The 57671-nt window shown below is 60.6% G+C and carries 45 protein-coding genes (2 of these 45 cut by a window edge); 9 read left to right on the top strand and 36 right to left on the bottom strand.

Annotated features, from left to right (window positions below; all coding sequences use genetic code 11):
- From K0H48_RS00590 to K0H48_RS00550, 9 genes are all read right to left on the bottom strand, one after another.
- Nucleotides 1-2490: the 5' portion of an autotransporter serine protease gene (locus tag K0H48_RS00590; RefSeq protein ID WP_219265742.1), read on the bottom strand. The gene continues 618 nt to the left of window position 1, outside the view; only the first 2490 of its 3108 coding nucleotides appear in the window; it begins with the start codon at nt 2488-2490; the stop codon falls past the left edge of the window.
- A gap of 167 nt (nt 2491-2657) precedes the next feature.
- Nucleotides 2658-5615 carry an autotransporter serine protease gene (locus K0H48_RS00585; RefSeq protein ID WP_219265740.1) on the bottom strand — a complete coding sequence of 986 codons (2958 nt, stop codon included), beginning with the start codon at nt 5613-5615 and terminating at the stop codon, nt 2658-2660.
- A 30-nt stretch (nt 5616-5645) separates the two neighbouring features.
- Complete coding sequence (locus K0H48_RS00580) at nt 5646-6980, bottom strand: TolC family outer membrane protein (RefSeq protein WP_219265738.1); 1335 nt, start codon at nt 6978-6980, stop codon at nt 5646-5648.
- Between the two features lie 2 nt (nt 6981-6982).
- A complete protein-coding gene (locus K0H48_RS00575) occupies nt 6983-8296 on the bottom strand; it encodes an HlyD family type I secretion periplasmic adaptor subunit (protein ID WP_219265736.1) in 1314 nt (437 codons plus the stop codon).
- Nucleotides 8293-10050, bottom strand: coding sequence for a type I secretion system permease/ATPase (locus K0H48_RS00570; protein WP_219265735.1), 1758 nt, complete (start codon nt 10048-10050; stop codon nt 8293-8295). The genes K0H48_RS00575 and K0H48_RS00570 overlap by 4 nt, the downstream gene beginning before the upstream one ends.
- Nucleotides 10051-10152: 102 nt before the next feature.
- Entirely contained in the window at nt 10153-10521 is a 369-nt protein-coding gene (locus tag K0H48_RS00565) for a protease inhibitor Inh/omp19 family protein (protein WP_219265733.1), read from the bottom strand.
- A 49-nt stretch (nt 10522-10570) separates the two neighbouring features.
- Nucleotides 10571-12004, bottom strand: coding sequence for a serralysin family metalloprotease (locus tag K0H48_RS00560; RefSeq protein ID WP_219265731.1), 1434 nt, complete (start codon nt 12002-12004; stop codon nt 10571-10573).
- 368 nt (nt 12005-12372) lie between these two features.
- Nucleotides 12373-13476 carry a P1 family peptidase gene (locus K0H48_RS00555; protein ID WP_219265730.1) on the bottom strand — a complete coding sequence of 368 codons (1104 nt, stop codon included), beginning with the start codon at nt 13474-13476 and terminating at the stop codon, nt 12373-12375.
- 9 nt (nt 13477-13485) lie between these two features.
- Nucleotides 13486-14850, bottom strand: a complete 1365-nt coding sequence (locus K0H48_RS00550) for an APC family permease (RefSeq protein WP_138817615.1) — start codon at nt 14848-14850, stop codon at nt 13486-13488.
- Nucleotides 14851-15050: 200 nt separating this feature from the next.
- Here K0H48_RS00550 and K0H48_RS00545 point away from each other — a divergent pair, with 200 nt between their 5' ends.
- Nucleotides 15051-15836, top strand: a complete 786-nt coding sequence (locus K0H48_RS00545) for a helix-turn-helix transcriptional regulator (protein WP_219265728.1) — start codon at nt 15051-15053, stop codon at nt 15834-15836.
- 76 nt (nt 15837-15912) lie between these two features.
- On the opposite strand, the gene K0H48_RS00540 is transcribed toward K0H48_RS00545, so the two are convergent.
- From K0H48_RS00540 to K0H48_RS00525, 4 genes are read right to left on the bottom strand one after another with little or no spacing between them, the layout of a single operon-like run.
- Nucleotides 15913-16992, bottom strand: a complete 1080-nt coding sequence (locus K0H48_RS00540; protein WP_219265726.1) for a polyamine ABC transporter substrate-binding protein — start codon at nt 16990-16992, stop codon at nt 15913-15915.
- Between the two features lie 60 nt (nt 16993-17052).
- Nucleotides 17053-17394, bottom strand: a complete 342-nt coding sequence (locus K0H48_RS00535) for a cupin domain-containing protein (RefSeq protein ID WP_219265717.1) — start codon at nt 17392-17394, stop codon at nt 17053-17055.
- Between the two features lie 26 nt (nt 17395-17420).
- The gene (locus tag K0H48_RS00530; RefSeq protein ID WP_219265715.1) at nt 17421-18827 is read right to left on the bottom strand and encodes an FAD-binding oxidoreductase; all 1407 of its coding nucleotides are present in this window, start codon (nt 18825-18827) and stop codon (nt 17421-17423) included.
- A gap of 49 nt (nt 18828-18876) precedes the next feature.
- Complete coding sequence (locus K0H48_RS00525) at nt 18877-19683, bottom strand: AraC family transcriptional regulator (RefSeq protein WP_219265714.1); 807 nt, start codon at nt 19681-19683, stop codon at nt 18877-18879.
- Nucleotides 19684-19938: 255 nt separating this feature from the next.
- Here K0H48_RS00525 and K0H48_RS00520 point away from each other — a divergent pair, with 255 nt between their 5' ends.
- Nucleotides 19939-20211, top strand: a complete 273-nt coding sequence (locus tag K0H48_RS00520; RefSeq protein WP_219265708.1) for a DUF1652 domain-containing protein — start codon at nt 19939-19941, stop codon at nt 20209-20211.
- 139 nt (nt 20212-20350) lie between these two features.
- Here the strand turns inward: K0H48_RS00520 and K0H48_RS00515 are convergent, their stop codons facing one another.
- Nucleotides 20351-22798: a UvrD-helicase domain-containing protein gene (locus K0H48_RS00515; RefSeq protein WP_219265705.1), complete on the bottom strand. Its 2448-nt coding sequence runs from the start codon at nt 22796-22798 to the stop codon at nt 20351-20353.
- Between the two features lie 220 nt (nt 22799-23018).
- Here K0H48_RS00515 and K0H48_RS00510 point away from each other — a divergent pair, with 220 nt between their 5' ends.
- Nucleotides 23019-23714, top strand: a complete 696-nt coding sequence (locus K0H48_RS00510) for a pirin family protein (protein WP_219265703.1) — start codon at nt 23019-23021, stop codon at nt 23712-23714.
- A gap of 130 nt (nt 23715-23844) precedes the next feature.
- Here K0H48_RS00510 and pgm read toward each other — a convergent pair whose 3' ends face one another.
- The 4 genes from pgm to K0H48_RS00490 form a co-directional block, all read right to left on the bottom strand.
- On the bottom strand, nt 23845-25488 hold the full coding sequence (gene pgm / locus K0H48_RS00505; RefSeq protein WP_219265701.1) for a phosphoglucomutase (alpha-D-glucose-1,6-bisphosphate-dependent): 1644 nt from the start codon (nt 25486-25488) through the stop codon (nt 23845-23847).
- A 105-nt stretch (nt 25489-25593) separates the two neighbouring features.
- Nucleotides 25594-27000: a PLP-dependent aminotransferase family protein gene (locus K0H48_RS00500; RefSeq protein ID WP_219265699.1), complete on the bottom strand. Its 1407-nt coding sequence runs from the start codon at nt 26998-27000 to the stop codon at nt 25594-25596.
- Complete coding sequence (locus K0H48_RS00495; protein WP_219265697.1) at nt 26997-28427, bottom strand: hypothetical protein; 1431 nt, start codon at nt 28425-28427, stop codon at nt 26997-26999. The genes K0H48_RS00500 and K0H48_RS00495 overlap by 4 nt, the downstream gene beginning before the upstream one ends.
- A gap of 720 nt (nt 28428-29147) precedes the next feature.
- Entirely contained in the window at nt 29148-30170 is a 1023-nt protein-coding gene (locus K0H48_RS00490) for a zinc-dependent alcohol dehydrogenase family protein (protein WP_017135574.1), read from the bottom strand.
- Nucleotides 30171-30417: 247 nt separating this feature from the next.
- Between K0H48_RS00490 and K0H48_RS00485 the strand changes: the two genes are divergently transcribed.
- Nucleotides 30418-31332, top strand: a complete 915-nt coding sequence (locus K0H48_RS00485; RefSeq protein WP_257626794.1) for a LysR family transcriptional regulator — start codon at nt 30418-30420, stop codon at nt 31330-31332.
- Here K0H48_RS00485 and K0H48_RS00480 read toward each other — a convergent pair.
- From K0H48_RS00480 to K0H48_RS00445, 8 genes are all read right to left on the bottom strand, one after another.
- Complete coding sequence (locus K0H48_RS00480; protein WP_219265695.1) at nt 31329-32699, bottom strand: aromatic acid/H+ symport family MFS transporter; 1371 nt, start codon at nt 32697-32699, stop codon at nt 31329-31331. The two genes, K0H48_RS00485 and K0H48_RS00480, sit on opposite strands and share 4 nt — an antisense overlap.
- A 54-nt stretch (nt 32700-32753) precedes the next feature.
- A complete protein-coding gene (locus tag K0H48_RS00475; RefSeq protein WP_219265693.1) occupies nt 32754-33515 on the bottom strand; it encodes a 1,6-dihydroxycyclohexa-2,4-diene-1-carboxylate dehydrogenase in 762 nt (253 codons plus the stop codon).
- A 10-nt stretch (nt 33516-33525) separates the two neighbouring features.
- Nucleotides 33526-34548, bottom strand: a complete 1023-nt coding sequence (benC, locus tag K0H48_RS00470; RefSeq protein WP_219265684.1) for a benzoate 1,2-dioxygenase electron transfer component BenC — start codon at nt 34546-34548, stop codon at nt 33526-33528.
- A 10-nt stretch (nt 34549-34558) separates the two neighbouring features.
- On the bottom strand, nt 34559-35047 hold the full coding sequence (benB, locus tag K0H48_RS00465) for a benzoate 1,2-dioxygenase small subunit (RefSeq protein ID WP_219265677.1): 489 nt from the start codon (nt 35045-35047) through the stop codon (nt 34559-34561).
- Complete coding sequence (locus tag K0H48_RS00460) at nt 35044-36420, bottom strand: Rieske 2Fe-2S domain-containing protein (protein WP_219265675.1); 1377 nt, start codon at nt 36418-36420, stop codon at nt 35044-35046. The genes benB and K0H48_RS00460 overlap by 4 nt, the downstream gene beginning before the upstream one ends.
- A gap of 107 nt (nt 36421-36527) precedes the next feature.
- Nucleotides 36528-37475, bottom strand: coding sequence for an AraC family transcriptional regulator (locus K0H48_RS00455; RefSeq protein ID WP_219265673.1), 948 nt, complete (start codon nt 37473-37475; stop codon nt 36528-36530).
- A gap of 216 nt (nt 37476-37691) precedes the next feature.
- Entirely contained in the window at nt 37692-39500 is a 1809-nt protein-coding gene (locus K0H48_RS00450; RefSeq protein ID WP_219265765.1) for an ABC transporter ATP-binding protein, read from the bottom strand.
- A 115-nt stretch (nt 39501-39615) separates the two neighbouring features.
- Nucleotides 39616-40116, bottom strand: a complete 501-nt coding sequence (locus tag K0H48_RS00445; RefSeq protein ID WP_056859928.1) for an Lrp/AsnC family transcriptional regulator — start codon at nt 40114-40116, stop codon at nt 39616-39618.
- A 119-nt stretch (nt 40117-40235) separates the two neighbouring features.
- Here K0H48_RS00445 and K0H48_RS00440 point away from each other — a divergent pair, with 119 nt between their 5' ends.
- The 3 genes from K0H48_RS00440 to K0H48_RS00430 all read left to right on the top strand — a co-directional run bounded on the left by K0H48_RS00440 (nt 40236) and on the right by K0H48_RS00430 (nt 43931).
- On the top strand, nt 40236-41270 hold the full coding sequence (locus K0H48_RS00440) for a histone deacetylase family protein (RefSeq protein ID WP_219265671.1): 1035 nt from the start codon (nt 40236-40238) through the stop codon (nt 41268-41270).
- Between the two features lie 46 nt (nt 41271-41316).
- A complete protein-coding gene (locus K0H48_RS00435; RefSeq protein ID WP_219265669.1) occupies nt 41317-42369 on the top strand; it encodes an ornithine cyclodeaminase in 1053 nt (350 codons plus the stop codon).
- A 146-nt stretch (nt 42370-42515) separates the two neighbouring features.
- A complete protein-coding gene (locus tag K0H48_RS00430) occupies nt 42516-43931 on the top strand; it encodes an amino acid permease (RefSeq protein WP_219265664.1) in 1416 nt (471 codons plus the stop codon).
- A gap of 221 nt (nt 43932-44152) precedes the next feature.
- Here the strand turns inward: K0H48_RS00430 and K0H48_RS00425 are convergent, their stop codons facing one another.
- The 3 genes from K0H48_RS00425 to K0H48_RS00415 all read right to left on the bottom strand — a co-directional run bounded on the left by K0H48_RS00425 (nt 44153) and on the right by K0H48_RS00415 (nt 47353).
- Nucleotides 44153-44512, bottom strand: a complete 360-nt coding sequence (locus tag K0H48_RS00425; RefSeq protein ID WP_219265657.1) for a response regulator transcription factor — start codon at nt 44510-44512, stop codon at nt 44153-44155.
- A gap of 23 nt (nt 44513-44535) precedes the next feature.
- Nucleotides 44536-45975, bottom strand: coding sequence for an ATPase domain-containing protein (locus K0H48_RS00420; RefSeq protein WP_219265649.1), 1440 nt, complete (start codon nt 45973-45975; stop codon nt 44536-44538).
- A gap of 127 nt (nt 45976-46102) precedes the next feature.
- Entirely contained in the window at nt 46103-47353 is a 1251-nt protein-coding gene (locus K0H48_RS00415; protein ID WP_219265647.1) for an MFS transporter, read from the bottom strand.
- 102 nt (nt 47354-47455) lie between these two features.
- On the opposite strand from K0H48_RS00415, the gene K0H48_RS00410 reads away from it, so the two are divergent.
- A complete protein-coding gene (locus K0H48_RS00410; RefSeq protein ID WP_219265645.1) occupies nt 47456-48424 on the top strand; it encodes an AraC family transcriptional regulator in 969 nt (322 codons plus the stop codon).
- Nucleotides 48425-48460: 36 nt separating this feature from the next.
- Here the strand turns inward: K0H48_RS00410 and K0H48_RS00405 are convergent, their stop codons facing one another.
- The 5 genes from K0H48_RS00405 to K0H48_RS00385 form a co-directional block, all read right to left on the bottom strand.
- Nucleotides 48461-49222 carry an SDR family oxidoreductase gene (locus K0H48_RS00405; protein WP_219265643.1) on the bottom strand — a complete coding sequence of 254 codons (762 nt, stop codon included), beginning with the start codon at nt 49220-49222 and terminating at the stop codon, nt 48461-48463.
- 29 nt (nt 49223-49251) lie between these two features.
- Nucleotides 49252-50079, bottom strand: coding sequence for a DMT family transporter (locus K0H48_RS00400; protein ID WP_219265641.1), 828 nt, complete (start codon nt 50077-50079; stop codon nt 49252-49254).
- Nucleotides 50080-50161: 82 nt separating this feature from the next.
- Complete coding sequence (gcvA, locus tag K0H48_RS00395) at nt 50162-51058, bottom strand: transcriptional regulator GcvA (RefSeq protein ID WP_219265639.1); 897 nt, start codon at nt 51056-51058, stop codon at nt 50162-50164.
- Nucleotides 51059-51126: 68 nt separating this feature from the next.
- Nucleotides 51127-51972 (bottom strand): DUF1460 domain-containing protein, encoded by an 846-nt coding sequence (locus K0H48_RS00390; RefSeq protein ID WP_219265638.1) that lies wholly within the window; start codon nt 51970-51972, stop codon nt 51127-51129.
- A 31-nt stretch (nt 51973-52003) separates the two neighbouring features.
- Nucleotides 52004-52987, bottom strand: a complete 984-nt coding sequence (locus K0H48_RS00385; protein WP_257626793.1) for an AraC family transcriptional regulator — start codon at nt 52985-52987, stop codon at nt 52004-52006.
- 232 nt (nt 52988-53219) lie between these two features.
- Between K0H48_RS00385 and K0H48_RS00380 the strand changes: the two genes are divergently transcribed.
- Complete coding sequence (locus tag K0H48_RS00380; protein WP_219265636.1) at nt 53220-55274, top strand: TonB-dependent receptor; 2055 nt, start codon at nt 53220-53222, stop codon at nt 55272-55274.
- Nucleotides 55275-55453: 179 nt separating this feature from the next.
- On the opposite strand, the gene K0H48_RS00375 is transcribed toward K0H48_RS00380, so the two are convergent.
- Nucleotides 55454-57601: a TonB-dependent receptor gene (locus K0H48_RS00375; protein WP_219265634.1), complete on the bottom strand. Its 2148-nt coding sequence runs from the start codon at nt 57599-57601 to the stop codon at nt 55454-55456.
- A gap of 33 nt (nt 57602-57634) precedes the next feature.
- On the bottom strand, nt 57635-57671 hold the end of the coding sequence (locus K0H48_RS00370) for an ABC transporter permease (RefSeq protein WP_219265632.1). 3026 nt of this gene lie beyond the right edge of the window; only the last 37 of its 3063 coding nucleotides appear in the window; its start codon lies beyond the right edge, outside the window; its stop codon occupies nt 57635-57637.

Here is a 57671-nt window from a genome sequence, read left to right as displayed (position 1 = left end):
GTAGCTGTCGACCGAGGCACGGGAATGGGTGTCGTTGCCCATGTTCAACGAGGTGTCGCTGTAGCCGGCGACCAGACCAATACGCGTCGACTCATCCAGCGCGCCATCCACACCGGCGAGCATGCCGCCCAGCGAGGTGGTGTAGCCCGCAGTGTCGCTGCGGCTGTCGGTCTTGCCCCACGCGCCCAAAGCCTTGACCCAGACGTTGCCACGGCTGTCGATGGTGTCGCTGCTGGCGCCCATCTCGCCATTGCGCAGGCGTTCGCCGACGGCTTCGCGCACGTAACGGCTGTCGTTGATCAACGCACTTTGCAGCGCCGGGTAGATTTCGCCGGAGAGCTGCTGGAACGCACCTTGGGCCGAGGCCGCATTCGGCGCCAGCAACAGGCTTTCATACACCGCATTGCCGGCGCCCAACTGGTCCGCCGCCGCCGCGACCGCACGCTGGTTCGGCGTGACCGCCACACTGGCGAAGCTGTTGGTGCGTGCCACGTCCAGCTGCACGCCGTTGGCGGCATAGTTGAGGGTGCCGCCGATAAACAGGTAGTTCGGCAATACCGCGCCGAAGGTTCCGGTCACGCCGCCTGCGGCTTGCAGGATGTTGTACTGGCGGCCGATCAGGCTTTGCGCCTGGGCGTTAGTGAGCAACGTCGGGCTGTTTTCCAGGGCCAGGGTCACGGTGCCGCCATTGAGCGTGGCGGTGCCGCCGGCCACAATGCGGTCGCTGCTGGTGGGCGACAGCTCCACCGCGTAGGTCGAACCCGCATCAAAGGTGACATTACCTGCCACATTCAAGGTGCCGATGGAGTTACCCGGCGCCACGGTGCCGCCGCTTTTGGCGGTCAACGAGCCGATACGGCCCGAGCCTCCGACCACACCAGCCTGGCTGACGGTGACGTCGGACGTGACCGAACCATTAATCGCCAGCAAGCCCTGGTTGACCAAAGTCGGCCCGCTGTAGGTGTTAGCGCCGCTCAGCACCAGCGTGCCGATACCCTGCTTGGTCAGGCCGCCATGGCCGGAGATGTCATTGCTCCACACATCCAGGCCGCAATGCACATCGGTGCACAGGCGCTGGGTCGGTTTACCGGCATCCACCACCGCACCAATGCCTGGCAGGTCGGCGACAAACTGGCTGCTGCCATAGGCGCCGTCGATACGGAACTCAGCGGGAATATCTTCGGCAGTGACGAACATCCCTGGCCCGTTGACGGCTTTGCCCAGGTTGATCATGCCCCAGCCATACAAGGAGTCGATGCCCGGCGCGCCAAGGTCGGTGGCGGTGGTTTTAAGCACGGTGGCGACCTGCTCGCCGCTCATGTAGGGGAAGCGCTCCATCAGCACTGCCGCTGCGCCGGCCACATGGGGTGCTGCCATGGAGGTGCCGTTTTTGTTGGCCCAGTCGCTGGTCAGGTTGCTCAGGTCGGTGCCGTTGATGATCGAACTGAAGATCTTGGTACCGGGTGCCGACACACAGAAGCTCGCCGCATAACCGCAGCGCGACGAGAAGGTGCTGATCACATATGGGTTGGCACTCGCGGTGTCCGGGTTTTGCTGCAAGGCGGCTACCGACAGCCAGTTCGGCGCGATCTCCGGCACAAAGTACGCCAGGCCCGACATCGCGTCCGGGTTGTTGCGGTTGTAGTCGTTACCGGCGGCAAAGATGGTCAGCACGCCGCTGCGGGCGGCATCGATTGCGCCTTGGTAGGCGCCACCGGCAATCGTGCCGAGAATCGGCCGGATGTTGTTGAACTGCGCCTGGGCTTCATTGACCGTGAAGTTGGGGAACGCCGGATCGCGGCCGCCCTTGGCGTATTGATCGCCAATGCCGATACCCCAGCTGTTGTTGATGATGCGTGCGCCGCTGGCCACCAATCCATCCCAACCGGCCTTGTACACAGCACCGTCGTTGCCGAGGATGATCCCGTCTTCCGGGCCTGGGTCGCCGTTTTCGGCGCTGAGGATTTGCGCATTGAAGGCCACGCCGTGCATCGGCCCGCCGTCACGGTTACCGGCGGCAATCCCGCCGACGTGGGTGCCGTGGTTACCCAGCTTGCCGTTGGAGTCCTTGGACGGCGTACCGTCATAACGGAACGCATCGCCGGCCTTCACCGGAATATACGGGTCGGTGTATTGGCGGATGCCTTCGGTGACTATTGTCACCACCTTGTTGGGGCTGGCGAATTCCGGGTGTTGCGCATACACCGGCTGGTCAAAGATGCCCAGCTTGACGCCTTTGCCGGTGTAGCCGGCGGCATACGCGGTGTCTGAATGGATGGCGCCCAGCCCCCAATCGGCCTTGAACTCGTTGCTGCGCCAACTGGCGGCATCGCCCAGTTTGCCGGTTTCTACATAGGGTGCGGCCTGGGCGGTCCCCAGACTTGCCAGGCAGCACAGCAACGCGCCGTATGGCACGCAGCTCAAAGCCTTGAGCGGGTAGCCCGGGCCTGTGTGAGTGGCGGTATTTAACCCTGGTTTGCGTTTGTTCACGGTGACCTTCCTTAGTTTTCTTATTGCACTTTTTTGGAAATCCAACCTGATCGTTCCCACGCTCTGCGTGGGAATGCAGCCCCGGACGCTCTGCGTCCAAAGCGTGACGCAGAGCGTCACAAGAGGCATTCCCACGCGGAGCGTGGGAACGATCGACTGCGGTGTGTTTAGAACTGCCAGTTAAGGCTCAGCCCCACGCCTTGGGTTTTCTCACGCCCACCCAACTGGCCGTTGTAATCCAGGTTGACCCGCGTGGCCTTGCTCAGCGCCAGGCTGGCCTGCACACCGACCAGCGCGGCATCACGTAACAACGGCGAACTGCGCACGGCAAACGACGGCCCGCCGGCGACAAACGCCAAGTGTTCTTCGGATTCCACCGCCGTCAGGCTGTGCTGCCAGCCCAACGAGCCGGACAGTTCCAGCTGCTGATGGTCATTGAGCGCCAGGGTTTTCAAGGCACGCAGCCCGAGGGTGCTGAGCACCGCATCGCGCCGATCGCTGCCACGCTCAAGCGCAGCCGCAGCGCCTTTTTCATGGAACGAATCACTGTCCAGGTGCACATAAGCCAGGTTGGCGAACGGCTCCAGCGCCAGCGGTTGCAGGTGAATGCGGTACGCCGCTTCAGTGAACAACTGCGCCGTGCGTGCATCCAGCTTGGTCTTTTGCTTGCCGCTGACTTCGCCGTATTGCAGGTCACGCTTTACGTCGCCGCGATGCCAGCTGTAGGCGCCGCCCACGCTGACGCGCCAGTCGTCCAGTTCACGCCCGGCGTAAGCGCCGAAGTGGTAACTGTCGATGGACGCCGATGAATGCGTGCCACTGCCCATGTTCAGCGAGCTGTCGCTGTAGCCGGCCACCACACCGACGCGGGTCTGTTCGTCCAGCGCGCCGTCCACACCGGCGAGCAAACCGCCAATCGAGGTGGTCGAGCCTGCGGTTTCGCTGCGGCTGTCGGTCTTGCCCCAGGCGCCAAGCGCCTTGAGCCACAGGTTGCTTTCGCCGCTCACCGGCACATGGCGCAGGCGTTCGCCCACGGCGTCACGCAGTTGCAGGCTGTCGTTGATCAGCATCGCGCCAATTGCCGGGTAGATCTCACCCGACAGTTGCTGCAAGCCCTGGCGGGCTGTGGCCACCGAGTCCGACTGCAACAGGCTTTCATACACCGGGTTGCCGGCGCCCAGCTGCTCGGCGGCCGCCGCAACATTGCGCTGGTTACGCGTGGCGGCAACGCTGGCGAAAGAGGCGTCGTTACGCCCCACATCCAACTGCACGCCATTGGCGGCGTAATCGAGGGTGCCGCCGAGGAACAGGTAATTTGGCAGCACTTGGCCAAACTGGCCCTGAATGCCGCCCGCCGCCTGGAGGATGGTGTATTGGCGGCCGATCAGGCTTTGCACCTGGCTCTGGCTGAGCAGTGTGGGGCTGTTTTCCAGCGCCAGGGTCACAGTGCCGCCGCCCAGCACGGCCTTGCCGCCTGCGACGATGCGGTCGCTGCTGGTGGGCGTGAGTTCCACGGCATAGGTGGAGCCCGCGCCCAGGTTTACATCACCGGCCACCTGCAAGGTGCCTACGGAATTGCCCGGTGCCACGGTGCCGCCGTTGTTGACGCTCAAGGCGCCGATGCGCCCGGAACCGCCGAGGGTGCCGCTGTTGTTGACGGTCACCGCCGAGGTCAGCGAGCCGTTGACTGCCAGCAGGCCGCCATTCACGCTGGTTGCACCGCGATACGTGCTGTCGCCGCTGAGCACCAGGCTGCCGGCGCCGGATTTGATCAGGCTGCCTTCATACACGCGGTTGGCTGCGGCCTGATCACGGGCAGTGCCAACGGCGTAATCGGTCTGGTCCTGCTGGCTGGCAGTCGCGCCCACGCCGTTCTGCCAGCCCTTGTCGATCAGGGTTTGCTGCCAGGCGCTGTGCTCGGTGCGGTCTTCGGCCTGGCGCTGAACCAAGGCCTGGTCAGAGATGCCGTTGCTCCATACATCGCCCTGCCCGGCCGCCAAGTTGACGTTCATTGCGCCGAGCAATTGCCCCGGCCCGTGCATCGCTCGGCCGAGGTCCGGCACGCCCCAGCCGACGATGGTATTCGGTGCTTGAGTGACAGAACCGTCGAGCTGCGTGGCGGTGGTCAACAGCACCTGCAACGCCTGCTCATTGGTCATGTACGGGTAGCGCTCCATCACCAGCGCCAGCGCGCCGGTGGCATGCGGTGCCGACATCGAGGTGCCGGACTTGACCCCATAACCGCCGTCGGGAATGGTGCTGTTGATCAGCGCGCCGGGCGTGGAGATACACCAGTACTTGGCAATCCCGCACTTGTTGTATTTCTGGTTATTGGCTTTATCCAGGCCGGAGACCGCCAGCCAATGGCCTTCCAGTTCCGGCTGGAAATACGGCAAGGCCGAGCGCACGCTGGCATTCGCATAGCCGCTGTTGCCGGCGCTGAACACGTTGATCACCCCGGCTTTGGCCACGTCCGCGGCAGCATCCAGCCAAGTGCCCTGGTTGTAATGCTGGGCATAGGCCGCATGCAGGTCGCCGAGAGTCTGGTAGCTGACATCCTTGGGCTGGCTGCCCCAGCTGTTGTTAATGGCGCGCACGCCGGAATCCACCAGCGCGGTGTACACCGCCTTGAAATACTTGGGGTCCGGGGTCGGGCCAAACAGGAAGCTGTCGTTGGCGTTGGTATTGCCCACGTAGATTTGCGCGTTGTACGCCACGCCATGCATGCCCACGCCATCACGGGCCGCACCCATGGTGCCGGTGACATGGGTGCCGTGGGAGTCATTGTTGGGGTTGAGTGCGCCGGTGGTGCTGAACGGTTTGCCATCGACGTAGGTGCCGCTGGCGCTGACCGCGTGGTAGCGGTCCTTGGAGGCTTCGGGGTGGTTGGGATCAAAGCCCGAGTCCAGCGCGCCGACTTTGACCCCGTTGCCGGTGATGCCGGCCGCATAGGCTTCATCCGCCTTCATGCGCCCCAGGCCCCAGTCACTCTGGAATTCGGCGGAGCGCCAACTGGCGGGGTTACCCGCTTGGCCGTTTTCGGTATAGGCCGCCTGCGCCGCAACGGACAACAGGAGTAACGAGCCTGCGGTAAACGGTTTGAAACGTGGTGAATGGGTGATCATCTAACCCCTCCTTATTTTTCTTATGGATGCTCATTTCACCGGGCCGAAGGCCTCATCAACTTTCGCCAGGTCGGTGTCACGCAAGTTGCCCGCGTAGTAGTGCAATTTGGTCCAGGCCATCAAATAGTCGTAACGCGCCTGGGCCAGGTCGCGACGGGTGCTGTACAGCTGCTGCTCGGCGTTCAGCGCATCCAGGTTGACACGCTCACCGCCGAGGATGCTTTGCTTGGTTGACACCACCAGCGCTTCGGCCGAGGTCAGGGCCTTTTGGTACGCACGCAATTTGCTCACGCCCGACAGGCACGCACTGAACTGGCGGCGCAGTTCGATCAGGGTTTCGCGGGTCTTGCCTTCCAGCTCGTACTCGGCCTGTTCCATGCCACGGCTGGCCTGGCGGGTGGAGGCAGAGATGCCGCCGCCGGCATACAGCGGCAGGCTGACTTCGACGCCGATGGTGTTGGTGTCGTAGCGCTGGTTGTAGGTGTTGCCGCTGTCGGACTCCTGTTTGCGTGAGCTGGCATACGCGGTGATCTTGGGCAAATGCCCGGCGCGGTTGCGCTCCACTTCATAACGCGCGACTTCCACGGCCTGGCGTTGCGACGCCAGCGTGGGGTTATTGCTCAGCGCCAGTTCATGCCAGGTGTCGTAGTTGGCCGGGGTCAGGGTGAAGGCGGCGAAGCTCTGGTTCAGCGGCGCCAGGTCGTGGATGTCGACGCTTTGCACGCCGATCAACGCGCCCAGTTCACGCAAGGACGCGTCCTGCTCGTCCAGTGCCTGAATCTCTTCGGCGGTGGCCAGCTCATAGCGCGACTCGGCTTCGAGAATGTCGGTGCGCGTGCCTTCGCCCTGTTGAAACAGGTGCTGGTTCTGCTGGAACTGCTGCTCGTAGGCCTTTTTCTTGGCGCGGGCAATGTCGATCTGGTCCTGGGCGAACAGCGCCTGGGTGTAATAGCTCAACACCCGCACCAGCAACGCCTGGCTCTTGTCGCGAAAGCTTTCATCGGCAAACAGCGCCTGGGCCACGCCCTTGCGGTAGTTGGCATAGGCCTCATAGTCGAACAAGGGTTGTTGCAGGCTGAAGGTCGAGCCATAGCTGTTGTAGTTGCGGTCGTCGCGGTAACTGCCGCCGCGCCCGTCCGGCAGGTGCGCTTCGGAGTTGTTGCGGCCCTTGTTGTAGTTGTACGACAGGCGCGGCAACAGCCCGGCACGGCCGATGGTGCGGTTTTCCAGGCCGGCGTCGCGCTCCTTGATCGCGCCGAGGAACACCGGGTCGTTACGCAATGCCTGCTCGTACACATCAAACGGGCCCATGGCGGCGTGGGCAGTGGTGCAGCTCAGCAATAAGGTGATGAACACAACGCGCATGCTCATTCCTCAGTCAACGCAGAACCGGCGCGATCGAGCAGCGGCTTGAACAGGTAATTGAGCAGCGAGCGTTCGCCGGTGCGCACAAACATCTCGGCGGGCATGCCTGGCTTGATCACCAGACCGTGGAGTTTTTCCAATGCAGCCTCGCTGACCGTGGTGCGCAGTACGTAGTAAGGCTGGCCGGTCTTTTCATCGAGCATCTGGTCGGCCGAGATCAGGCTGACTTCGCCCGGTACGCGCGGGGTGCGACTCTGGTTGAAGGCGGTGAACAGGATGTCGACCGGCAAATGCGTGCCCACCTTGTCGACCAGGTGCACCGGTAAATGCCCTTCCACTTCCAGGCGCGTGCCTTGGGGCACGATCTCCAGCAGGGTTTCACCGGCGCGCACCACGGCGCCTTCGGTGTGCACACTGAGGTTGACCGCGATGCCATCGGCCGGCGCATTGATTTCGCTGTGTTGCAAGTCAAAACCGGCCGACGTGAGCTGTTGCTCCAGGGTCAGGCTGCGCAGTTGTGCGTCGGCCAACTGGCTGCGAACTTCTTTCTGATATTCCTCACTGTGCTGCTGCAACTTGAGGCGCGACTCGAGAATGCCCTGCTCCACTCGACCACTTTCGCCGCTGTTCTGCGCCAGGTCCTGTTGCACCTGGGACAGTTGGCGCTGGTAGTCCAGCAAGCGGTTGCGCGGGATATAACCGTTGTCGGCCAGCGGTTGCAGATTAGCCAACTGATCACGCAGGGATTGCGCCTGGGCGGACAGGTCGGTGCGCGCACGGCGCATGCCACTCAGTTGCGAGGTGGCGCCATCGATGTTGGCGCGGATCCCGGCCTGCTCGCGGGCAAAGGCTTCGCGGCGGCTGCTGAACAGCTGGCGTTGGCCTTCCAGCACCAACGCCAAAGCCGGGTCGGGGTTGGCGCTCAGCTCAGCGGGAAAGGTAATCGTTGCCTGGTTGTCACGCTCGCTCTGCCAGCGTGCCACGCTGGCCCAGGCCATGCGGTACTGGGCTTGCAGCGATTGCACGTCGGCCTGGTTCTGGGTCTGGTCGAGACGAAACAGCGGCTGGCCCTGTTTGACCAGTTCGCCCTCCTTCACCAGGATGCGGCTGACCACGCCGGGGCTGAAGGTTTGCACGGCCTTGCGCTTGCCCGACACCACCACGGTGCCCTGCACGGGAATGCCTTGGTCCAATGGCGCAAGGCTGGCCCAGAGGAAAAACCCACCGGCGCCGACAACCGTCAGCAACCAGCCCATTTTCACGAAAAAACCGGCGTCACGCTCTTTGAAACGGGGCTCTACAGTAAGGCTGCTCATGCGCCTGGATTCCTTCCGGTCTGGTACTGACGGCTAAGGCTCACACCGGCCTTTTCCCGTGGCGCTTCCTGCTGTTGCTGGCCCGACAACGCGCGCAGCACTTCCTGGCTGGGGCCGAAGGCCTGCAATTGGCCTTCGCTGAGCACCAGCAACTTGTCGGCCTGGGCCAACGCCGAGGAACGGTGTGTGACCAGCACCACGCTGCTGCCCTGGGCTTTCATCTGCACGATGGCGCTGGCCAACGCGGCCTCGCCCACGGTGTCGAGGTTGGAGTTGGGTTCATCCAGCACGATCAGACGCGGCGCGCCATACAGCGCACGCGCCAGGGCCACGCGCTGTTTCTGCCCGCCGGAAAGGCCGCCGCCGTTGTCGCCCAGTACCGTGTCGTAGCCCTGGGGCAAGCGCAGGATCAGTTCATGCACACCGGCCTGTTGCGCCGCTTTCACCACCAGCTCGGGGTCGGCTTCACAAAAGCGCGCAATGTTGTCGGCGATGCTGCCGCTGAACAGTTCGATGTCCTGAGGCAAATAGCCGATATGCGGGCCGAGGTCGTCGCGGTTCCAGCGATGGATATCCGCACCGTCCAGGCGCACGGTGCCAGCCAGGGTCGGCCACACGCCAACCAGCACGCGGGCCAGGGTCGACTTGCCCGAACCCGAGGCACCGAGCACGCCCAGCACTTCACCGGCACCGAGGCTGAAACTGACCTGCTGCAGGGTTGCCATGCGCCGCCCGGGCGGGCCGGCGCTGACGTGTTCGAAACTCACCTGGCCCTTGGGCGCCGGCAAGCTCATTGGCTCGGCTTCGGGCGGGAATTCACGCAGCAGGTCGTCAAGGCGCTGGTACGCCAGCTTGGCCGAACTCCACTGCTTCCACACCGCAATCAATTGGTCGATAGGGCTGAGCACGCGGCCCATCAGGATGGACCCGGCGATCATCATGCCGGCGGTCATCTCGCCCTTGATCACCAGAAAGGCGCCCAGGCCCAGCACCAGGGATTGCAGGCACAGGCGCAGGGATTTGCTCAGCGAGGTAATCACTGAGCCGGTGTCGCTGGCCCGATTCTGAAACCCGAGGAACTGCGAGTGCACCGCAAACCAGCGTTTGCGCAACGCGCCGAGCATGCCCATGGCCTGAATGGTCTCGGCGTTGTGCAAGTGGCTGGTGGCCAACTGGGTCGACTGCTGGGAAAAGGCCCCCGCCTCGCCCAGTGGTTTTTTGGTCAGGTATTCATTCAGGCACGCCAGTGCGATCAACAGCACAGCGCCCGCCGTGGCCAACACGCCCAGCCACACATTGAACAGGAAAATCACAAACAGGTAGATGGGAAACCACGGCGCATCGAAGAACGCAAACAGCGCCGGCCCGGTGATGAATTGGCGGATCACGGTCAAATCGCCCAGCGATTGCCCGGCATGCCCCTGGCCGCGTTGCAGGTTGCGTTCAAACGCGGCTTTGTATACCCGCAAGTTGAAGCGCCGTTCCAACTGGCTGCCGATGCGTATCACGACAAAACTGCGCAGCACTTCCAGTGTGCCGATAAAGACAAAGAAGCCCACGACCATCAGCGTCAACATCACCAGGGTGGTTTCATTCTGGGAGGACAACACACGGTCGTATACTTGCAGCATGTAAATCGACGGCACCAGCATCAACAGGTTAATCAGCGCGGTAAAGCAGCCGATGCTGATCAAAATACTCTTGTATTCACCCAACGCCCTGAATAAGGGCGCAACCACATGGGACTTCGCCATAGTGTCTGATCTTCCCCAAAGCAAACGACGCGCAATAGTTGCCCCTGCCTGAAGTGGGACGGCCAACTATTAATCTCTAGTTATATGCTTATAACTTTTTAATTAAGGTGTTCGTTGCAGCACAACTTCCGCTATTGAAGGTGTGTGCCCTTTGTATTCACCGTCTTTCTCGCGGTTCAAATGAACAATCCCGGTGCCCTCGGCGTTAAACAGCCAGATACCGTCCGGGGTCGGCGACCAGCTCAGCGGTTTATCACCCAGCCAACGTTCGGCACAGTCGACATCACCGGCCACGGCGTTGGGCTGATCCAACAGGTCGAGTGCACACACCTGGTCCTGTTGCTGCAATTGCCAATGGCCGGCCAATTGCGCGGTGGTGGGTAAAACCTGACTGCTCGCCATGACGTGGGCTCCTGCCGAAACGAATAACACCTGTGAAGCACAGGCGATCAAATGGGAAAAACGCGGCATCTGCTGCTCCATCCTGAGCGCGCGGCGCCGGAGCACCGCGCGCTTTACATCAGGCTACGATGTCGCTGGCGACGGCCTGGCCGACGGTGGTGACGAGGAAATCCGCCACGCCGTGCCCGGAGAAGTCCACCGCCAAGGTGCCCAGGTTGGTACCCGAGGCATAGCTCAGTACAGCATCGCCGGCATGCCCGGTGAATGCATTGACGAAGCTCAAGCCTGCACCTTTGGTGATGCCGGACAGGTCGATCTTGTCCGAACCGGAGGTAAAGTCAAAGATCTTGTCCGCCGCACCCGGCTTGGAGTCGGAACTGGCACCGTACACAAAGGTGTCGTTGCCCGCGCCGCCCCACAGTTGATCCGCACCGCCACCGCCGTAGATGATGTCGTTGCCGGCACCGCCCTTGATGAGGTTGGCGACGTTGTTGCCGATGATCAGGTCGTTGCCCGAACCACCGAACGCGTTCTCGACAGTGACGCCCTTGGCGATGGACACGTTGCCCACCAGGCCACCAACGTCGGAGAACGAGGCCTCATTGAGGTTGATCTTCTGGTTTTGGGTGAAACCGGAGAAGTCCAGGGTGTCGTTGCCGCCACCGTCCCATACCGAGAACACCAGCTTGTCGGCATTGGATGTGGCGCTGAGGAAATCACGCCCGGTGTTGGAGTTGAAACCGTAGGTCGTATCACCGGCGCGGGTGGCGTAGTTGGCGCCGTAGAGCTTCTGGATCGCGGCGATGTCGTCGATCAGCGGGCCGGACGCATAGGCTTCGACCCCGCCTTTACTGAAGTTCTGGTTGGTGTTGCTCTCGCTCCAGTAACTCATGACGCTGTAGCCACGCGTGTCCTGTCCATAGTCCGCGTCTTTGTACGTAGGATTGCCGGTCCCGGCGTTGTAGTCGCCAGGGTGAGCCAGGCCCAGGGTGTGGCCGATTTCGTGGGTCAGGGTCTGCCGGCCATAGTTGTTCAGGTCCGGCGTTTTGTTCGGCGTGTAGCTGTTGTTGGTCAGGTACCACGAGGTGCCGTCGTAGCCTGCGCCGGTGCCCGGCAGGTAGGCGAACGCTGCCGCGCCGGCCTGGCCACCGCTGTAGTTGCCGAAGGTCATGTGTGTGTCACCGCCCGAGGCGCTTTCGGTAAAGCTCACGTTGGCGACATCCGACCAGGATTGCATGGCCAGTACGGCCTGTGCTTTCTGCTGGGCGTTGAACTGGCTGAACCCGGAGATACCATGTTTGTTCATGGTGGCCGAGGAAGCCGAGGTGAGGAAGGTATAAGTCAGATCGATCTTGCCGTTGTGGTTCACATCCTTGTACGAGGCGCCATCACGCAGCAGGTGGTCTGCTGCCTGGTCCACGGAAAAGGACGGCTTGCCATTGACCGTCAGGTTGCCGCCACGGTCATACAGATGGCTGAAGCTATCGATTTGCGAGTAAGCAGTGCTGGCTTGCGCGGCAGATACAATAGCTTTGTCTTTTACTTTTGACATAAACGTACTTCCTTGTTTGCAAGTGCATCAGTCTTTGTTCGACAGGAACCTCGCGGGCGAGGATCGTCCTGTCACTCGCCTCTTTTGAAGGCGTATCGAAACTGACACAACTTGAAATCTTTCGTCTACAAATATTTAAGCAACGAAAATGTGACGTAGATTCAACTTGAGGAAGTCGCACACAGCATTTATTGGGGACAATTGCGCCTGCGCGGCAAATCGCCACCGAGCGTTATTTAAATATTAAATAGCGGTAAAGCCGCTCTAGCTGAGCGGCCTTCTTGAATAATGGATCCAATATATTGACACGGTGTCATAGTTCAATATTAAAGAGCCACTACCCGCACTATTAAAGTGCGTGCCCCCAATTACCGGGACAGGCTCCAACCACACTTGTTTAATGCGCCGATTAATACTTCGTCGGCAAGTCCCGGCACCAAAACGCCGTCTTCAGTCGTCATGTCCTCGCCCGCCAGGATCGCGTTGATGATCGCCTCCTCCACCGCCTCTGCGGCGGCACTGAACAAGGGCGAAATATGGTCGTTGTTGACCATGCGCAACACGCTGCTGAGTGCCAGGTCCTTGCGCCCGTAATCAGCCGGCGGCAGCCCGTGATTGCCGGTGGCGAAGGCCAGGAACAGGTCGCCACTGGAATCCTCGGTGCCGCCGCCGGTGCGCGCGATACCGATTGAGGCGCGTTGCGCCAGGCGCTGGCATTGATGGGGCAGCAACGGCGCGTCTGTGGCGATGATCACCACGATCGAACCCATGCCCGGCGTGCCGCGCTCGGCGAACGGCGATGGAATGTCCATCAACTGGCGCCCGACCGGGTAGCCATCCACGCGCAACTCCTGGCGCTTGCCATGGTTGGCCTGCACCAGCACGCCCACGGTCCAGCCGCCCTGCTCCTCAGACACACGCCGGGATGCGGTACCGATGCCGCCCTTGAATTCATGGCAGATCATGCCGGTGCCGCCGCCGACTGCGCCCTCTTGCACCGGCCCGCCCTCGGCCGCGTCCAGCGCCTGGCGTACATGTTCAGGCTTGACGTGCTGGCCCCAGATATCGTTGAGCAAGCCATCGTAGGTTTCCATCACCACCGGCATGCACCAGTACACCGCCGGGTCCGCCAGGCGCTCGCGCTCCAGGGCGATCAGGCTGTCACGCACAATCCCGATGCTGTGGGTGTTGGTGATGGCGATGGGCGTGGTCAGCAGCCCCGCCTCGCTGATCCACTCAAGGCCGGTGGCATCGCCATTGCCGTTGAGCACGTGGTAGCCGGCGAAACACGGGTGCTGTCGCGCCTCCCCGGCGCGCGGCTGGATCACACTGACGCCGGTGCGCACCTGCTTGCCGTCGATGCTGGTCTTGAGCGTGGTGTGACCCACACGGATGCCCGGAACATCGGTGATGGCATTCAATTCGCCGGGCGTGCCCAGCCCCAACGTAATGCCCAATTGACGTGCACGCATACCCACTCCTTACAGTTTCTGAAACGCCGGACTCGTCCGGCCACTGATGCAATACAAAATCACCGACAAGGCCAGCAAGCCGATGATGATCATGATGTCGCGTACCGACGCCGCCGCTATCAGGGTCACCAGCAGGTAACCGGCGCCCAGCACGGCCAGCACTGCCGGCAGTGGCCATAGCGGCATGCGATACGGATGCTCGCGATCACGCAGCAGCACCCGGCTCATCAGCGCGCTCAACGCCACCACCAGGTACACCAGGATGATCAGCAATACACTGAAGGACGTCAGGTCCGCCAGGTTCGAGCTGAAACTCAACAGCGCCGAAGGCACCGCCAAAAATAGCGTGGCCAACCACGGTGAATCCCAGCGTGGGTGAATGCGCGTGAACAGCGCGTTGATACGCGGCGTCCACAGGGCATCACGGCCGCTGCTGAACACCACGCGGCCAATCTGGATGACGATGGCGACAATCGCGTTGAACACCGACAGGAAGATCCCGGCGCTGACCAGGCGTGACAGGGTTTCATTGCCGTGGCTGCTCAGCAGATAGCCGATCGGGTCGGGGCTGCTGATCATCTCGCTCAGCGACGGCGCGCCGATCAACAGCGCCGTGATCGGCACCAACTCGATCACCACCACCAGCCCCAGCGACCACAGCACCGCCTTGTGCACGCCTTTGCCACCGCACTTCATGTCTTCGGCCAGCAACACCGCAGGACCATAACCATTGAACGAGAACAGGCCGATGCCCACGGCGCCAATCACCAGTGCCCAGGGCGCCAGGTGCAGCACTCCGTTTTCGACGATCTGCGGCTGGAACAGCACGCTGGCGGGTTGTACCGGGTTGCCAAAGCCGATAAACACGATCACCAGCAACGCCGCCACTTCCAACAGCAAGCAGGTGCCGGTAATCCAGGCATTGAGCTTGATATTGAGGATGCCCAAGGCGTAGCTGCACACCACGATGACCAGGGCGACGGTTTGCGAGTCGAATTTTGTGCCCAGGGCATTATTCAGGTACGTCGCGGCGCCGGTGGCCAAGACCGGCGGGATAAACAACAGCATCACCAGCACCGTCAGAAACGTCGCATAACCGGCCATGCCGCCAAACACCCGCTTGGCGTACACGTATTCACCACCGGCGCTGTTATGGGCGCGACCGAGTTCGGCGTAACAGAAGGCGAACATTAGAGCGAGCAAGGCGGCCATCACAAACGCCAGGAACACACCACTGCCCGCCTGCTGGATGGCAAACGGTGCAATCACGAATACGGAGCTGGCCGGCGTGACCGCCGAAACCGTAATGGCCACCACATCGAAAACACTCAGCGTGGGCTTGAGCACGCCGTCTGGCGCGGGGGAAGCACTCATATCGTTATCCTCTATCGTTGTTTTTGGTAGGAGGCAGAAACGAAAAAAGTCGGGCGGTTGCGAGATATGTTTCTCGCTGGATGACGGCAAAGTAAACGCTGTGTTTATGCAGGCCAATGCCCCTATTGGCGTACTCCCCTTGACGATACCCGGCAAAAGCCGAACCCTTGGCCGATCTATTGAGGGCTGGAGCCGTGTTTATGAGCCTGTTCAGAGAGGTCGGCATGCATGCTGGCCTGGGCCGCACCGTCGCACACCTGGGCACCGAGCGCTTCTGGAAACAGTTGGTGCTGTTGCTGCACCAATGCCTGCCGTTCGATAACGCCCTGGCGATTTTTTACCCCGTCGATGGCCCGCCCCTGGCCCTGGAAGAATACGACGCCCAGCCCAGCAGCAAACCGGCCTCGATGCTGGTGTACCTTAATGGCCTGTACCTGATCGACCCGTTTTACCAGGCTTACCGCGAAGGGTATGCCAGCGGCGTGTATCGCCTGGAGGAAGTGGCGCCGGACCATTTTCGCCAGAGTGAGTACTTCCTCAACTACTTCCACGACAACGTGCTCGAAGACGAGGTGCAATTCATTTTGCAATTGCCGGGTACAGGCACGTTGTCGTTATCGCTGGGCATGCAGCGGCGCTTCAACTTTGAAGAAACCGGGTTGATGACCACACTGGCGGCCTGGGTGCTGCCGTTGATGCAACAGCACTGGCAGCAAAGCACCCAGCGTGCGCCGGCGATGGACACGCAGATCCGCGACGCACTCAGCCATTTTGGCAGCGGTGTGCTGTCGGAGCGCGAGCTGGAAGTGGCGCGTCTGGTGTTGCGAGGGTTTTCGTCCAAGGCCATGGCCGAGCGCTTGAAGATCTCGCCGGATACCGTGAAGGTGCACCGGCGACATCTGTACGCGAAGCTGGATATTTCGTCACAGCCGGAGCTGTTTTCGTTGTTTATCCAGTCGTTGGGGCATGATCTGGAAAACCCCTGACCACGCGCACATGTATGGTCAGAGGAATTCCTGTGGTGAGCGGGCTTGCCACAGAAAGCAGGCCTGCAAGGCAGGCCTAGCGGCCGGTACGAATGGTGTTCCACACCCGCGTACGGATCCGGTCGATGTTCAGCGGCATGGCTTCAAGCGCAAACAACTTGCCCATCATTTCCGGGCTTGGGTACACCTTGGTGTCGGCCTTGATCGCCGGGTCTACCAGGCTGTCAGCCGCTGCGTTGCCGTTGGCGTAGTGCACGTAGTTGGTGATGCTGGCCATCACTTCCGGGCGCAGCAGGTAGTTCATGAACGCGTAACCGGCTTTTTCATCCGGGGCATCGGCGGGCATGGCGACCATGTCGAACCAGATGGCGGCGCCTTCCTTGGGAATGTTGTAGCCGATGTTCACGCCGTTCTTGGCTTCCTTGGCGCGGCTTTCGGCCTGCAGGATATCGCCGGAGAAGCCGACGGCCACACAAATGTCGCCATTGGCCAGGTCGGCGGTGTATTTCGAGGAATGGAAGTAGGCCACATACGGACGCACTTTCATCAACAGGTCTTCAGCCTTTTTGTAGTCCTCGGCCTTTTTGCTGTGGGGCGGCAGGCCCAGGTAATTAAGCGCCGCTGGCAGCAATTCCGGGCCGTTGTCGAGAATCGCCACGCCACATTTTTGCAGCTTGGCCATGTTCTCGGGTTTGAAGATCAGGTCCCAGGAGTCCACGGGCGCGTTATCGCCGAGCACCGCCTTGACCTTGTCGATGTTGTAGCCGATGCCGGTGCTGCCCCACAGGTAGGGGAAACCATGCTCATTGCCCGGATCGTTGTTTTGCAGGGCCTTGAGCAGCACCGGGTTGAGGTTTTTCCAGTTGGGCAGCTGGCTCTTGTCGAGTTTTTTAAGCGCGCCGCCCTGGATCTGCCGGGCCATGAAGTGGTTGGACGGAAACACCACGTCATAACCGGATTTGCCGGTCATCAACTTGCCGTCGAGGGTTTCGTTGCTGTCGTACACGTCGTAGGTGAAACCGATGCCGGTTTCTTTCTGGAAGTTCTTGGTGGTGTCCGGCGCGATGTAGTCCGACCAGTTGTAGATCTTCACCGTCTCGGCGGCCTGGCTGATAGCGGCCACCAACATCAAGGGCAACAGGGCAATGGCTTTCATGGTTCGATTTCCTGGCGGTTTTAGGGCTGTTTTTATGGCAGGCGATCAAGGATCAAAGCGTTACAGGATCAATACGTAGGTCTTGCGCACGGTCTCGTGGATATCCCAGATACCAGTGCTGTTGGCCGGCAACATCAGTGCATCGCCGGCTTGTATATGAACGACTTCACCGCTGTCGGGGGTGAAGGTGCAGCGGCCCTGGATGAAGTGGCAAAACTCCTGGGATTTGATCTGTCGGCGCCAGCGGCCTGGCGTGCATTGCCAAATGCCGGTTTCGACGCCGTCGTTGCGCTCAACGCTTAAGGTCGAGGCTACGGCGATGGGCTCGCCCAAGGGCACGGCCACCGGTGACGAGTCCGGCAGGTGGGCGTTCAGCGCGTCTTTAAAGTGAGTGATGCTCATGGGTCTTCCCGTGTGAGTGAAATGTCTCAGTGCATGAAACCTTCCATGAACCCGGCCACGCCGGTCGCCAATTTGCGCCGCCAAGGCGCGGTGTTGGGGTTGGCCAACACCTGGTCTTCATGGACAAAACTGCGAATGATCGCGTTGTAACCCAGCCAGCGGCAGGGCTCGGGCTCCCAGGCCTTGAGCGCCTCCAGGCCACGCTCGCGAATCACCCAGGGCTGGGTGGTCAGCGGCGTATCGAGCCCCAGAATCATGTCGGCCAACGTGCGGCCTCCGAGGTTGCTGGCGCCGACGCCCTCCCCGCCATAACCACCGGACAGCGCGATGCCGGTTTTGTGATCGCAGAGCATGTGCGGCCGGAAGTTGCGCGACATGCCGAGGTTGCCGCCCCAGGAGTGGGTAATCCTGGTGTTTTTGAGCTGCGGGAAGAGTTCGCTGAACAGGTAGCGACGCAGCTCCACCTCGTCGGTGGTCAGGTCAAAGTTGTGGCGCAGCTTGCCGGCAAACTGATAGCCGCCACGGGCGCCGAATATCAGGCGGTCATCCGCTGAACGCTGGCCGTAGGTGACCTGGCGGCTGCTTTCGCCAAAGGCCTGGCCTCGGCTCAAGCCAATCTCATCCCAGGTGCTGGCCGGCAACGGTTCGGTGGCGACAATCAGGCTTTGCACCGGTAACTGATAGCGTCCCAACGGCGGCAACGTGGTGGCGTAACCCTCAACCGCCGGCACTACCCACGCGGCGCGCACGCTGGCATTGGCCGTGCACACGCTGCCGGACTGCCAATGGGTGACGGGGCTGTTCTCATAGATCGTCACGCCCATGTTCTCCACCACCCGCGCCAGGCCGCGCACCAGTTTGGCGGGGTTGATGGTCGCGACATGGGGTGCGTAGATACCGCCATATGGTTTGGCGATGCGGATTTGCTCGGCCAGCTGTTGCGGGCTCAGCCAGCGGTAATCCTCTTCGGTGAGGCCCTGGGCGTGGAGCGTGTCCAGGTAACGGCGCAGGCTGCCTTCCTGCTCCGGATAGCGCGCCGCGCAGTACAGCACGCCGCCCTTGCGGTAGTCGCAGTCGATGCCTTCACGGGCCAGTACCTGGGCGACTTCGTCGGGGATGCCATGCAGCAGGTCAAACGAAGCGCGCCGTTGTTGCGGTGACAGGCCGGCGAGCAGGCGGTCTTCACCCAACAGGTTGCCCATCAACCAGCCGCCATTGCGGCCCGATGCACCGAAGCCTGCGGTCTGCGCTTCGATAATCGCGATGGTCAGTTCAGGAGCCTGGCGCTTGAGGTAGTAGGCGGTCCACAGCCCGGTGTAGCCGGCGCCGATGATCGCCACATTGACGTCCAGGTCGTGCGCAAGGGACGGCCGCGCTACCAGCGGGTCGTCCAACTGGTCCATCCATAAACTGATGTTGCGCCATGCCGGCATGCCAAGCTCTCCACCCTCATTTCGATAGGCTGGATCCTAGAGCGTGGTGTTATTGGCTGTCTTGCGCGCGTGCACGCAGAGAAATTTGTTTGACGTAAGCCTTGGGCGATTGGCCGGTGTGCTGGCGGAACGCGCTGTAGAACGCCGACAGCGAATTAAAACCGGCGGCAAACGCCAGGTCATCGACCTTTATCGGCGGCACGGCCTTATCCAGCGCGGCCAGCAGGTGCTGGAGCCGAGCCTGGTTGACGTAGCGGTAAAAGCTCTGCCCCAGCACCTGGTTAAGCAGGTAGGAAATCTGGTTGCGGCTGTAGCCACACTCCGTGGCCACCCGTTGCAGGTCAAGCTCCGGGTCGAGATAGGCTTGCTTGAGTTCGAAGTACTGCTGCAGATCCTTGGCCATATGCCCCAATTGCTGGGGCGACAGGCCCAGGCGGCTGACCGTCGGGCGCAAGGCCTGGGCTGGCTGCTCATGCACCAGAGAGGCGTATTCGTTGACGCGCCAGATCAACCCATCGCGCACGGTGATCGCCTCACTGGTGCGAAACGACACCAGGCCCTGCCCGCCGCGCAGGGTAATGCGGTACTGGATAAACGCGGTGTCGCCGTCGGCGCGAATGCGGTCAATGTGCTCGATCGCTTCGTCGGCGCCACGCGGCATGCTGGCTTGCAGGTACTCGCGCAGCTCGGCGTAGCCCACCACGCGGTTTTGGAAGAAGTCGTGGTATTGGATATCGGGGTGGTAGTAGGACATCACGCCATCCAGGTCACGATGGCGCCAGCACAGGTGATGGCGCAGCACCAGATCGCCGGTGGCTTGGGTTTGTTCGCACTCTTCGCTCAAGACGGGTTGCATGGAAGGCTCTGCGGCGGGAATGCCTGGGAGATTGCCGAATTTGCCGGCGGCATTCAATGGCCAACTGTAACTTCTGACTAATGGCCTTTTGCCTAGTTTTAGGTAAGACATGACCTACGTCATATAACCGCAAAAGAACTGCCGAACGGCCGCTAAAAAGTCACCGCGCGCTTACGAACGAATGCTATTTTGAACTTCTTGATGCCACGACCAGTGAAGGTCATGGCCCCTGCCGCGAGCTAAAGGAAGCGCTCAATGAACAAGGTGGGCAACATGAACAAAGTGACATTTCCCAACGCCTGCCAGCTGATGCGCTGGCATTTTCATCCAATGGGCTTCGAGGGCAGCATGGACGCCCCCGGCAGTATGGTCGCGCGCCTGTTCGACCGGGCGAGCGGCGAGACGCTGATCGCGATTGCCGGCATTCCTTGCTCCACGGTGATGAATGCGGCCGATGTGGAGCGCATCATCGAGGCGGTGGAGGATGAGCTGGAGTGTTTTGTGCCGCCGCTGTCTTTACGGGCCTAACACTCATTTATAAGGCAATGACTATCCAATGTGGGAGCGGGCTTGCCCGCGATAGCGGAGTGTCAGTTTGCAGAGGTGCTAGCTGATCTACTGCTATCGCGGGCAAGCCCGCTCCCACATTTAGAACTGTGTTTAGCGGCTAGCTACGCCGATCATCAAAAAACGCCTTTCGCCCATCGACCCGCTCCGAAGCCCTCGGCACATTCACACCCTGGCCTTCCGGTTTCTCCACATACCAGTAGCAATGGCTCACCGCCCGAGTAATGCCGACATAGGCCAGGCGCAGCACTTCGTCTTTCTGCGCGCTGTCGTAAGGCTCGCTGTCGCCGTCCTTGCCCAATCCGGCCATGCGGTAAATCTGATTTTTGTAAGGCGAGCTGGTGACGTGCTGGCAATCCCCGAGCAGGAATACCGCGTCAGCTTGCAGGCCCTTGGCACTGTGATAAGTCAGCTGTTTGAGTCGGCGATCCTGCGAAGTCAAGCTAGAATCAACATTAACTACAGACTGAATATGCTCTTGAATCAACAACTTATCGCTGCTTTTTCGATAAAGCATTAACACCGTTTCACCGCGTTGATAGTGCTCAATCAACTGCCGCCCCAGCGCGGCGTCGTCTCGTTCCAGCACCACTACGGGTTGCAAAGCCTTGGGTTCGCCACTGGCCTTGGCCTTCTTGCCGGGGATCGCGGGGGCCGTGCGTACCACATGCTCGGCAGCGTCGATGATGTGCTGGTGGCTGCGGTAGTTCTCGCTGAGCATCACGCGTGTGGTGCTGGGCGACGGGAACTCCTGGTTGAACGCCATGAAGTACTTGGGCGAACTACCGCGCCAGCCATAGATCGACTGCCAGTCATCACCCACGCACAGCAACGAAGAGCGTTGCGCGCCACGCCCCACATGCATCGCCGGGCCACGGCTGCGAATCTCGCGCAGGCTGGCACGGATCCACGAGACGATCTGCGGCGATACGTCCTGGAACTCGTCGATCATCAGGTGCGACATCGGCCGCAGCAATGGATCGCTGAGCAGCTTGAGGTTTTCCGGGGTGTTCTCACCGAACAGCGAGAACATGCGGTTATAGGTCATGATCGGCGGTGATTGATCGAGCAAATGATCTTCCAGCGCCTTCCAGAAAATGCTCAAGGCTTCAAAGTAGCCCCGGTCCGGGTCGTCCTTGGCGAAGCTCATTTGCCCTACAGCCGTGGGCACATCCAGCCCGAGGTTCTCGATAAACCCGGCAGCCATCACGAAACTGTCCAGCAACGGCGCCGAGGCCAGCTCGCCCTTGACCTTGTAATCAAAGCCCGGTCCGGCGCTGGCATCACCCGCCAGGCTGCTTAAAAGGCGCTTTGATGATTCATAGTTATCCAGCCATATCAGTGGCTTGCGACAGAAAGCTTGAAACAGGGTTCGCTTTACCGCCCACTCGGCGCGCACGGAAAGCTTTGAATTCGGCCGGCTGATCTGCGCGTTTTCCCGCGAGTCAAAACCCAATACCACCCAAGCGTCCAGTTCCGCGATGTAGCCGTGACAGTGAAATTGCGCACCATTGATTTCGAAGGTTTGGCGACTGGGCTCTATGCCCTTGATCGGCCAGGCGCCGGCGCGAAACCACAGATCCTCGATCACGTCGCAGAGTTCTTCATCGCGCTTGGCGGCCAGTTCGGTGACAGCGATGCGCTTTTGTACGTCGGGGTGGTCGCGCTCCAGTTCCCTGAGTTGCAGGCCATGGCGGGCCAACGGTGCTATCAGCTCGCGAAAGCGCGCATGGCGGCCGTGCAGGCGGTGATAACAGCTGTTCATCTGTTGGCGCTGGGCGTCGCTGATACGCAGGTCGAAGGGGTTGCTGTCGGCGTCCTCGACACCGCTGCTGAGGTTTTCAAACGCTTGCAGCCGTTCGAAGCCTGGCAAGCTACGTACCATCGGCAGGATGCGTGAGTGGAAGGTACGCACCACGGCCTGAGCTTCTTTGAAACCAAGGGGCTGGCCCCACAGACTGAGAATCTCCATGAGCTTGTTGATGAAGTCTTTGCGCGATTCGCGGGTGAAGGTCACCACGGTCATCGAACTCAGCTCAAAGCCCAGGTAGTGGGTCAGTAACAGAATGCGCAGCACCAGCGAGGTGGATTTGCCCGCGCCGGCACCGGCAATCACCGAGGTCGAGGGCGTGTCACTGAAGATCATCTTCCACTGCGCAGCACTGGGCTGAGCGTGGGCCGGCAGCAGGCGTGCTACGTCAGCCTTCATGCGCTTCTTCACATCGGCCGTGAGGGGCAGGCGCCAATCGTCGAACAGGCTGTCATCTACCCCCGGCGCACGGTGCTCATCGGGGCGGAAGTCGCGGATCAGCAACACTTGCCGACCTTCCTCGAGGCCGTCGGCCTTGCCTTCGCGGTAGCCATATTCCACACCCGCTTCGTGCCCGCTGCGAAAGCCGTCAGCCTGGCCGTGCAGCCAGGAAAACCGATGCTGGGCACGCAAACGTGTCAGGCCATGGCCAAACAAACGGGCGGCGAGCCGTTTCAGCAGGGGCATTTCTGCCAGGGGACGCAGTTCGGGGGGCAGATCAGGCGTTTGTTGCGGCACGCGGACTCCAGCGATGAGGATGGTTTTGGCGAAGCTGCCATGGTCGCCGGAATCGGCGCGCAGTTCCAGCCAATTGCTTTGTTGTCATGCAGTTAGACGCTGAAGTAAAAGTCAAAACGCCAGCAATCAATCGAATGAATAGATGAGAATCAGGCACTTTTTACGCTTTTTATCGATCATCTGCTGCTGGATGATAACCACCATCCACAGGAGACCCATCATGCTTGAACTTCGACCTTTCAACACCCTGGGCGGCGCCCATCATGGCTGGCTCGATGCCCATCATCACTTTTCCTTCGCCGAGTACCACGACCCCAAGCGCATGCACTGGGGCAATCTGCGGGTGTGGAACGACGACATCATTGCGCCCGGCACGGGCTTCCCGCAGCACCCGCATCGCGACATGGAAATCATCACGTATGTGCGTGAAGGCGCCATCAGCCATGCCGACAACCTCGGCAATAAAGGCCGCACCGAAGCAGGCGACGTGCAGGTTATGAGCGCCGGCACCGGGATTGCTCACAGTGAATACAACCTGGAAGCCACGCCGGCCAAGATTTTCCAGATCTGGATCATCCCCAATGAAGCCGGGCTGCCGCCTTCCTGGGGTGCCAAGCCTTTTCCCAAGGGCAATCGCGAGGGTTTTGTGACCCTGGCCAGCGGTAAGGCCGGTGACACTGAGAGCTTGCGCATTCGGGCGGACGCACGTCTGGTGGCGGCTAATTTGAAGGCTGGGGAAAGTGCCGAGTATCGGCTGGACAGCGGGCGCCGGGCGTATTTGGTGCCAGCAACCGGGGTGATAGAAGTCAATGGCTTGCGCGCACAAGCTCGAGACGGGGTAGCGGTTGAAGATGAACAGGTGTTGCGGGTAACGGCGGTTGAAGACAGCGAAATCGTCTTGGTAGATCTGGCTTAACACAAAGCAATGTGGGAGCGGGCTTGTGTGGGAGCTGGCTTGCCTGCGATACAGACACCTCGGTGTATTTGTTACACCGCGGTGATGCTATCGCAGGCAAGCCAGCTCCCACACGTTTGGATCTGCGGTATTACTGGGAGATGGCGCCGTCTACCAGCACCTGTGCCTCTTCCACCAACTGCTTGAGGTGGTCTTCACCCACAAAGCTTTCGGCGTAGATCTTGTAGATGTCCTCGGTGCCCGATGGCCGCGCGGCGAACCAGCCGTTTTCGGTCATCACTTTCAAGCCGCCGATTGCCTGGTTATTACCTGGCGCGTGGCTGAGGATCTGGTGGATGCTCTCTCCGGCCAGTTGCGTGGAAGTGACCTGCTCCGGCGACAGCTTGCCCAGCAGCGCTTTCTGCGCCGGGGTCGCCTTGGCGTCGACACGAATCGCGAACGGCTCGCCCAGCGCATCCGTCAGGCCACGGTAGATCTGGCTTGGGTCCTGGCCTTTGCGCGAGGTCATTTCGGCGGCCAGCAAGGCCGGGATCAGGCCGTCTTTGTCGGTACTCCACACCGTGCCGTCCTTGCGCAGGAACGAGGCGCCGGCGCTTTCTTCGCCGCCAAAGCCCAGCGAGCCTTCGAACAGGCCATCGGCAAACCACTTGAAGCCCACAGGCACCTCGTACAAGCGCCGGCCGATACGCGCCGCAACGCGATCAATCAAGCCGCTGCTGACCACGGTCTTACCCACAGCAGCATCGGCGCGCCACTGCGGACGGTTCTGGAACAGGTAATCAATCGACACGGCGAGGTAGTTATTCGGTGCCAACAGGCCACCGGAAGGCGTAACGATGCCGTGGCGGTCATGGTCCGGGTCGCAGGCGAAGGCGACGTCGAAACGTTCCTTGAGGCCGATCAAGCCTTGCATCGCATAGCTGGAGGACGGGTCCATGCGGATCTGACCGTCCCAATCGACGCTCATGAAGCGGAACGTCGAGTCGACCTCTGTGTTCACCACGTCCAGGTTCAAACGGTAGTGTTCGGCAATCGCCGACCAGTAGCGCACCCCTGCTCCGCCCAACGGATCCACGCCCAGGCGCAGGTCGGCGCTGCGGATGGCGTCCATGTCGATCACATTGACCAGGTCGGCCACGTAGCTGTTGAGGTAGTCATGGCGATGGGTGGTGTCGGCCTTGAGCGCCTGGGCATGGGTAATGCGTTTAACCCCGGCCAGCTGGTTGGCCAGCAACTCGTTGGCCTTGGCTTCGATCCACTTGGTGACGTGGGTATCGGCCGGGCCACCATTGGGCGGGTTGTACTTGTAGCCGCCACTTTGTGGCGGGTTGTGCGACGGCGTAATCACAATGCCGTCCGCCAGGCCGCTGGTACGGCCACGGTTGTAGCAAATGATGGCGTGGGAAATGGCCGGGGTCGGCGTGTATTCATCGCCTTCAGCCAGCATCACGTGCACGCCGTTGGCTGCCAACACTTCCAGGGCGCTGGCGCCCGCCGGGGTCGACAGCGCGTGGGTGTCCAGGCCGACGAACAAGGGGCCGTTGATGCCCTGGGCTTCACGGTACAGGCAAATGGCCTGGCTGATGGCAAGCACGTGCCATTCGTTGAAACTCAGCTCGAACGAGCTGCCACGGTGCCCGGAAGTACCAAAGGCCACGCGCTGGGTGGAGATCGCTGCATCAGGCTGGCCGGTGTAATAGGCCGTGACCAGTCGCGGGATATCCACCAGCAACTGGGCTGGCGCCGGCTTGCCCGCAAAAGGACTGATTGTCATGCATAAACCTCGAAAAGAAGGATTCGGAAAAAATGACAGTTTACTGAGAGTTGGACTACTGCGCGACGGTATTGATCCTACAAACCACAGAGAAGTTTCATGTATCTAGCTGATCTGTGCATCACGCAACGCCTCGCTCACCAATGCCAAGGCGACGTCCAGGTTGGGCTGCCCGTGGAAGGTGTTGCTCAACCGCAGATGCTGTTGGTGCAGGCCGCACACGCTGAACAGCTCACCGGGCGCCACGACAATTTGACGCGCCAGCAAGTAGTGGAAAGCCTTGCGCATGTCCACCGCCCGGGAGGCGCCCAACCAAAAGGTGGCCCCGCCCGCCGGCATCCGGTAAGTCACTTGATCACCCAAGTGCTGGCCCAGAAGTTCGCTCATTTCGCCCGCCTGGTCACGCAGCAGCCCGCGCAAGTGGTGCAGGTGCTGGTCGATTTTGCCGCTGTGGTACAAGCGCGCAATCGCGCGCTGGCGAATGGAGGACAGCCGGAACGAGCGCAGCAGGAACTGGCGCTGCAATTCAGCGCTCAAGTGCCGCGACAACGCGTAGCCAAACGGGGCCTCTGGGCCGAGTATTTTCTCGAACGAGGCGAACACGACCAAACGCTCAGGGTTGACCAGATCGCGCAGGGCAGCCGATGCCGGCTTGAATCCCAATTCGCCGCAGGTGTCGTTTTCCAATAGCCAGCAATCGTACCGATCGAGCAGTTGTGCCACCTCCAGACGGTCTTGGGGCTGCAAGGCAAAGGCTGACGGCAGGCTGATGGACGACGACAGCAAAACCAATTGCACCGACTCGTTACACAGCATCTCTTCGAGCAATCCCAGTTCCAGGCGGCCATCATCACTCCAGGGCACCTCAAGGATACGTACCCCGGCATCCTGCAGAAGGCGCAGAATCGACCACTCGCAAGGCGACTCGACCACCACCGTGGTACCGCGCAAACCCAATACTTCGACCAGGATGTCGAGTACACCGCGCAAATCTGCGCCGATGTACACGTCATCAGCATGCCAGTAACGAGTCGGTGATGAGGTGTAGCGAGCCGCCAGCGCCGCCCTCAGCTCCCATACCCCGCAGGGCTGGGACCAAGGCTGCAGGTGCCCTGGATACTGGCGCACCAGCTCGCGCTCAAGACGTAGCAAGGCGCCGTCCAGAGAGGCCAGCAAGGCGGGCTCATCTCCGCTGAGCACGGTCATGCCGGGGCGCCGGGACGCCACATAGAGGCGTTCGAGCAAATCCCCGCTGGGACAGGTCACTGGGCCACCGGCAAGCGGCCAAGCGTAATACCCAGACTTGGCCACCGAATACACCCTGCCCTCCTTTTCCAGCAGCGAATACGCATACTGAATGGTGGAGATCGACACCTTGAGTCGCTGGGATAACTGGCGCAACGACGGCAGCTTTACGCGCGTATCCGTGCTGACCTCGTTAATCAGGTTGATCATGTAACGATAGACCGCCTGATACGCAAAATCAGCCTGTCGCGCGCCCCGCAGCGTCATCGTCCAGACAGCTGAAAGGCCATGCCATCACGGGCTTGAGACCTTTGCACAGGTGCATTGCGGGCACCGCCGGGGGACAGGTTCATCGGCCGCTTGCGGTACAGATGCTGGAGCAAAGGCAACGGCAACCCACTGGCATCGGCGACCCATTGCTGCAACATCTCGGCGGCAGGCTTGCCCTGCAATACCTTGTGCAGCTCGGGCAACGCCACCAGCATGCCAGGGTGGCACTGACGCAAGTAACCTTCCAGCCGTTCGCCATGATGAATGAAGGGCGAAAACAACAGGCAGATCAGCTGGTTTTCGTCCAGGCCGAAGAACTGCTGAGCATAATTGCTCGACAATGCACGCTCTTCGCGACTGGCCACCTGGTTCACCAGCTCTTCGGGCACCTGCCGGCGACGCAGGTAATTGCGCGCCTGCCCCAGGAACTCCTCGACGCCCTCTTCGTAATGCAACTCGCGCAGGCACTCAGCCTGCAGGCCGCGCAGGTGCGCCATCAAAGGTGGGTTGGCAAAGCTTGGGTGGCTGAAGTGAAAGCCCAGCGGATCTGGCGTATAAGCCATGAAATCGATGAGCAATGGCGCACTGGCGCGGTCAATGCCTTCGAGCAAGTCGGCAATCCCGATGTAGGCCAGGTGGCGATACCCACCCGGGCTGACGTCAGCCTTGGGCACATAGTGCTCGCCATACAGGTCACGGTAGAAGTCGCCGCTCCACTCATCCATGCGCGTAAACAAGCCGCCGAGCGATGTCGGCTTGCCTTTGGCAGCCTTGACGCTTTTGGCCTGGGCAGCCTTTTTCAGCCAAGCCAGCAACTGGCTCTGTTTGCGCGCGGAGTCGCCACTGACCAATGCGTGCACGCCACCGTTCCAGGCGGTGACACGCTGATAGAAATCCCCCAGTGCCAGGTACGCATCGTTGCACAGCGTGGCGCGAACATCGCCGGAGGTCAGATGCCCCACCATCAACATGTTGCGCTGGTGAGCTTCACAGCCGCGGCTGGAGGCCGGGCGCTGATGATTGAAGGGCAACACCTGTTCGTTTTCGACCATCAACAACTCGACCCGGTCGTCATCATGGAAAAACAGCCGGCTGTAACCGCGATGAATCGCCTCAAGGGTGTCTTGCGTCATGCCGGTGTGGCGCAACGTCGCCACCCGTAGCTGGAAAGTCTTGGGCGCACGCCCGGCAATACTCAACTGTGCAGCACGCAGTAACGCCAGGGTGTAGGTGCTGACTTCACCACCGCCATGGGCCACCAGCACTTTGTAATCGCCCACTTGCTCCATGCCGCCGGCGGCCACGACAATACGCTGAATCAACAATTGAAGTGCGGTGCGCTCTGCGCGTGTGAAATACCCCACCAAGCGTTGTTGAACTTGCTGGTAAACATAATTCATGGCCTGTTCGTGAATAGCGCTCATAGTTCTACTACCTGAGTTGAAATATCAGTTCAAAACAACTACCGAGCGTAGTTGCTCGACCTATTGCATGTGTAAGAACGTTGCCTGCGGCGCAGTGTGTGCGACAGATAAACACTAGCACCCAGTAACAAATCGATAGGAGCTGCCTAATGGGCTCTCCCCCGAGCATTCCTGGCACCGGAGGGCCGTACCGCAAGCATCCTGACGATTGGCAGCAATGCTCCTAGGAATATTCAGACAGGCTCCTACAGCCCTTTAACCTTGAATTCAAAGAACCATCTGACAAATAAAAATTGTCAAACTTCAATCTCCATCCATGCATCGCTTGAAACCCGCCCTTGGAGTGCCAACCGCCTCGCGTCCTGGCAGAGGTTGCGCCACTCGTAGTTGCAGGAAGTACCCGCCAATGAATCAAAACGTCATTCATTACTCAGTCCTTGAGTTGAAAGTGAAGTGGCAATTATCAGCGCTGAAATAATGATTAACAGATACAGAAGTTGACCGAAAAGCAGTTCAGATAGTTACCGGGCCAAATACGCAGGGCGCAGACACAACAACGCCGCGCTGAATTTCAGGGCGGCGACGGGGAAAAGGGCATCGTTTGTGGGGCCGGACGGCCGTTGCGCGTTTCAGACAACGCGCGGATTCAACCCTGTCAAATGGCGCATTTGCCCCATGCGCCCAGGGTTTGCAAGACTCATTTACGAATCTTCCTACACCTCAAACAGCCTCAACCTGCAACGCTACGCGCTCGCGGCACGGGCATTCGTCCATGTAACGGTGTGCTTCTACAAACTGGTTGAACGCAAACACTGTGGTTTTCAATGGCACCAGCACGCGGTCGGCCGTCAGTTGGTTGATGTCACGCAAGGCGCGTTGCAAGGCAACGTGGTCCTGAATGATGCCCAACTCCGGCTTGCCGGTGAAGTTACCGATACAGTGCACAAAGAACTGGATGTTCTTCTGGAACGCTGCGCAGGCCGGGAACGGCGTCTGGTTGCCACCTTGCAAGCCGTAGAGCACCAGGCTGCCACGTGGCGCCAGCACATCACCGAGCAACGACATCTGCGGGCCGCCCAAGCCATCGAACACCACATCCACGCCGCGGTTATCGGTGAACTTGTTGATTTGCATCAGCAGGTCCTGCTCTTCGGTGACGATGACCTTTTCGGCCCCCAGCGACAGCAGGTATTCACGCTCGGCACTGTCTTTGGTCGCGGCGATCACCCGCACGCCAAGCGCCTTGCCCAATTGTACAAACGAAGGGCCGGCACAGTGGCTGGCGTCAGTCACCAGGGCAAACTGGCCGGGTTTGACCCGCGCCAGATCCATATAGGCAAAGTAGGCGATCAACAGCGGCGTGTAATGCACGCTGGCTTCAATCGGGCTCAGCACATCCGGATAACGGGTCAGCGCCGAACGCGGCAACACGATTTGCTCGCCATATACCGGGTAATCATTGGGGCTCTCGGCCGGAAAACTGGCGACTTTATCGCCTACCGCCAAGTCATCCACGCCCTCGCCGAGGGCCACCACCACACCGGCCATCTCATGGCCAAGGCCGGACGGCAGACGGGCATGGGAAGACGCCAGGTTCTGGCGCCACAGAATGTCATACCAGCTGATGCCAATCGCTTCGACACGCACCTGCACTTCGCCCGGTGCGGGCTGCGCGGCTGCATGCTCTTCGCATTTGAGCACCTCGGCCGGACCAAACTTGTGAAAACGGATCGTGCGGGACATCGCAAACCTCGTCAAAGTAACCTCTAATGCCATGAACTCTATCTGGGCTTTCCGGGTAAGACCACCGGTCGCCATTAATAGTCGACATGCCTGTCATTGATTCCGCAAGTGAGGCATTAGCCTCAAGTATCGTAGGAAAACTGAATTATCCGGTGCAGAGTACCAGCCTTTCCCCGTAAGATTCATGCCGGTCATTGTTTACATGTGGCCGCTCACGTCAAGTTTGCTGACTCTTCCAGGACACAAGATGAACCGTAACGACCTGCGTCGTGTCGACCTTAACCTCTTGATCGTATTCGAAACCTTGATGCATGAGCGCAGTGTGACCCGCGCTGCCGAGAAATTGTTCCTTGGCCAGCCGGCCATCAGCGCGGCGTTGTCGCGCCTGCGCGGGCTGTTCGATGACCCGCTGTTCGTGCGCACCGGGCGCAGCATGGAGCCAACGGCACGCGCGGTGGAAATCTTCGCCCTGCTCTCCCCGGCCCTGGACTCGATTTCCACCGCCGTCAGCCGCGCCGCCGAATTCGACCCGGCCACCAGCACCGCCGTGTTCCGTATCGGCCTGTCCGACGACGTTGAATTCGCCCTGCTGCCGCAACTGCTCAAGCGCCTGCGCGCCGAGGCGCCCGGCATTGTGCTGGTGGTGCGCCGCGTCAACTACATCCTGATGCCAGGCCTGCTCGCTTCCGGGGAAATTTCCATTGGCGTGAGCTACACCGCCGACCTGCCGGCCAACGCCAAACGCAAGGTGCTGCGCCGCAGCCTGCCGAAACTGCTGCGTGCCGACAGCGTGCCCGGCTCCCTGAGCCTGGACGACTTCTGCTCCCGCCCTCACGCCCTCGTGTCCTTCGCGGGCGACCTGAGCGGGTTTATTGATGAAGAACTGGAAAAACTTGATCGCAAACGCCACGTGGTCCTGGCAGTGCCGCAATTCAACGGGCTGGGCACACTGCTGGCCGGCACCGACATCCTCGCCACCGTGCCGGACTACGCCGCCGAGGCACTGACCGCAGCGGGCGGTTTGCGCGCCGAAGACCCACCGTTGCCGGTGCGCACGTTTGAGCTGCATATGGCGTGGCGTGGGTCGCAGGATAATGATCCGGGGGAGCGGTGGTTGCGGTCGCGGATTCAGATGTTTTTTGGGGATCCTGAGAGTCTCTAAGCGTCTTCTGGCAGGCTTTTCACCTCATCATTTGTGCCTTTCCACAAACCATGAATGGCAATACGAGTGCGCCGCTCATTCAGGGCAAATACCGTCATCGCCAGCGCTGCAATCGCGCCGGGGATGGCAAAGGCCATGAAATTCAATTGCAGAGGCAGTTCGATCGCCAGCAGCGCACCGCCCAGCAGCGGGCCGACAATCGCGCCATTGCGGCCGATGCCGGATGCCCAGCCCAGGCCTGTGGCGCGAATCGACAGGCCGTACAGCTGCGCAGCCCCTGCGTACAGCAGGATTTGCGTGCCAATGGTGGTGGCGCCCGCGACGAAGATCAGCAGGTACAGGACCGGCATCGGGCTGTTGATGCCCAGCAGGCTGATCGAGACCACGGCGGCGGCGAAGAAGCAGATCACCACTTTCACCAGGTTCAGGCGGTCGCCCAAACGGCCGCCGAGCAGCGCCCCGGCCATGCCGCCCAGATTCAGCACGATCAGGAACGACAGGCTCGACCCCAGGCTGTAACCGGCGCCAGCCATCAGCTTGGGCAGCCACGAACTCAATGCATAGACCATCAGCAGGCAACAGAAAAACGCGATCCAGATCATCGCCGTACGCACCGCCAGGCCATGCCGGAACAGCTCCACCACCGAGGCGCCTTTACCTTGGCTGTCGGCGATCACCAGCGCATCGTCGACCTCGATGCTGGTGCCGGGCGACAACCGATTAAGCAGCGCGCGAGCCTTGTCTTGTTGGCCCTGGCGGATCAGGAAGCCGATGGACTCAGGCAGCCAGTACACAATCAGTGGCAACAGCAGCAGCGGAATCACCGCCACAAAAAACATCGACTGCCAACCATAGGCTGGCAGCATGAAAATCCCGACGCTGGCGGCGAGCATGCCGCCCAGGGAATAGCCGCTGAACATGAAGGCCATCAAGGTACTGCGCAATTTCTTCGGCGCGTATTCATTGATCAGCGCCGCCGCGTTGGGCATCAACCCGCCGCAGCCGAGCCCGGCGATAAAACGGCAGATACCGAACTCGGTTGGGCTGCTGGCAAAGCCATTGATCACGGTGGCCAGACTGAACAGGGTGAAACAGAACACGATGCCTTTCTTGCGCCCGAAACGGTCGGCCAGGGTGCCGAAAATCAACGCACCGAACATCATGCCGAACAGCGCATAGCTGCCCAGGGCGCCAGCCTGCAACGGCGTCAGCCCCCACTCGCGCATGATTGACGGCAGCACCACGCCATAGATAAACAAGTCATAGCCGTCAAAGATCAACAGCAACGCACACAGGCTCACGATCAACCAGTGGAAGCGGTTGAACGGGGCATTATCGATGATCGAATGGACATCATGGCTACGCATGGCAGTGCTCGCTTTATTGTTGTTGTGAGTCAATGTCAGCTGTTTGAAAAAGCCTTAGCCGAGGTCGCCGCCGCCCACCGGCAAGGTCACGCCGGTGATGTAGGAGGCCTCGTCGCAGGCCAGGAACAGAATCGCGCCAACTTGTTCGTCGATGCTGCCGTAGCGGTTCATCGGGCTGCTGTCGAGGGTCTGGTCGACGATCTGCTGGTACCACACACGCTCCTGCTCGCTCTGTGGCTGGCTGTTGCGCGGGATGCGCCGTGGCGGTGCCTCGGTGCCGCCGGGCGCGGTGGCGTTGACGCGAATCCCGCTGCCGGCGGTCTCCAGGGCCAGGCAGGCCGTCAGGGCATTCACGCCGCCCTTGGCCGCGCCATAGGGCACGCGATTGACCCCACGCGTAGCCACTGAAGACACGTTGACGATGGCGCCCGCGCCCTGCTCCAGCATGTAGGACAGCACGCAATGGCAGCACCACAACGTAGGGAACAGCGAGCGGCGCACTTCGGCCTCGATTTCAGCCTCGGCGTAATGCTCGAAGGGCTTGGCCCAAATGGTCCCGCCGACGTTATTGACCAGCACGTCGATGCGCCCGAAACGCGCCGTGGCGGCGGCCATCACCCGCGCGCACTCGCTGTATTGTTCCAGGTCGGCGGTCAGCAGCAGCGCGCGCTCATGCTGTAATTCATGCACAAGCTCGGAGCGATCCACCGCGACCAGCCAGGCGCCCTCCTCCAGCAAGCGCTCGGCGACACGCCGGCCGATCCCTTGGGCAGCGCCGGTGACCAGCGCGACCTTGTTGTTAAACCGTTGAGTCATGCGGCAGTCCTCAGGCGGCATCGCACGTGGCGACGGCATTAGCGGTGAATTTCTCGTAATGGAAGCTGGCCGGGGTCACGCCCTGCCGCTTGAAGTGTTCGCGCACCGCATCGACCATCGGCGGCGGGCCGCACAGGTACACGTCGACATCGCCGCCATTGAGGGCTTCGTCGGCCATGTGCTGAGTCACATAGCCCTGGCGCGGGTGAGTGGTGTGCGGATCAGCCACGCAAGTCACCAGGTTGAAACCGGGCAAACGCGCGGTAAAAGCCTGCAACGCCTCGACCATCACCAGGTCCTGATCCCGTGTTACGCCGTAGATCAACCGGATCGGGCGGGTTTCCTGGCGCTGCGCGAGCACTTCAAGCATCGACAGGAACGGCGCCAGGCCAGTGCCTCCGGCCAGTAACAGCAGCGGCCGCGCCACCTCACGCAGGTAGAAACTCCCGAGTGGGCCGGTGATCGCCACACTGTCGCCCGGCTGGGCGCGCTCGAGCCAGTTGCTCATCAACCCGCCGGGCACGTGCTTGATCAGGAAGCTGGCGCGTGTGTCGCCCGGGCGACTGCTGAAGGAATAAGCGCGTGCCTGCCCACTGTCGGGCACGCTGATATTCACGTACTGGCCGGGCAGGAATACCGGCGCCTGGTCCAGCTCGAAACTCACCTCCAATGCGGCATCGGCGTGTCGGGTGATGCCGGCCAGCGTCGCGGCAAAGTGCGTGGTGCCGGTCTTGCAGGCGCTGGACGGCACCGGTACGGCGATCACGCAGTCGGACTGCGGCACCATCTGGCAGGTCAGTACCTGGCGCGCCTGCGCTTCGTCGGCGCTCAGGGCGTCGTCGATGTAGTCGTCGCCCAAGTCGTAGGCGCCGGTTTCACAGCGGCATTTGCAGGTGCCGCACACACCGTCCGAGCAGTCCATGGGCAGGTTGATGCGCTGGCGGAAGGCGGCATCGAGCACCTTTTCCCCGACCTTGCAGTCGATGAAGCGGGTCACCCCATCCTCGAAGTTCAGGGCGATGGCATACGTCATGGCGGCGTCCTCAGATGTGGTAGATGTCGATGACCTGGTGGATGTAGTCGTTTTTCAGTACCACCTTCTTGCGCGTGATCAGCGGCTGCTCGGCACGGATGTCGAGGCGATAGAAAGAGGTACCGAAATAACTGTCGGTGGTTTTGTAGCGGTGGCTGAGGGTGTGCCAGTTGAAACGCAGGTCCACCTGCGCGCCGTCGTCGGCCAGCACTTCGAGGTTGCACAGCATATGCGCGGTGCGCGGCTCGGGCGTACTGGCGCTGGAGCGCTCGGTCTTGATACGGAAGATGCGGTCTTCCAGGCCGTCACGGCTGGGGTAGTAGATCAGCGAGATTTCGCGCTGCGGGTCTTCGGTGAGGGTGTCGTGATCGTCCCAGGCGGGCATCCAGAACTCGGCCTTGGGCGAATAGCAGGCCAGCCAGTCATCCCATTGGCGGTCGTCGAGCAGGCGCGCTTCACGGTAGAGAAAATCCAGCAGTTGGTCACGGGCGAGATTCATGGCTGCACCTCGCGGTCGCTGGCAATCAGCCCTTGCTGTTCGCGCTCGATCGCCCGCTGCAGGCTCTGGGCCCAGTACGCATGCTGGCGCACAAACAAGCCCTCGTCCTCGGTCTTGACCCCGCTGAGCTGCGGTTGCATGCCCATGGCCAAGGCGTTTGCGTCCGCGCCTTCAACCCACTGTTTGGCGCCACGGCTCAAGTCATTCCACAGGGTGCTTGCGCCTTGGTAACCGGTCTGGCAGGCGCGAAATTCCTCGAGGTCATCCGGGGTGCCCATGCCGCTGACGTTGAAGAAGTCTTCGTACTGGCGAATCCGCGTGGCACGCTCCTGGGCGCTTTCGCCGATGGGCGCCATGCAATAGATCGTCACTTCGGTTTTATCCACAGCGAGGGGGCGCACCACGCGGATCTGGGTCGAGAACTGGTCCATCAGGTACACATTGGGGTAGAGGCAGAGGTTGCGGGTCTGGTCGACGATAAAGTCGGCGCGCGCCTGGCCCAGGCGTTCGGCCAAGGCCTCGCGGTGCGCGTGCACCGGGCGCACTTCTGGGTTGAGCAGGCGCGTCCACAGCAGGATATGCCCGTGGTCGAAGGCGTAGACGCCGCCCAGGCTTTTCGACCAACCATTGGCGTCGACGGTGCGCGTGCCTTCGGCTGCATAGTTACGCCGGCCCATGGTCGCCGAGTAGTTCCAGTGCACGGAACTGACGTGATAACCGTCGGCGCCGTTTTCGATTTGCAGCTTCCAGTTGCCGTCATACACATAGGCTGAGCTGCCGCGCAGCACCTCCAGGCCCAAAGGCGCCTGGTCGACCATCTGGTCGATGATGACGCGGGTTTCGCCCAGGTAATCGCGCAGTTCCGGCACCGCATCGCTGAGGCTGCCGAACAGGAAACCGCGGTAGTTTTCAAAGCGCGCCAGGCGCTTGAGGTCATGGGAGCCGTCGCAGTCGAAGCTGTCCGGGTAGGCGCCGGTCTTGGCGTCCTTTACCTTGAGCAACTTGCCGGCGTTGCTGAACGTCCAGCCATGGAAGGGGCAAGTGAATGAGCCTTTGTTGCCTTGTTTGCGTCGGCACAGCATGGCGCCGCGATGCGCACAGGCGTTGACCAGGCCATGCAGCGCGGCGTGTTTGTCACGGGTGATGACCACCGGCTGGCGGCCGATCCAGGTGGTGAAGTAATCGTTGACCTGCGGCACCTGGCTTTCATGGGCCAGGTAGATCCAGCCGCCTTCGAAGATGTGCTTCATCTCCAGGGCAAACAGGTCGGGGTCGGTAAAGATGTCGCGGCGGCAGCGGAACACCCCAGTGGCGGGGTCTTCCTGTACGGACTCGCGCAATTGGCCGGCGAGTCGGTCGAGTTTACTGATCATGGGGCGGGCCCTCCGTTGTTCTTGTATCAGGCGCCCTCACCGTACGTGTTCGCCCTGCGCGTCAATATCCGCTGCCTGCACATCGTTATCCGCCAGGCGCACGTCGCTTAACGATGGCGTTTGAAGGTCTGCGACGGCAGTTCGCCGAAGCGTTTGCGATAGGCCTCGGAAAACCGCCCCAGGTGCATGAAGCCATGGTCCAAAGCCACCTCGGTCACGCTGCGCGTGCTGCTCAGTTGCAAGCGTGCGTGCACACGTTCGAGCTTGCAGCGGCGTACATAGTCGCGCGGCGACAGCCCCACCTGGCGCTCAAACAGGCTGTACAGCGAACGTTCGCTGACGTTGGCCACGGCCATCAACTGCTCGACGCTGATGTCATCGCCCAGGTGCTGCTGGATAAATTCGCGCACCGCTTCAAACCCACCGCCGTGGGCAGCCTGGGGAATCACCCGCAACACATTGCTGCCCAGCAATGCCAGCAGCTTGTTGGCCACGATGCGTTCGTACAGGCCCTGCGTGTGGGGCTCGGCAGCGTTTTCCGCCTCATGGCAGATCAGCCCTAGCAACGGCAGGAAGCCGCCCATCTCACTCAGCGCGTGGCGGGCTGTGGCGAAGCGGATACCCACCTGCGGCAGGCTCCAGTGCTGCTCCAGGCAGGCGTTTTCGAGCAGGCGCACCGGCAGTTTGATGATGAATTTCTCGCAATCGGCGGAATAGGTCAGGTCGACCGGGTCGTCCGGGTTGATCAGCAGGATTTCCCCCGGCCCGAACACGTCATCCTCGCCACGGGAGCTGGAGCGGCAATGCCCGCTCAACAGGATCTGCAGGTGATAGATGGTCTCCAGCGCCACCGATGTGACCCGTACCGGTGCGCCGTAGCTGATGCGGCACAGGTCCAGGCTGGCGAAGGTGCGATGGCTGATACTTGCCCGGGGCCGGCCCTTGGGAGGCAGGCGAATGCAGTGGCTGCCCACATGCTGGTTGACGTAGTCCGACACCGCGTAGGCATCGGCGCCCTGGAAAATCTGGCTGCGCTCACTCAATAACACGGTCATGGTTGCGACTCTTTTATAGTTATTGGGCTCAGGCTGACGCCTGGGTAGGGGGGCGTCCAATATGGAAAAAGTCTGAAGGGATACCCTGGAGGTATTGTCGGGCGTTCTGCGCCAGGGTTTCAGCGGTGCGCCGGGGCGCGCAGGGCTTTAGGTGAGCCTGTCGTGCTAAAACTTTGAAACAATACGCTTGGCCGGATTGGACGGGCGCTCGGTGACCTAGCGATACCCGCGCGCCTGAACGTCGAACAACTCGGCATAGCGCCCACCCGCCGCCATCAACTGGTGATGGCTGCCCTCCTCCAGGATTCCCCCGCCGTCCAGCACGATGATGTGGTCAGCATTGCGCACGCTGGAGAATCGATGGGAAATCAACAACGTCATGCGGCCCTTGGCGTGCTCGCGAAAGTGCTCGAACACCGCCGCCTCGGCGCCGGCGTCCAGCGCAGCCGTCGGCTCGTCAAGAATCAGCAGGTCCGCCTCCTGGCGCATATACGCGCGTGACAAGGCGACTTTCTGCCATTGCCCACCCGACAACTCCTGGCCGCCAAGCCAGCGCCCTAACTGGGTGCCGTAGGCTTTGCTCAGGCGCTCGATGAATTCGGCGGCCACCCCCTGGGTTGCGGCAGTGCGCCAGCGCGCCTCGTCGTTCAACGCATCGACGTCACCCACGCCAAGGTTCTCGCCGACGGTCATCTGGTAGCGGATGTAATCCTGGAAAATCACCCCAATGCGCTGGCGCAATGTCTGTTCATCCCAGTCTTGCAAGTCGCTGCCATCCAGCAGAATGCGCCCCTCGTGCGGGGTATACAGGCGCGTGAGCAGTTTGATCAGGCTGGTTTTGCCCGAGCCATTCTCGCCCACCAGCGCCAGGCTTTGCCCCGGCGCCAAGTGCAGGTTGATGTCAGTCAATGCCGGCCGCTCGGCGCCGGGGTAACTGAACCCCACGTGCTCGCAGCGCAGACCGTCGCCGGGACGCGCGCCCTGGGTAAGCCGGCCACGCGGCACGACTACAGGGGTCAGCAGGTACTCATAAAGGTCCGACAGAAACAGACTGTCGTCATACAGGCCGGCAATCGCGCTGAGGCTGGCGGTGATCGCGCTTTGCCCCTGCTTGAACAGCACGATGTACATGGTCATCTGGCCCAGGCTGGTCTGGCCGCGCACGGTGTCCAGCACCACCCAGGCGTAAGCCACATAAAACGCCGCAGTGCCCAGCAGGCCCAGGGCAAAGCCCCAGGCATCCCGGCGCACCGTCAACTGGCGGTCTTCGGTGTACAAGCGCCGGGCGTTGTCGCGGTAGCGCTTGAGGAACAGCGGCGCCAGGCCGAACAGCTTGACCTCTTTGGCGTGGGTCTCGTGGGACAGCAGCGATTCCAGGTAATTCTGCTGACGGGTCTCGGGCGCGCGCCGGTGGAACAGGCGAAACGCATTGCCCGAGAAATGCGTCTCGGCGAAGAACACCGGTAAGGCGCCGACCACCAGAATCACCAGCGCCCACGGCGAAAAGTGCACCAACAGCACGGCAAAGCTGATCAGCGAGATCAGATTCTGCACCAGTCCCAGGCCCTTGGTGACCAGGCTCAGCGGCCGTGTCGACGCGCCCTGGCGCACGCGCACCAGCTTGTCGTGGAACTCGGCGTCTTCAAATTGCAGGAGTGAGAGGGTCTGGGCTTTTTCCAGAATCATCAGGTTGACCTTCACTCCCAACTGCACCCGCAGCAACGATTGCTGCATGGACAACGCGCGCTGGGCGGCGGCCAGCAGCGCCAACACCCCCGCCTCGGCCAGCACGTACTGCATCACTGGCCATACGGGCGCCTGGCTGCCGGCTGCATGAATCTGCATCGCGTGCACCACGCCATCGACAATGCGCTGGCCGATCCAGGCAGCCAGCGCAGGCAACAGACCGGCAACGATGGTGGCCAGCAGCAGGCCTATGAATAAGGGACGCGACGTCCCCCACACCAGCTTCAGTGCCCTGCGCGCCTGGATGGAAAACGCGCTCAATCGATTGAACAGCACCATGAATGGCATGGACTCCGTGTGGGGGCTGGGGTGAGACGAGTGGATTATGGCAGGCGATGGCGTTGCGCACATCCAACGGTGAGGCAACAGGGGCGCAGCCCAGAAGGTCCGACATTCAATCCTTGCTCAACTTGGGTATGGCCATACGGCTACCCGCTTTGATTTCACGCAACGCCAGACTCGACTGAATAGACGCGATTCCAACCTGGCGCCTCAGCACTTGCTCGATAAAGTCGCTGTAGCTATCAAGATCCTCTGCCAACACTTGAAGCACGTAGTCGGCATCTCCGGTGATCTTGTGGCAGGCCAATACCTCAGGCAACTGCGCAATGACTGCCTCGAAAGCGTCCGGAGCATGATCGGCATGGGTGGAAAAGCGAATGTGCACGAATGCCATGATATCCAGCCCCAGCATTCTTCGATCAAGGGTTGCCTGATAACCCTTTATCACGCCTGCCTCCTCCATTCTCTTGCGACGTCGCCAGCAAGGCGTGAGGCTCAATGAAAGCCGCTCACTGAGTTCGGCGTTGGAAATGCTCGCGTCCTCCTGCAATAACTCAAGAATGGCCAGATCGGTCTCATCGAGGCTGATGCGTCTGGATATATTTTTCTTCATTACGCTATTCCTGAGTTAAATCGCCCGATAAATATCCATAAATACAAAAACAAAGCAAAGAAATAGCATCCTGACCAGAACAGAATATTTGCACTGGCTCACATTAACGGATGCGCAGAATGTTTACAGTTTTCAGTGATTCCCACCGTCTGCACCATGGCACCGAGTTGAAGGATGGCGTGCTCAAACCGTCGTTCGAGCAGCCCAGCCGGGCCGACACCGTTCACAACCGCGTCAAGCAAGTAGGCCTCGGCCAGATAGTCGAACCGCGCGTGTTTGACCGCTCGTGTTACGTCAACGCGCACAGCGAGCGCTACGTGAGCTTCCTGGAAAGCGCCTGGTCGCAATGGTCCGCCACAGGGCGCACCCATGATGCCCTGCCGCTGGTATGGCCTGTACGTGACCTGGCCAATGATCAGGTGCCAACGTTCATTGACGGCAAACTCGGCTTCTATGCGATGGATGCCGGCTCGCCGATCACTGCCACTACCTGGCAGGCAGTCAGGACCAGCGCCGATATCGCCCTGACGGGCCTGGCACTTATCGATGAAGGCCATGACAGTGCCTTTGCCCTGTGTCGTCCGCCAGGCCATCACGCGGCGCGTGAATACATGGGGGGTTACTGCTATCTCAACAATGCCGCCATTGCTGCACAGCAGGCAATCACCCAGGGCGCCAAACGCGTCGCAGTACTCGACGTCGACTTTCATCACGGCAACGGCACCCAGAACATTTTTTACCCGCGCAATGACGTGATGTTCGTATCGCTGCACGGCGAGCCGGCCGTGTCCTATCCCTACTACTCGGGGTTCAGCGATGAAGTCGGCGCAGGTGTTGGCGAAGGGTTCAACCTCAACTACCCGCTGCCAAAGAACACCGCCTGGGATGCCTACCGCGACGCCCTGCTGCATGCCTGCAAGAAACTTCAGCAATTCTCGCCGCAGGTACTGGTGATCTCACTGGGCGTCGACACCTTCAAGGACGACCCGATCAGTCACTTCCTGTTGGAAAGCGAGGATTTCATCGGGATCGGCGAGCTGATAGCGAGTGTGGGTTGCCCCACCCTGTTTGTGATGGAAGGCGGCTATATGGTCGATGAAATCGGCATCAATGCCGTGAACGTACTGCATGGCTTCGAGAGCAAACGCGCCTGACCCCCTTGCTCTACAACGTTTAACTGGATGTATTGGAGAATAAAAAATGACGCTCTTCCTAGATGTCGATGATGCCGCACGCCTGTTCGCCAAGGTTGGCATCCGCCGCGCAATTCGCGAGATGGCCACCTACATCGAAGCAGACTATTTACGCTGGGCGCAGTTTGACAAGTCGCCGCGCACGGCCAATCACTCCACAGACGGTGTGATCGAGTTGATGCCTACCGATGACGGCAAGCAGTACTCTTTCAAGTACGTGAACGGCCATCCGGACAATGGTCAGCAGAACCTGCTGACGGTGATGGCATTCGGTCTGCTGGCCGATGTTCACAGTGGCTATCCAACCCTGCTCAGCGAGCTGACACTGACAACCGCAGTTCGCACTGCTGCAACCTCAGCACTGGTCGCGCGTACCCTTGCCCGTCCAGGGGCAACCTCGATGGCTGTCATTGGCAATGGCGCTCAGAGTGAGTTTCAGGCGCTTGCCTTCCATGAAATGCTGGGCATCAACGAAATTCGCATCTTCGATATTGATCGCGACGCCTCACTCAAGTTGCTGCACAACCTGGCGGCTTTCCCGAGCATAAAAGTGATTCACGCCAACTCCGTAAAGGAAGCGGTCAAGGGCGCGCACATTGTCACCACCGTTACCGCCGACAAGGCCTACGCAACAATTCTGACGCCCGAGATGATTGAACCCGGTATGCATATCAATGCCGTCGGCGGCGACTGCCCGGGTAAAACCGAACTACACGCCGACATCCTGCGCAACGCCCGGGTCATCGTGGAGTTTGAACCTCAAACGCGGATTGAAGGTGATATTCAGCAACTAGAGGCTGACTCTCCCGTCATCGAATTTTTCCGGATTGCGCAAGGCGACGTCCAGGGACGCGAGAGCGATGCACAGGTGACGGTATTCGATTCCGTGGGCTTTGCCCTCGAGGATTTCTCGTCGCTTCGCTACCTGCATGCGATGGCGCAAGAACACCAAGTCGGCCGACACATCCATCTGGTACCAACGCCTGAAAATATAAAAAACCTGTTCCAGATGCTTGATCGGCAACCGACCAAAGCCGCCCATCTGCGCACGGCCAGTTGACCTGCAAGTGACGTCCCCGGCCTTTGAGAGCGGGCCGTCACTGTTCCGATAAACCAACGCCGTCACCCGCCATTGCCTCCTGACAATGGCGCTGGATACCTACTTTTCTGCCAAAACTCAAAAACATAAGACCAAGAGGTTTTGAAATGAAATCGAATTCATCAGAGCGGGTTGAGCAGCCTGCGCTGCAGCGCACGCTCAGCAATCGTCACATACAGTTAATGGCAATGGGCGGAGCCATTGGTACAGGGTTGTTCATGGGCTCCGGAAAAATCATCGCCCTCTCCGGCACCTCGATCATCCTCATCTACATGATCATTGGCCTGTTCGTTTACTTCGTCATGCGTGCCATGGGCGAAATGCTGCTTTCCAATTTGAATTTCAAGACCTTTGCGGATTTTGCCGGCGCCTACCTGGGGCCTCGCGCTGCCTTTTTTCTCGGCTGGTCATATTGGCTTAGCTGGAGCGTTGCAGTGATCGGCGATGCCGTCGTCGTCGGAGGCTTTTTCCAGTACTGGTTCCCCCATCTGCCTGCCTGGATACCGGCGATCGGGATGCTGGCGACACTGTTTGCCTTGAACGTGCTGACGGTCAGGCTTTTCGGTGAAGTCGAATTCTGGTTCGCGATCATCAAGATCATCGCCGTCGTGACGCTTATTGGCGTGAGCATTGCGCTGATTGCCAGCTCGTTCGTATCCCCCAGTGGCGTTACCGCGTCCCTGAGCCATCTGGTGGATAAGCAGGCTACATTCCCTAATGGCTTGCTTGGGTTTTTTGCCGGTTTTCAGATGGCGATATTCTCATTTGCCGGCACCGAGTTGATCGGCACCGCTGCGGCAGAAACCCGTGCTCCGGAGAAGACGTTACCCAAGGCAATCAACTCGATTCCGCTGCGCATCATCCTGTTCTACGTGTTGGCATTGGGCTGCATTATTGCCGTGACGTCCTGGCAACAGGTGTCACCGGTAAAAAGTCCTTTTGTCGAACTGTTCCTCGTCGCAGGCTTTCCCGCAGCAGCCGGCATCGTTAACTTCGTGGTCCTCACATCCGCCGCATCATCGGCCAACAGTGGCGTATTCTCCTCCAGCCGTATGCTGTTCGGGCTGGCCAATCAAGACAACGCTCCGGGTATCTTTCGGCGTCTATCGGGCAACAGCGTGCCGCTGTTGAGCCTGGCCTTCACGACACTGTTGATTCTCTCAGGTGTGCTCGTGCTGTTCATCGTTCCGCAAGTCATGACAGCATTCACCATCGTTTCCACCGTGTCAGCGATTCTGGTGATCTTCACGTGGTCGACCATCCTCGCGTCTTACATTGCCTATCGCAAAAAACGCCCTGAGCTTCACGCCAAATCTGCTTACAAGATGCCAGGCGGCGTGCCAATGGCCTGGTTATCACTGGCTTTTATGGGCTTCGTGCTCTGCCTGCTGGCATTGAGACCCGACACACGCGTTGCGTTGATGGTCATGCCGGGGTGGTTCATATGGCTGGCAATTGCCTATCAGCTGACACGTAGCTGGAAACCAAAAACCACCGTTGAATCGGCAGGCCAATTCGGTTGAGTCAAAAGGCGTATTGCAACCGGCAACGATCACGGCAGAGAACCCCAGACTTGCTCGCCTCAGAGGCCGATTGAAAGAGAAGAAAAAAGGCGCTATCGCGTAGAACCGAAAACAGGTACTACCAAAACGTGTACAAGAGCCTCTCGAAAAAATTTTTCAACTCGATTGTTTGGGCAGGTGGAGCCCGATCCCCCGTGGCTCCGGGTAGGTAGATGCAGTACTCACTGACCATAGGCGAGCAGCTTTTTGACTTCGGCAATGATCAAGTCGATGTTGAATGGCTTCGCCACTACCGCATCAAACAGATCCGATCTCTGCATGCCGATATGTGCCTGAGCACCGCTCATCAAGATGATCGGCAATTGATTAGGGAGGGCTCGAACGGCTGTGGCGAATTCCAGACCGTCCATAACGGGCATCATAAAATCGGTGATGATCAAGGCTGGCCTTTCTCTGTCCAGCACTTCCAATCCTTTTCGACCATTGCTGGCAGTCACCACCATGAACCCCTCATCCTCCAGTGCGAAGCTGAGAATGTCAGCGATCAAATACTCGTCGTCGACGACCAGGATGGTGGTCATGTTAATTCAACCCATTCAAAAGCTTAAGAAATTGAACCAGGCGATGTCTCAGTGGGGACTGAAGGTTCATGTCTCGAAGCCTTTTTCAGGAAAACATCTCGATCTTGGATGACAACCTCAAATCTGGAGGGGTCATAAGAGCTATCTCGTACCTTAAGAATGGAAAGCGTCCTGCTTAGTTCAGAGGAATTCTCAGAGAACCGCATCAGCATCAAGTTATCGACGATACTGGACAGGTCAGAGTTTGGCGCGCTGACCGCGGAGCCAAATAGATCACGCATTTCCCAGGATGCGAATACGGTTACGCCCCGGCATCGCAGCTCATTCATCAGCGCACTTAAGAAGTCAGTAATTCGCGCCGGGTTTGTAGAGACTCGGGTCATACCGCTGAGGCTATCGATGAACAGGCGCTTGATGCCCTTTTCTTCTACAAGACTCAACAGGCGTGCGCCCAACCCATCCAGCAACCCCTCGGTAGTAGGCTGCCAGGCAATGCTCAGGGCGCCGCTGTCCTCCATGCCTTTGATATCGATACCCAATGATTGGCCTTTGAGTCGCAACCGTTGTGGGCTTTCATAAAAGCCAAAATGCAGTCCCGGAGCATCCACCGTCGACTCGGCCAGAAACTTCAGGCCCAGCGTCGTTTTACCAATGCCGGAGGGGCCCATGACCAGAGACACGCTGGAACTGTAAAGGCCTCCACCCAGTATGCCGTCCAGCGAACCAATGCCACTGGGAATACGCGTCATGTCGGCGCTGTCGGGGGCGGACGGGTGGCTATAAAGGCTTTCGAGACGAGGGTAAACCACCAATCCATTGTCGTTAATCTCACACTCATGAAGGCCTGTCATGGCTCCACTGCCGCGAGTTTTACGCAGTTGAATACGACGTACCGAGCGAGTGCCAAATAGCTCTTCGCCCATTTCAATGACGCCATCAACCATGGTGTGCTCAGGGCTGCCGTCGTCAAGACGGGAACTGGTCAGAAACAGCACCGTGCAACCCGCGAAAGCTGCGTGCCCTTGCAACTCGGAAATGAATTTCTTGGTGTCGATGTGCGAGTCGGCTTTTGAGCGAGCATTGAGCAAGCCATCCACCACCATCACTGTAGCTTTTTGGCGACTTATCTCGCGCCGAAGCAGTTTCACCACCTCGTCCAGCCCTTCGTTTTCCAACGTGTCAAACGCGCTGACAAACTGAATGTCGGCGCCCACTTTGGAAGCGTCGAAAAAGCTCAGAGTAGAAAGAAACTGAAACAGACGGTCGTGTGACTCGGCCAGCAGTGTGGCGACCAGAACCCGGCCTCCATTGTTCGCATGATGGAACCCAAGCTGGTTGGCCAGGATCGTTTTGCCAGATCCCGGTCGCCCCTGGATTATGTAGGAGGCGCCCGCGACCAGCCCTCCCTTGAGCAGAGCGTCGAGCCCTTCGATTCCACTTTGGAGGCGTTTTAGCTTTTCCACAATGCGACCCTGATCTGAAAAACAGGCTGTTTAAGCCGAGTGATGGGGATGCTAACGCCATTTACGTTTTAGAGCCATTCAGACCTGGAGCACGGCTGGTTAATCAACGGGGGTTTGGCAAACTGGATCAAAGGTGCAACGCAGGTTTGGACTGGCGAATGACATGTGTAGAAGGCACGCGGACACGCAGCGCAATCAGCAACGCGGCCAGTAGCATCAGCACGGCCGCGGCGACGAATACACCCGCGCTGCCACCGAGGCTGAACACCGCACCACCAGCGGCGGCGCCCGTTGCGATGGCGGACTGTACCGAGGCCACCACCATGCCCCCGGCGCTTTCTGCCTGGTCAGGCACCGCGCTGGCGACCCAGTTCGACCACGCCACCGGCACGCCACCAAAGGCCAGGCCCCAGATCGCCAGCAGGACCGCCTGCCCCGGCACCGAGGCCGGCAACAGCACCAACGCCAGTGCGGCGACACCGACCAGTGCGGGCATCAACACCAGCGTGGCCAGCGGGTAGCGCTCCAGCAGCCTGCCGGCCAACAGCGTGCCGACGAAGTTTGCGACACCAAACCCCAGCAGCATCAGTGACAGCCCCTGGGCGCCGATACCCGTAGTCCCCTCGAGGAATGGCCGAACATAGGTGAACATCGCGAAGTGCCCGCTGTGCACCAGCACACAACCGAACATCCCCATGGCGATGCCTGGGCGCAGCAACACCTCGAGCACCGTGCGCAGGCGTGCCGGCCGGCGCGGCGCAAGGCGCGGCAGAGTGAACGCCTGGAAACCCAGGGTTACCATGCCGACCGCCGCCGCGGCAAAGAACGCGCTGCGCCAGCCATACAGCCCACCCAAATAGCTGCCCAGCGGTACTGCCACGACCGTACCGATGGCAATGCCGCTGAAAATGATCGACAACGCCCGGGGCAACAAGGCACTCGGCACCAGGCGCATCGCTACCGCCGCCGCCATGCTCCAGAAGCCGCCAAGGGCTACGCCCAGCAAGATGCGCATCAACAACAGCACCGCGAAGCTGGAGGAAACGGCGACCAACAGATTGGAGGCGACCATCAACGTCGAAAAACCCAGCAACACCCAACGGCGGTCGATGCTGCGGGTCAGGCCTGGCACTAACAAGCCGGCGAATAGCGCCACCACGGCCGTCACGGTCACTGCCTGGCCAGCCAGCGCTTCGGACACGCCCAGGTCAGTCGCCATCAGCGTCAACAAACTGGCCGGAAGGTACTCAGCGGTCAGTAAGCCGAACACCCCCATAGCCAGCGAAAATACTGCCAACCACGCGGGGGTTGCAGGTTCCAGGTCCGAGTCGACGCTGGTATGGCAGTCGGAAACGGTATTACACACATAGTCAGTCATTGCACGGATCTCCCAATCTTCATGGCGAGCCGCAGTCTAGGCGCGGGAATCCGGATGATCTATGATCTAAAGTCTCTAGTTTTTGACTGAAACACCTGAACGATGCCTACAGATCAGTTTGCGCTCTCCTCGGATCTCATCAACGAACTGCTACGCGGCATGCGCTTGCGCGGGGTCGAATACCGGCGTATCCAAACGGGCCCGACCTTCGGTTTGGGCTTCGCGGAAAAACCTGGGCACGCGTGGTTCCACTTCATGGCCGTCGGCACTGCGGTGTTGAAGATGGAGGACGGAACCACCTACGCGCTGTCTGCCGGCAACGCCGTGTTTATTTCCCATGGCGCGGCCCATCAACTGCTTTCCCATACGGACGTGCCTGTTCAAGAGATCGACCGTTTAGACGGCGCGCACCTCGGTGACACCGTCAGCGCGGTGGATACCGGAACCGACGGCAACCCCACGCCGAGCACTATTGTGTTCAGTGGCTGCATGGAGTTTGAACTGGGCAGCATTCATGGTCTCGGTCGGCTGATGCCGGGCCTGATGCTGATTGATGCCGGTGGCCAGCGTTACCCCGGGCTGGTGCCGATCCTCACCACCATGGAACGCGAGGTCAGCGCCGCCCGTGTCGGCTTCGCCGGTATCCTCGCGCGGCTGGCCGACGTGGTGGCGGCCATGGTCGTTCGCGGCTGGGTGGAGTGCGCCTGCGGCAATGCCTCTGGCCTGGTCGCCGCCTTGCGCGATCCACGCCTGGCCGGTGCGCTGCTTGCACTCCACCAACAACCGGGTCGCGAGTGGACCGTTGCGCAGTTGGCCGAGCACTGCAATACCTCGCGCTCGGTGTTCGCGGAGCGCTTTCAAGTGACTATCGGCATGGCCCCGCTGCGCTATGTCACCGAACTGCGAATGCGCCTTGCAAGCCAGTGGCTGACCCTCGAAAGGCTGCCGATTGAAGAGGTTGCGCAGCGCCTGGGCTACACCTCCCAGGCTGCCTTCAGTCGTGCATTCAAGCGCATTACCGGCCAGACACCGGGCTTGAGTCGCAAGGTGAGGCAGGCCGCTGTGAGTTGAACCCGAGCGCAGTAGCCGTTGATCCGTGCCTCTGGCTCATTTACCACCCGTCACGTCGAGGAATGTACCGGTAACGAAGGATGCCTCCGCGCTCGCCAGCCATAGAATCGCACGTGCCACCTCCTCGGGCTGACCTCCACGCCCCATTGGGATCGAGTCCTTGACCCGATCGACCCGCCCCGGCTCACCGCCACTGGCATGCATGTCGGTATAGATATGCCCGGGGCGAATACAGTTGACGCGTATGCCTTCGCGCGCCACCTCCTTGGCAAAGCCGATGGTGAACGTCTCCAACGCACCTTTTGACGCCGCATAGTCGACGTACTCGTTGGGGCTGCCGAGGCGCGCCGAGGCCGAAGAGACATTGATCACCACGCCGCCCGGGCCGTTGTGGCGGTAAGCCATGCGCTTCACCGCCTGTTGGGCACAGAGTATTGGCCCGATGGCATTGACCGCAAAGATGCGCTGCATCCGCTCAAAGCCGAGGTCTTCCAGGCGAGACTGAGGCGCCAGCGTCCCGGCGTTATTGACCAGTACGTCGATGCGTCCGAACGTGCGGTCGATGGCGGCGAACAAATCGGCCACCTGTTGAGGCTCCGCACTGTCGGCCCGCACCGCCAACGCCCTGCGTCCCAATGCTTCTACATCCGCAGCCACGGCCAGCGCTGCGGACTCGTTGGCAACGTAGCTGATAGCCACGTCATACCCTCTTTCGGCGGCCAGCCGGGCGGTGGCTGCCCCCACTCCACGACTGCCACCCGTGATGAGAATCAGCGGTGCCTGCGAGACGTTGTTCATTAAACCTAGCTCCTGAGCCGTTGGCTGTTTCAGCCGATGATGAGAGTGCCGCTGGCGATTACCATGCACGCCAGTATGCGGCGTGCGGTGAGGGTCTCTCCGAGAAACACATAGCCGATCAACGCCGCAAACAGCACGCTGGTTTCGCGCAGTGCCGATACCGCGCCCAGGGGCGCTTCGTTCATGGCGTAGATGACCATTCCATACGCAAGCAAAGACACCAGCCCGCCGACCACCGCAGTCACTGTTCCAGGCCGCACGCAGAACAAGCTGCGGCTGTCGCGCAGGCCGATGTAGACCAGCGGCATCAGCACGCCCCACAGTGCGCACATCCACACCGTGTAGGCAAGCGGCGCACCGGAGAGCCTCGCGCCGATGCCGTCGACCACGCTGTAGGCGGCGATAAAGCCGCCCGTTCCCAGCGCATAGGGAAGGCTGGGAACCGACAGGCTGCGCCCTTTGAAGGCCAGCGAAATAATCCCACCGGACACCAGCACAATACCCAGTAACTGGCCAGGCGTGATGCTTTCTCCGGCAAACACGGCGGCACCGAAGGTGATCAGCACCGGCGACGAACCACGTGAAATCGGATAGACCTGCCCCAGGTCGCCGACCCGGTAACTGCGCACCAGAAACAAGTTGTAGCCCACATGCAGCAACGCCGACAACAGCGCATAGCCCCAGCTTTCAATCGCGGGAGGCGCCATGAAGGGTGCAGCAACGACACTGGCGATGGCGATGGCAATGCACATCACCGTCATGGACCACAGCCGATCGGCGCCGCTACGCAGCAGCGCGTTCCAACTGGCATGCAGGAGCGCGGCGAACAACACGAGGAACACGAGATGAATAGGCATGCGCCACTGTAGGCAATCCTAAGCCTGGGCTAAAGCGAAGTCTCCTCATTGCAGCATGAGCAAATACTCATAATCCACTGATCTACGCCTGTACTTTCAGCGCCTCGCCGACCAGCCATTGGCGAAAGCTGGCGATGTGCGGTTGCGCTTCAATACCCTTGGGGCAGACGAAGTAGTAAGCCAGCGGCGATGGCAGCGGTATATCGAACAGCCGCACCAAACGGCCATCGCTGATTTCATTCTCGACATGCCCGCTGCGCACCAATGCCACGCCCTGGCCGAGCAAGGCCGCCTCGAGCGTCATGTTGGTATCCCCAAACCTGACGCTCTCCTTGAGCGGCAAATAGGCCAAGCCGACGGTTTCAAACCACGCCTCCCACTTCGGCACCAACTCGGCGCCATCGCGCGTCAGCAGCGGCAAGTGCAGCAAGTCTGCGGGGCTCTGCGGCATCCCCACGCGTCGCAGCAGATCGGGACTGGCCACAGGAAACACCTGCTCCCCAAACAGGAATTCCGAATGTAAACCCGGGTAATTTCCCTTGCCGAGCCTGATCGCAACATCTGCCTGGCCACGAGAGAAATGGATGACTTTATCCGTGGTGTCCAGCGAGACCAACAGCTCGGGGTGCTGACGGGCCAGACGTGGCAAGCGTGGCAGCAACCATTTGAGCGCGAAGGAATAGGTGGTGCTGACGCTGAGTCGAACCCTGCCCTTTTGCTCGCGCAAGTCACCCAACGTCGCCTCAAGGCTGATGAAAAACTCGCGCACGATGGGCGCCAGCGTAGCCCCCGCTGCCGTGAGGCGTAACGCCTTGCCTCGCTCAAACAACTGCACGCCCCAAAGCGCCTCCAGATGCTTGAGCTGGTGACTGACCGCGCTTTGCGTAACATGTAGCTCCTGGGCGGCGGCCGTAAACGTCGGGTGGCGGGTCGCAACTTCAAAAGCACGCAAGGTCGCAGTGGGCGGCAGATCTCTCATGGGGGCGGTATCCAGCGAGTTATCGGAAAAGCGCTGGCATGAACGTTAGCTCAAGCAGCCGCCAACATCTACTCCTTCGCCCTCAGCACAACAATCCCCGGTGTATTAGCCACATACGCCAGAAACGGCGAATCCACCACCTTCTGACTGCCTGAATGCGAGGACGCATTGCGCAGTACGGGGCCTTTATCTGTCTTGATAAAGAAGCCGACATGGGTCACATCCAGCCCGGCCAAGGGCGTATAGATGCCAATAAAATCGCCCTCGTGCAGGCGATTGATGACCGTCTTGTCGATAAAGCCAGCGGGAATGTAGGTCACCGTGCGCAGGACTACGGGCAGGCCAGGCAGGTAGGCACTGCCGTCGGCTTTTTGGTTGAGTAATTTTTGACTGCGTACCGCGTGGGCGCTTATCTGCGCGGTGATGTCTTCAGCCGGCGTGTACCTGCCGCTGTAGGCCCAATCGGTATAGAAGTGCTTACGGTTGAAGAAGCCGATGTCGCCGTCAACATAACGCGTGCGCAGCAGATTTTTCAGAAAGTCCGATTGGGCGGTCGATTGCCGCAAGGCCTGAACGTAATCCAGGTAGGTAAAGCAATCCAGGCCGCGGAAATCGACCACCAGCTGTTCGGGCGTGTTCAGTGAACCCTGCAATTTATTGGCAACATAGGGCGTGCCTAAAAAGGCCTCCGAGATGAGACCGATCTGTTGGCCGGTGCCAAGTAGCCGGTAGTTTGGGCGCTCTTGCAGGATCGCATTCAGCTTCCCGGCAGTGTAAGGGTCCAGGCGTGCAGCGGGTGCCAGCGATGCATCCTGCTGACGTTCAACCGCGTGATTACCGGTGGTTGCCCCCGACGTACCGCACCCCGCCAACCCCATCGAAATCAACACAAAAACAAAAAAAGGTGTACGCATCTAACTCATCACTTATCCAAAGGGCATCCGATCATAGCGTTGAAAGCGCTTTGCCTCTGCCGCCATTTTTGAGCATCGACGGGTTGATCCCGAATTGCTTGCGAAACGCGGTGGCGAAATGGCTGGCGTTGGCGTATCCCAGGTCCGAGGCGATGCGCATCACTGATTCATTGCCACTCATCAAGCGGCTGCGCGCCTGGATCATGCGGGTCTGTTGGAACATGCCGTAGACGCTATTGGCAAACAATTGCCGAAAGCCACGGGTCAGCTTGGGCTGGCTCAGCCCGGATTCGCGCGCCAGCTCGGACAAGCTCGGCGCCTTGCCCAGGTCTTCGAGCAAGCGGTCGCGGGCACGCACCAGGCGCTGTCGGTCGGTGTGGCTGACCCGGCAGGTGCAGGTGGCGTCCTGACGCGCCTCCAGGAATAAACTTACCAGCGTGACACTTTGCCCATACAGCCACAGGCTGCTGCGCGGCGGGGTCGGCGGCAGTTCGCTGCCCTGCCCCATCGCCATGCCCAGCATGTGCGCGGTCGCGCTCATTTCACCGCTGCGGTGGCCGTCGAGGAAGCAGTGCTCACACGCCAGGGCTTTGTGCAGCAGCGGGTCCAGCGTCAACTCCCACTGTGCAAGCAATTCGGGGCGGATCATCACCGTGATGTTGTCGATTTCGCCGTGCTGGTGATAAAGGCCATGGCGGCAACGCCCAAAGCTGATGTTGCCAGCGCCTTCGTCAATCGCGTAGCGACGTTGCCGGCGACCATCGCGAAAGCTGCACGCGGCCTTGCCTTTGAGCACATTGGTAAAGCTGAAATGGATGCACTCGCTGTCGTCCTGCAAAGGCAACTCGACCGGCTGCTCGAACGTGCTTTGCCAGCGCACGATGTCCAAGCCGTCCTGCAATGTGACGCGGGTAACTCGGCATTGCGCTCCTGGGCCGAGGTCGCCCCCATAGCCTCCCGTAATGATTCGCGAGACCGGCATCGGCTCCCCTGCGCCTCCTTGAACGGCTGACATCGTAAATCTCCTGGTTGACCGGATACGGCTCGAATCAGATCACATCGGGGTAGATCTGCGCAATTGATAATTATTAGCATTTGGCGCGCCACACAGGCTTCGCCCATTCGCCGCTGCTCCAGCGCAACGCGCGCCGATCAGAATCCTCACTCAAGGTCCCATCATGTCTGCACGATGCAACACGACGGCTACCCGCCAATCTTGCTACAAACGTAATACTATAACAATAGCCATGAGCTTGACACTGGCCAATACGGTCTTCGCCGCCAGCACCACTGAACCCTTGCAACTGCCGGCCTCAACGGTGACGGCGCGCATGGAGCAGGAAGATCCCAAGGAAGTGCCGATCAGCCTCAGTGTTATCAACGGCGAGCAATTGCGCACTCAGCGCCTGGACACCTTGGAAAGCGCCCTGCGCAGCACCTCCGGGGTCAGCGTCAACTCTTCCGGTGGGCCGAATGACTTCAACGTATTGATCCGTGGCGTCGGCTCGCTGTACCAGATGTCGATGGATGACAGCTCGGTGGCCTTCAATATCGACGGCGTGCCGGTGTCATCGCGCAGCCTGGGTTTCGGCACCCTCGACCTCGACCGCATCGAGGTGCTCAAAGGGCCACAGGGCACGCTGTCCGGTGCGATTGGCCAGGCTGGCGCGGTGAACATCACCACCCGCCAACCCACCCGCAAACTGGAAGGCTATGTGCGCGGTGAAGTCGGTGGAAAAGGCCAGTTCCTCACCGAAGGCGCAATCGGCGGGCCGCTCAGCGACAGCTTCAGTGGCCGCCTGGCAGTGCGGCGTGCCGGCTACGACAGCTGGATCGACAACGACCAGACTCACCATCCCATCACCAAACCACGCAACGAAGCCTATCGCGGCAGCCTGCTGTGGGACCTTAACGACGACACCCACGTGTTGTTCAGCGCCGAACGCCAGCAGACCGAACGCGCCACCAACTCACTGGTACTGCGCCCCTATGGCAGCCACCCCAGCCTGGACCTGACGCGTGGTTTGTTCGATGACAACGACAAAACCACCGAGCGCTACACCATCAAGGTCGATCACGACTTCGCCAACAGCCGCCTGACGTCCACAACTGCCACCTCCACCGCCGACTTCGAAGGCTTGATTGCCTACGACAGCAAACTGATGGGCGCCCTGTACGGCACGCCCAGCGAGTTCTGGGTGGTGGACAAATCCTTTGAGCGCAACTGGAGCCAGGACCTGCACCTGAGTTCCCTGCCCGACTCCGAGGTGTTCTGGGTCGCGGGCGTTGCCGCCAGCCGCAACAACCGCAGCTACGACACCCCGCGCAATACCTACGGCACCGCCAGTGCCAAGTTTCGCGACTTCACTACCACCACCTATGCGGGTTACGGCGAAGTCACCTTCCCGCTCAGCGAGCGCCTGAAACTCACCACCGGCTACCGCCATTCGTGGGATCGCAAGACCTACAACGGTGAGTACTTTTCCGGCTCCAGTGCCGTGGATGATTCACGCAAGTTGACCGATCACTATGGCACCGGCCGCGCCGCGCTGAGCTACGCCCTCACCGCGCAGACCAACGTCTACGTGCAACTGGCCAGGGGTTATAAATCCGGTGGGTTCAATGACTATGCATCGCAGGTCAGCGACAGCCAGCCCTATAAAGCTGCCGTCAGCAAGGCCGCCGAACTGGGCTTCAAAAGCGAGACTGAGGACCGTCGCGGCAGCCTCAATGGCGCACTGTTCTACACCCGCGTACACGACGATCACCTGCTCGGCTACGACGCTGCCACCTTCGCCACCAACGCCTTCAACGCCGACACCCGCACCCGTGGCGCCGAACTGGAAGGCAGCTGGCGTTTCGACTACGGCCTGACACTGGCCGCCAGCGCCACCTACCTCGACGCCAGGATCACCAGCGGCGTGCAAGGCATCCAGGCCGGTGACGTCGCCGCAGGCAACCGCACGCCGGATGTGCCGCGCTGGAGCGGTAACTTCAACGCCAGTTGGAAACACCCGCTGGGCAGCTTCGCCAGCCTGGGCGAAACCACACTCAATACCAGCCTCAATTACCACCTGGTGGGCGAACGCGCGGCGGACCCGCAAAACCACTTCAACCTGGACAGCTACGAGAAACTCGACCTGCGCGCAGGCCTGGAAAGCCAGTTTGGCGAAGTCTATGCCTTCGCTGACAACCTGCTGAACCAGACCTACGACACCTACGGTTTCTACAGTGACCCGGTGGCCTACGGTGCCCCGGCACGGCGGCGCACGTTGGGTGTTGGTTACACCTACTCGTTTTGACCCACTGGAGCAAAATACCCCTGTGGCGAGCAGGCTTGCCCTGCGCTGGGTTGCGCAGCGACCCCAATCCAGGCGACTCGATAGCCGCTTAATAGGACTGGGGCTGCGTTGCAGCCCAACGCAGGGCAAGCCTGCTCGCCACAGTGAGCGTGTTTCTGTTCACCAGCTTTGAGCGGCTTTTAGAAGGTGTAGCTATACCCCACACCCGCCGAGCGCCCGCGCCCTGGCATGCCGGTCAACACCTGGTCGGTGGAATAGGCGCCATACAGGTCATACCGCGCATCCAGCAGGTTATCTCCCCACAGGTAAACCTCAGAACCGCCGCTCTCAACCCCCACATGCAAGTCGAGCTTGGCGTAACCCTTGAGGTCATAGTGATTCTGCGGGTCGGCCGGGCGGTTTTTCTGCACGCGATAATTGAGCAAGGTATTGAGCCGCGGTGCGGGCAACCCCAGCAGCGCGCCCAGGGGCTTGTTCCAGGCGACGCTGAAATTACCACTCCACAACGGCACATCCGGCACCCGGCTGCCCGCGGCCACATCACCGCCGGAAACGCCCGGCGCATTCGAGGTGACGACCGCATTCGTGTAGGTCACGGCACTGCCCAATGTCAGCTCATCGGTGACGTGCCAGCTGCTCGACAACTCGGCGCCCTTGCTGCGCGTGTCGGCGTTCACCGCACTGACGGCCAGGCTTTTGAAGTCGTAACCGAGCAAGTGGTCATCCTGCACCCGGGTGATAAACAGCGCGCCTTCCAGACTCAGCTCGCCGCCTGCACTCTCATGCTTGAAGCCGACTTCGGCGGAATTCACCTTGGCCGCCTTGTAGGGCTCACTGTCTTTGATCGACGTGGCGTAATCGTTAAACCCTGCGGATTTGTAGCCCCGCGACAGCACCGCGTACAGGTTGGTCTGCGGTGTCCAGGCGTAACTCAGGGCCACGCGCCCGGTGCTGTAGTTGTCCTGCAAACGCCGGTGGTCACTGACCAGGTTGCCGGCGCTGGAATAATCGGCGCCGTAGGTCTTGCGGTCCCAGGTATGGCGCAAGCCGGTGGTGAGTTTCCAGTCCTCGGCAATCGGAAATGTCACCTCGCCATAGGCGGCATAACTGTTGGTGCTGAAGTCACGCAACTGCTGGGCGCCGTTGGTGAAGTTGGCGGAATCGAAGCTGCGCTCGGAACGCGACAAGTTCAGCCCCGTGACCCAGAACACCTCGGCATCCGCCAACGAGCCCAGGCGCAGGTCCTGGCTCCAAACCCGCTCATGGGCCGAGTCCTCGATCAGGTACTCAAACGGTGAGCCATACAGCGCTTGGGTGATGTTGCGATCGTAGCCCTTGACCGCGTTAAAGTCGGTGCTGGTATAGGCGCTGATCGAGGTAATCCGCGCCTGCGCCAGGTCATGGTTGAGCTCGAAGGAGTAACGCTCGTTGGTCTTCTGGTTGCCATTGAACGTGCCCGGTGTGTAATCCAGGCTCGGGCGGTTGCCGAAGGGGCGCAACATCTCCAGCCCGGCATAGTGGTCGGCGCGCTGGCGCTCGGCGGTCAGCAGGCCGGTGGTGCCCTGGTCGTTGTCCCACAGCAGGCTGCCACGCAGGGCCAGGTCGCGGGGTTTGGTCAGGGGGTCGCCGTCCTGTTGGTCGTCTACCCAGTTATCAAACCCACTGCGACGCACCGCGATGCGCCCCGCCAGGGTGTCGGTTAACGGCCCGCCCACTGCGCCTTCGGTCATGAACTGGCCTTGCTGGCCGACTTCACCGCGCACATAACCTTCGACCTCACGGGTGGGTTTACGCGTGGTCACGTTGATCGCCCCCGCTTCGCTGTTGCGCCCGAACAACGTGCCTTGCGGGCCTTTGAGCACCTCCACTTGCTGGACGTCGAGGGTCGCCATCGCCGCGTTGCGCACCGACATCGGCACGCCGTCCACATTCAGCACCACCGAGCCGTCGTCCATGCTCATCTGGTTCAGCGAGCCCACGCCACGGATACGCACGTTGGCGTCATTGGCACCGCCCCAGGAGTTCACATCCACCCCAGGCGTGGTGCGCAGCGCATCTTCCAGAGTGCGCAAACGCCGGGTCTCCAGGGTTTGCCCGTCGAGCACCGACAGGCCAAACGGAATGTCCTTGGCGCTTTCCTGGTTAAGCCGTGCGCTCACGGTGACCGGTGCCAGTTCGATGGCATTGGCACTGGCAGGCGGTTGATAGTCGGCGGCGTAGGCCGTGCACATCTGGCTCGATAACGTCAGCGCCAGGGTTTGGGTCAGCACATTGGCGCGCCAGCCCAGCGGGCGGCGCAGCGGCTGGATAGACAGTTCAGGTGACATGGGAAAGCTCCAAAAGGCAGGGATGGTTCAAATTCATGGCGCAGGCCCCCAGCGCTTGAGCGCGGTGGCG

The sequence above is a fragment of the Pseudomonas sp. Xaverov 259 genome (assembly GCF_019352915.1).
GTDB lineage: Bacteria > Pseudomonadota > Gammaproteobacteria > Pseudomonadales > Pseudomonadaceae > Aquipseudomonas.
The sequence above is the reverse complement of the archived record's forward strand: the minus strand, read 5'-3'. Positions and strand labels throughout refer to the sequence as shown.

What these genes read in the sequence shown, in the direction of transcription:
- K0H48_RS00585 (WP_219265740.1), bottom strand. Translation starts at nt 5,615, where the DNA reads ATGATCACCCATTCACCACGTTTCAAACCGTTTACCGCAGGCTCGTTA.
- K0H48_RS00580 (WP_219265738.1), bottom strand. Translation starts at nt 6,980, where the DNA reads ATGCGCGTTGTGTTCATCACCTTATTGCTGAGCTGCACCACTGCCCAC.
- K0H48_RS00575 (WP_219265736.1), bottom strand. Translation starts at nt 8,296, where the DNA reads ATGAGCAGCCTTACTGTAGAGCCCCGTTTCAAAGAGCGTGACGCCGGT.
- K0H48_RS00570 (WP_219265735.1), bottom strand. Translation starts at nt 10,050, where the DNA reads ATGGCGAAGTCCCATGTGGTTGCGCCCTTATTCAGGGCGTTGGGTGAA.
- K0H48_RS00565 (WP_219265733.1), bottom strand. Translation starts at nt 10,521, where the DNA reads ATGCCGCGTTTTTCCCATTTGATCGCCTGTGCTTCACAGGTGTTATTC.
- K0H48_RS00560 (WP_219265731.1), bottom strand. Translation starts at nt 12,004, where the DNA reads ATGTCAAAAGTAAAAGACAAAGCTATTGTATCTGCCGCGCAAGCCAGC.
- K0H48_RS00555 (WP_219265730.1), bottom strand. Translation starts at nt 13,476, where the DNA reads ATGCGTGCACGTCAATTGGGCATTACGTTGGGGCTGGGCACGCCCGGC.
- K0H48_RS00550 (WP_138817615.1), bottom strand. Translation starts at nt 14,850, where the DNA reads ATGAGTGCTTCCCCCGCGCCAGACGGCGTGCTCAAGCCCACGCTGAGT.
- K0H48_RS00545 (WP_219265728.1), top strand. Translation starts at nt 15,051, where the DNA reads ATGAGCCTGTTCAGAGAGGTCGGCATGCATGCTGGCCTGGGCCGCACC.
- K0H48_RS00540 (WP_219265726.1), bottom strand. Translation starts at nt 16,992, where the DNA reads ATGAAAGCCATTGCCCTGTTGCCCTTGATGTTGGTGGCCGCTATCAGC.
- K0H48_RS00535 (WP_219265717.1), bottom strand. Translation starts at nt 17,394, where the DNA reads ATGAGCATCACTCACTTTAAAGACGCGCTGAACGCCCACCTGCCGGAC.
- K0H48_RS00530 (WP_219265715.1), bottom strand. Translation starts at nt 18,827, where the DNA reads ATGCCGGCATGGCGCAACATCAGTTTATGGATGGACCAGTTGGACGAC.
- K0H48_RS00525 (WP_219265714.1), bottom strand. Translation starts at nt 19,683, where the DNA reads ATGCAACCCGTCTTGAGCGAAGAGTGCGAACAAACCCAAGCCACCGGC.
- K0H48_RS00520 (WP_219265708.1), top strand. Translation starts at nt 19,939, where the DNA reads ATGAACAAGGTGGGCAACATGAACAAAGTGACATTTCCCAACGCCTGC.
- K0H48_RS00510 (WP_219265703.1), top strand. Translation starts at nt 23,019, where the DNA reads ATGCTTGAACTTCGACCTTTCAACACCCTGGGCGGCGCCCATCATGGC.
- pgm (WP_219265701.1), bottom strand. Translation starts at nt 25,488, where the DNA reads ATGACAATCAGTCCTTTTGCGGGCAAGCCGGCGCCAGCCCAGTTGCTG.
- K0H48_RS00500 (WP_219265699.1), bottom strand. Translation starts at nt 27,000, where the DNA reads ATGACGCTGCGGGGCGCGCGACAGGCTGATTTTGCGTATCAGGCGGTC.
- K0H48_RS00495 (WP_219265697.1), bottom strand. Translation starts at nt 28,427, where the DNA reads ATGAGCGCTATTCACGAACAGGCCATGAATTATGTTTACCAGCAAGTT.
- K0H48_RS00490 (WP_017135574.1), bottom strand. Translation starts at nt 30,170, where the DNA reads ATGTCCCGCACGATCCGTTTTCACAAGTTTGGTCCGGCCGAGGTGCTC.
- K0H48_RS00485 (WP_257626794.1), top strand. Translation starts at nt 30,418, where the DNA reads ATGAACCGTAACGACCTGCGTCGTGTCGACCTTAACCTCTTGATCGTA.
- K0H48_RS00480 (WP_219265695.1), bottom strand. Translation starts at nt 32,699, where the DNA reads ATGCGTAGCCATGATGTCCATTCGATCATCGATAATGCCCCGTTCAAC.
- K0H48_RS00475 (WP_219265693.1), bottom strand. Translation starts at nt 33,515, where the DNA reads ATGACTCAACGGTTTAACAACAAGGTCGCGCTGGTCACCGGCGCTGCC.
- benC (WP_219265684.1), bottom strand. Translation starts at nt 34,548, where the DNA reads ATGACGTATGCCATCGCCCTGAACTTCGAGGATGGGGTGACCCGCTTC.
- benB (WP_219265677.1), bottom strand. Translation starts at nt 35,047, where the DNA reads ATGAATCTCGCCCGTGACCAACTGCTGGATTTTCTCTACCGTGAAGCG.
- K0H48_RS00460 (WP_219265675.1), bottom strand. Translation starts at nt 36,420, where the DNA reads ATGATCAGTAAACTCGACCGACTCGCCGGCCAATTGCGCGAGTCCGTA.
- K0H48_RS00455 (WP_219265673.1), bottom strand. Translation starts at nt 37,475, where the DNA reads ATGACCGTGTTATTGAGTGAGCGCAGCCAGATTTTCCAGGGCGCCGAT.
- K0H48_RS00450 (WP_219265765.1), bottom strand. Translation starts at nt 39,500, where the DNA reads ATGGTGCTGTTCAATCGATTGAGCGCGTTTTCCATCCAGGCGCGCAGG.
- K0H48_RS00445 (WP_056859928.1), bottom strand. Translation starts at nt 40,116, where the DNA reads ATGAAGAAAAATATATCCAGACGCATCAGCCTCGATGAGACCGATCTG.
- K0H48_RS00440 (WP_219265671.1), top strand. Translation starts at nt 40,236, where the DNA reads ATGTTTACAGTTTTCAGTGATTCCCACCGTCTGCACCATGGCACCGAG.
- K0H48_RS00435 (WP_219265669.1), top strand. Translation starts at nt 41,317, where the DNA reads ATGACGCTCTTCCTAGATGTCGATGATGCCGCACGCCTGTTCGCCAAG.
- K0H48_RS00430 (WP_219265664.1), top strand. Translation starts at nt 42,516, where the DNA reads ATGAAATCGAATTCATCAGAGCGGGTTGAGCAGCCTGCGCTGCAGCGC.
- K0H48_RS00425 (WP_219265657.1), bottom strand. Translation starts at nt 44,512, where the DNA reads ATGACCACCATCCTGGTCGTCGACGACGAGTATTTGATCGCTGACATT.
- K0H48_RS00415 (WP_219265647.1), bottom strand. Translation starts at nt 47,353, where the DNA reads ATGACTGACTATGTGTGTAATACCGTTTCCGACTGCCATACCAGCGTC.
- K0H48_RS00410 (WP_219265645.1), top strand. Translation starts at nt 47,456, where the DNA reads ATGCCTACAGATCAGTTTGCGCTCTCCTCGGATCTCATCAACGAACTG.
- K0H48_RS00405 (WP_219265643.1), bottom strand. Translation starts at nt 49,222, where the DNA reads ATGAACAACGTCTCGCAGGCACCGCTGATTCTCATCACGGGTGGCAGT.
- K0H48_RS00400 (WP_219265641.1), bottom strand. Translation starts at nt 50,079, where the DNA reads ATGCCTATTCATCTCGTGTTCCTCGTGTTGTTCGCCGCGCTCCTGCAT.
- gcvA (WP_219265639.1), bottom strand. Translation starts at nt 51,058, where the DNA reads ATGAGAGATCTGCCGCCCACTGCGACCTTGCGTGCTTTTGAAGTTGCG.
- K0H48_RS00390 (WP_219265638.1), bottom strand. Translation starts at nt 51,972, where the DNA reads ATGCGTACACCTTTTTTTGTTTTTGTGTTGATTTCGATGGGGTTGGCG.
- K0H48_RS00385 (WP_257626793.1), bottom strand. Translation starts at nt 52,987, where the DNA reads ATGTCAGCCGTTCAAGGAGGCGCAGGGGAGCCGATGCCGGTCTCGCGA.
- K0H48_RS00380 (WP_219265636.1), top strand. Translation starts at nt 53,220, where the DNA reads ATGAGCTTGACACTGGCCAATACGGTCTTCGCCGCCAGCACCACTGAA.
- K0H48_RS00375 (WP_219265634.1), bottom strand. Translation starts at nt 57,601, where the DNA reads ATGTCACCTGAACTGTCTATCCAGCCGCTGCGCCGCCCGCTGGGCTGG.